50 protein-coding genes, 8 tRNA genes and 3 rRNA genes (2 of these 61 cut by a window edge) are annotated in these 57,671 nt (G+C 46.3%); all 61 read right to left on the bottom strand.

Features of this window, described 5'->3' with window-relative positions; genetic code table 11:
- On the bottom strand, positions 1-769 hold the 5' portion of the coding sequence (locus AC6F33_RS00575; RefSeq protein WP_255748642.1) for a PIN/TRAM domain-containing protein. It extends 332 nt beyond the left edge of the window; 769 of the gene's 1,101 nt are visible here — the first part of the coding sequence; the start codon lies at positions 767-769; the stop codon falls past the left edge of the window.
- 115 nt (positions 770-884) lie between these two features.
- Positions 885-2,294 (bottom strand): DNA repair protein RadA, encoded by a 1,410-nt coding sequence (gene radA, locus AC6F33_RS00570; protein WP_500777538.1) that lies wholly within the window; start codon positions 2,292-2,294, stop codon positions 885-887.
- 117 nt (positions 2,295-2,411) lie between these two features.
- Positions 2,412-4,862 carry an ATP-dependent protease ATP-binding subunit ClpC gene (gene clpC, locus AC6F33_RS00565; protein ID WP_255748644.1) on the bottom strand — a complete coding sequence of 817 codons (2,451 nt, stop codon included), beginning with the start codon at positions 4,860-4,862 and terminating at the stop codon, positions 2,412-2,414.
- A 362-nt stretch (positions 4,863-5,224) separates the two neighbouring features.
- Positions 5,225-5,683, bottom strand: a complete 459-nt coding sequence (locus AC6F33_RS00560; RefSeq protein WP_255748645.1) for a CtsR family transcriptional regulator — start codon at positions 5,681-5,683, stop codon at positions 5,225-5,227.
- A 498-nt stretch (positions 5,684-6,181) separates the two neighbouring features.
- Positions 6,182-6,254 (bottom strand) — tRNA-Ala (locus tag AC6F33_RS00555).
- Positions 6,255-6,339: 85 nt separating this feature from the next.
- Positions 6,340-6,413: transfer RNA gene (locus tag AC6F33_RS00550), tRNA-Pro, on the bottom strand.
- Between the two features lie 4 nt (positions 6,414-6,417).
- Positions 6,418-6,494 (bottom strand) — tRNA-Arg (locus tag AC6F33_RS00545).
- Between the two features lie 13 nt (positions 6,495-6,507).
- Positions 6,508-6,596, bottom strand: a tRNA-Leu gene (locus AC6F33_RS00540).
- A 10-nt stretch (positions 6,597-6,606) separates the two neighbouring features.
- A tRNA-Gly gene (locus AC6F33_RS00535) sits at positions 6,607-6,681 on the bottom strand.
- A 15-nt stretch (positions 6,682-6,696) separates the two neighbouring features.
- A tRNA-Lys gene (locus AC6F33_RS00530) sits at positions 6,697-6,771 on the bottom strand.
- A gap of 9 nt (positions 6,772-6,780) precedes the next feature.
- A tRNA-Thr gene (locus tag AC6F33_RS00525) sits at positions 6,781-6,853 on the bottom strand.
- Positions 6,854-6,860: 7 nt separating this feature from the next.
- Positions 6,861-6,933 (bottom strand) — tRNA-Val (locus tag AC6F33_RS00520).
- Between the two features lie 5 nt (positions 6,934-6,938).
- Positions 6,939-7,055 (bottom strand): 5S ribosomal RNA (gene rrf / locus AC6F33_RS00515).
- 73 nt (positions 7,056-7,128) lie between these two features.
- A 23S ribosomal RNA gene (locus tag AC6F33_RS00510) occupies positions 7,129-10,056 on the bottom strand.
- A 221-nt stretch (positions 10,057-10,277) separates the two neighbouring features.
- Positions 10,278-11,826: ribosomal RNA gene (locus tag AC6F33_RS00505) — 16S ribosomal RNA — on the bottom strand.
- The 16S, 23S and 5S rRNA genes sit together here with 8 tRNA genes alongside, the layout of an rRNA operon.
- 742 nt (positions 11,827-12,568) lie before the next feature.
- Entirely contained in the window at positions 12,569-14,062 is a 1,494-nt protein-coding gene (lysS, locus tag AC6F33_RS00500) for a lysine--tRNA ligase (RefSeq protein WP_255749283.1), read from the bottom strand.
- A 284-nt stretch (positions 14,063-14,346) separates the two neighbouring features.
- Positions 14,347-15,339, bottom strand: coding sequence for a tRNA dihydrouridine synthase DusB (dusB, locus tag AC6F33_RS00495; protein ID WP_255749282.1), 993 nt, complete (start codon positions 15,337-15,339; stop codon positions 14,347-14,349).
- A 19-nt stretch (positions 15,340-15,358) separates the two neighbouring features.
- Positions 15,359-15,562, bottom strand: a complete 204-nt coding sequence (locus tag AC6F33_RS00490; RefSeq protein WP_255749281.1) for a helix-turn-helix domain-containing protein — start codon at positions 15,560-15,562, stop codon at positions 15,359-15,361.
- The gene (gene folK, locus AC6F33_RS00485) at positions 15,514-16,395 is read right to left on the bottom strand and encodes a 2-amino-4-hydroxy-6-hydroxymethyldihydropteridine diphosphokinase (RefSeq protein WP_370646150.1); all 882 of its coding nucleotides are present in this window, start codon (positions 16,393-16,395) and stop codon (positions 15,514-15,516) included. Before folK ends, AC6F33_RS00490 begins: the two co-directional genes overlap by 49 nt.
- Positions 16,388-17,206, bottom strand: coding sequence for a dihydropteroate synthase (gene folP, locus AC6F33_RS00480; RefSeq protein WP_255749286.1), 819 nt, complete (start codon positions 17,204-17,206; stop codon positions 16,388-16,390). Before folP ends, folK begins: the two co-directional genes overlap by 8 nt.
- A gap of 454 nt (positions 17,207-17,660) precedes the next feature.
- Positions 17,661-18,584: a cysteine synthase A gene (gene cysK, locus AC6F33_RS00475; RefSeq protein WP_255749280.1), complete on the bottom strand. Its 924-nt coding sequence runs from the start codon at positions 18,582-18,584 to the stop codon at positions 17,661-17,663.
- 283 nt (positions 18,585-18,867) lie between these two features.
- The gene (gene hslO / locus AC6F33_RS00470; protein ID WP_304654921.1) at positions 18,868-19,743 is read right to left on the bottom strand and encodes an Hsp33 family molecular chaperone HslO; all 876 of its coding nucleotides are present in this window, start codon (positions 19,741-19,743) and stop codon (positions 18,868-18,870) included.
- 19 nt (positions 19,744-19,762) lie between these two features.
- Positions 19,763-20,527 (bottom strand): type III pantothenate kinase, encoded by a 765-nt coding sequence (locus tag AC6F33_RS00465; protein WP_255749278.1) that lies wholly within the window; start codon positions 20,525-20,527, stop codon positions 19,763-19,765.
- Positions 20,528-20,647: 120 nt separating this feature from the next.
- A complete protein-coding gene (gene ftsH, locus AC6F33_RS00460; protein WP_255749277.1) occupies positions 20,648-22,672 on the bottom strand; it encodes an ATP-dependent zinc metalloprotease FtsH in 2,025 nt (674 codons plus the stop codon).
- Between the two features lie 129 nt (positions 22,673-22,801).
- Complete coding sequence (gene hpt / locus AC6F33_RS00455) at positions 22,802-23,341, bottom strand: hypoxanthine phosphoribosyltransferase (protein WP_255749276.1); 540 nt, start codon at positions 23,339-23,341, stop codon at positions 22,802-22,804.
- Positions 23,338-24,774: a tRNA lysidine(34) synthetase TilS gene (gene tilS / locus AC6F33_RS00450; RefSeq protein ID WP_480948109.1), complete on the bottom strand. Its 1,437-nt coding sequence runs from the start codon at positions 24,772-24,774 to the stop codon at positions 23,338-23,340. Before tilS ends, hpt begins: the two co-directional genes overlap by 4 nt.
- A 59-nt stretch (positions 24,775-24,833) precedes the next feature.
- On the bottom strand, positions 24,834-25,778 hold the full coding sequence (prkT, locus tag AC6F33_RS00445; RefSeq protein ID WP_500777537.1) for a serine/threonine protein kinase PrkT: 945 nt from the start codon (positions 25,776-25,778) through the stop codon (positions 24,834-24,836).
- Positions 25,759-26,496 (bottom strand): VWA domain-containing protein, encoded by a 738-nt coding sequence (locus AC6F33_RS00440; RefSeq protein ID WP_255749273.1) that lies wholly within the window; start codon positions 26,494-26,496, stop codon positions 25,759-25,761. Before AC6F33_RS00440 ends, prkT begins: the two co-directional genes overlap by 20 nt.
- Before the next feature lie 166 nt (positions 26,497-26,662).
- Complete coding sequence (gene spoIIE, locus AC6F33_RS00435; protein ID WP_500778122.1) at positions 26,663-29,137, bottom strand: stage II sporulation protein E; 2,475 nt, start codon at positions 29,135-29,137, stop codon at positions 26,663-26,665.
- A 435-nt stretch (positions 29,138-29,572) separates the two neighbouring features.
- Entirely contained in the window at positions 29,573-29,998 is a 426-nt protein-coding gene (locus AC6F33_RS00430) for a S1 domain-containing RNA-binding protein (protein WP_255749271.1), read from the bottom strand.
- A gap of 67 nt (positions 29,999-30,065) precedes the next feature.
- Entirely contained in the window at positions 30,066-30,446 is a 381-nt protein-coding gene (locus AC6F33_RS00425; protein WP_255749270.1) for an FtsB family cell division protein, read from the bottom strand.
- Positions 30,447-30,460: 14 nt separating this feature from the next.
- Positions 30,461-31,039 (bottom strand): spore cortex biosynthesis protein YabQ, encoded by a 579-nt coding sequence (gene yabQ, locus AC6F33_RS00420; protein WP_255749269.1) that lies wholly within the window; start codon positions 31,037-31,039, stop codon positions 30,461-30,463.
- Positions 31,036-31,344, bottom strand: coding sequence for a sporulation protein YabP (gene yabP / locus AC6F33_RS00415; RefSeq protein ID WP_255749268.1), 309 nt, complete (start codon positions 31,342-31,344; stop codon positions 31,036-31,038). The genes yabQ and yabP overlap by 4 nt, the downstream gene beginning before the upstream one ends.
- A gap of 95 nt (positions 31,345-31,439) precedes the next feature.
- A complete protein-coding gene (locus AC6F33_RS00410) occupies positions 31,440-31,700 on the bottom strand; it encodes an RNA-binding S4 domain-containing protein (RefSeq protein ID WP_255749267.1) in 261 nt (86 codons plus the stop codon).
- Positions 31,697-31,972, bottom strand: coding sequence for a non-specific DNA-binding protein Hbs (gene hbs / locus AC6F33_RS00405; RefSeq protein WP_255749266.1), 276 nt, complete (start codon positions 31,970-31,972; stop codon positions 31,697-31,699). The genes AC6F33_RS00410 and hbs overlap by 4 nt, the downstream gene beginning before the upstream one ends.
- A gap of 147 nt (positions 31,973-32,119) precedes the next feature.
- Positions 32,120-33,739 carry a putative polysaccharide biosynthesis protein gene (locus AC6F33_RS00400; RefSeq protein WP_500777536.1) on the bottom strand — a complete coding sequence of 540 codons (1,620 nt, stop codon included), beginning with the start codon at positions 33,737-33,739 and terminating at the stop codon, positions 32,120-32,122.
- 799 nt (positions 33,740-34,538) lie between these two features.
- Entirely contained in the window at positions 34,539-35,075 is a 537-nt protein-coding gene (spoVT, locus tag AC6F33_RS00395) for a stage V sporulation protein T (protein WP_255749265.1), read from the bottom strand.
- A gap of 94 nt (positions 35,076-35,169) precedes the next feature.
- Positions 35,170-38,724 carry a transcription-repair coupling factor gene (gene mfd, locus AC6F33_RS00390; protein WP_255749264.1) on the bottom strand — a complete coding sequence of 1,185 codons (3,555 nt, stop codon included), beginning with the start codon at positions 38,722-38,724 and terminating at the stop codon, positions 35,170-35,172.
- 119 nt (positions 38,725-38,843) lie between these two features.
- Positions 38,844-39,413, bottom strand: coding sequence for an aminoacyl-tRNA hydrolase (pth, locus tag AC6F33_RS00385; RefSeq protein ID WP_255749263.1), 570 nt, complete (start codon positions 39,411-39,413; stop codon positions 38,844-38,846).
- A 172-nt stretch (positions 39,414-39,585) separates the two neighbouring features.
- Positions 39,586-40,218 carry a 50S ribosomal protein L25/general stress protein Ctc gene (locus AC6F33_RS00380; protein ID WP_255749262.1) on the bottom strand — a complete coding sequence of 211 codons (633 nt, stop codon included), beginning with the start codon at positions 40,216-40,218 and terminating at the stop codon, positions 39,586-39,588.
- Positions 40,219-40,312: 94 nt separating this feature from the next.
- Positions 40,313-41,263, bottom strand: a complete 951-nt coding sequence (locus tag AC6F33_RS00375) for a ribose-phosphate diphosphokinase (RefSeq protein ID WP_255749261.1) — start codon at positions 41,261-41,263, stop codon at positions 40,313-40,315.
- 82 nt (positions 41,264-41,345) lie between these two features.
- On the bottom strand, positions 41,346-42,437 hold the full coding sequence (gene glmU / locus AC6F33_RS00370) for a bifunctional UDP-N-acetylglucosamine diphosphorylase/glucosamine-1-phosphate N-acetyltransferase GlmU (RefSeq protein WP_255749260.1): 1,092 nt from the start codon (positions 42,435-42,437) through the stop codon (positions 41,346-41,348).
- A 340-nt stretch (positions 42,438-42,777) separates the two neighbouring features.
- Positions 42,778-43,068 (bottom strand): septation regulator SpoVG, encoded by a 291-nt coding sequence (gene spoVG, locus AC6F33_RS00365; RefSeq protein WP_023511710.1) that lies wholly within the window; start codon positions 43,066-43,068, stop codon positions 42,778-42,780.
- 162 nt (positions 43,069-43,230) lie between these two features.
- Positions 43,231-44,079 carry a pur operon repressor gene (gene purR / locus AC6F33_RS00360; protein ID WP_255749259.1) on the bottom strand — a complete coding sequence of 283 codons (849 nt, stop codon included), beginning with the start codon at positions 44,077-44,079 and terminating at the stop codon, positions 43,231-43,233.
- Positions 44,080-44,122: 43 nt separating this feature from the next.
- On the bottom strand, positions 44,123-45,001 hold the full coding sequence (ispE, locus tag AC6F33_RS00355) for a 4-(cytidine 5'-diphospho)-2-C-methyl-D-erythritol kinase (RefSeq protein ID WP_255749258.1): 879 nt from the start codon (positions 44,999-45,001) through the stop codon (positions 44,123-44,125).
- A 298-nt stretch (positions 45,002-45,299) separates the two neighbouring features.
- Positions 45,300-45,491, bottom strand: a complete 192-nt coding sequence (locus tag AC6F33_RS00350; RefSeq protein ID WP_255749257.1) for a small, acid-soluble spore protein, alpha/beta type — start codon at positions 45,489-45,491, stop codon at positions 45,300-45,302.
- 217 nt (positions 45,492-45,708) lie between these two features.
- Positions 45,709-45,963, bottom strand: coding sequence for a Veg family protein (locus AC6F33_RS00345; RefSeq protein ID WP_253064440.1), 255 nt, complete (start codon positions 45,961-45,963; stop codon positions 45,709-45,711).
- Positions 45,964-46,127: 164 nt separating this feature from the next.
- The gene (gene yabG / locus AC6F33_RS00340) at positions 46,128-46,991 is read right to left on the bottom strand and encodes a sporulation peptidase YabG (RefSeq protein WP_255749256.1); all 864 of its coding nucleotides are present in this window, start codon (positions 46,989-46,991) and stop codon (positions 46,128-46,130) included.
- A gap of 781 nt (positions 46,992-47,772) precedes the next feature.
- Positions 47,773-48,642: a 16S rRNA (adenine(1518)-N(6)/adenine(1519)-N(6))-dimethyltransferase RsmA gene (rsmA, locus tag AC6F33_RS00335; protein ID WP_255749255.1), complete on the bottom strand. Its 870-nt coding sequence runs from the start codon at positions 48,640-48,642 to the stop codon at positions 47,773-47,775.
- Positions 48,643-48,647: 5 nt separating this feature from the next.
- Complete coding sequence (rnmV, locus tag AC6F33_RS00330) at positions 48,648-49,199, bottom strand: ribonuclease M5 (RefSeq protein WP_480948118.1); 552 nt, start codon at positions 49,197-49,199, stop codon at positions 48,648-48,650.
- Positions 49,200-49,214: 15 nt separating this feature from the next.
- A complete protein-coding gene (locus AC6F33_RS00325) occupies positions 49,215-49,991 on the bottom strand; it encodes a TatD family hydrolase (RefSeq protein WP_255749284.1) in 777 nt (258 codons plus the stop codon).
- A 100-nt stretch (positions 49,992-50,091) separates the two neighbouring features.
- A complete protein-coding gene (gene metG, locus AC6F33_RS00320) occupies positions 50,092-52,095 on the bottom strand; it encodes a methionine--tRNA ligase (protein ID WP_255749253.1) in 2,004 nt (667 codons plus the stop codon).
- 210 nt (positions 52,096-52,305) lie between these two features.
- Positions 52,306-53,193 carry a 16S rRNA (cytidine(1402)-2'-O)-methyltransferase gene (gene rsmI, locus AC6F33_RS00315; RefSeq protein ID WP_255749252.1) on the bottom strand — a complete coding sequence of 296 codons (888 nt, stop codon included), beginning with the start codon at positions 53,191-53,193 and terminating at the stop codon, positions 52,306-52,308.
- Positions 53,159-53,446, bottom strand: coding sequence for a GIY-YIG nuclease family protein (locus tag AC6F33_RS00310; protein ID WP_255749251.1), 288 nt, complete (start codon positions 53,444-53,446; stop codon positions 53,159-53,161). The genes rsmI and AC6F33_RS00310 overlap by 35 nt, the downstream gene beginning before the upstream one ends.
- Complete coding sequence (locus tag AC6F33_RS00305) at positions 53,443-54,180, bottom strand: tRNA1(Val) (adenine(37)-N6)-methyltransferase (protein ID WP_500777535.1); 738 nt, start codon at positions 54,178-54,180, stop codon at positions 53,443-53,445. The genes AC6F33_RS00310 and AC6F33_RS00305 overlap by 4 nt, the downstream gene beginning before the upstream one ends.
- A 48-nt stretch (positions 54,181-54,228) precedes the next feature.
- A complete protein-coding gene (yabA, locus tag AC6F33_RS00300) occupies positions 54,229-54,588 on the bottom strand; it encodes a DNA replication initiation control protein YabA (RefSeq protein WP_255749249.1) in 360 nt (119 codons plus the stop codon).
- A gap of 13 nt (positions 54,589-54,601) precedes the next feature.
- Positions 54,602-55,432: a PSP1 domain-containing protein gene (locus AC6F33_RS00295; protein ID WP_255749248.1), complete on the bottom strand. Its 831-nt coding sequence runs from the start codon at positions 55,430-55,432 to the stop codon at positions 54,602-54,604.
- A complete protein-coding gene (gene holB / locus AC6F33_RS00290; RefSeq protein ID WP_255749247.1) occupies positions 55,422-56,426 on the bottom strand; it encodes a DNA polymerase III subunit delta' in 1,005 nt (334 codons plus the stop codon). The genes AC6F33_RS00295 and holB overlap by 11 nt, the downstream gene beginning before the upstream one ends.
- A 31-nt stretch (positions 56,427-56,457) precedes the next feature.
- Positions 56,458-56,895 carry a YaaR family protein gene (locus AC6F33_RS00285; protein ID WP_255749246.1) on the bottom strand — a complete coding sequence of 146 codons (438 nt, stop codon included), beginning with the start codon at positions 56,893-56,895 and terminating at the stop codon, positions 56,458-56,460.
- Between the two features lie 36 nt (positions 56,896-56,931).
- Positions 56,932-57,261, bottom strand: coding sequence for a cyclic di-AMP receptor DarA (darA, locus tag AC6F33_RS00280; RefSeq protein ID WP_255749244.1), 330 nt, complete (start codon positions 57,259-57,261; stop codon positions 56,932-56,934).
- Positions 57,262-57,343: 82 nt separating this feature from the next.
- Positions 57,344-57,671 carry the 3' end of a dTMP kinase gene (gene tmk, locus AC6F33_RS00275; RefSeq protein WP_255749242.1) on the bottom strand. It continues 341 nt past the right edge of the window, so 328 of the gene's 669 nt are visible here — the last part of the coding sequence; the start codon falls outside the window, past its right edge; its stop codon occupies positions 57,344-57,346.

The raw sequence follows: 57,671 nt of genomic DNA, 5'->3' as shown, positions 1-57,671 counted from the left end.
CAAGGCGCACCAATTTGCTGTCCACCTCGGTAATATCGTCATAATCGCCTTCATAAAGATCCACGTGAATGGAGTGGTCTTTCTGAATTTTATTCAAAATATCCAAACCGCGACGTCCTCGGTTACGTTTAAGAACATCCGATGAATCAGCGATATGCTGCAATTCTTCAAGCACGAAATGCGGAATGACCATGGTTCCTTCAAGAAATCGAGTCTGGCAAATATCAGCAATCCGTCCGTCTATAATTACGCTCGTATCGAAAATTTTGTATGGGATATAATCTGTTGCCTGGGAAATTTGCACTTCTTTTTTCCGATCCTTCGATCTGGATGAAAGACGAAACAGACTAATCAGTTCATCCCGCTTTCTAAATCCAATTTGAAAAAAGAAATAGCCTAATAAGATGTAAATAAAGATCCCCAATACAGTGCTGACCCCAGTGAAGGGCAGTCTTTGAAGCGGCAGCTGAATCAGAAATGCGATCATCAATCCCAGTCCTAGGCCAAGCGTACCAAACAACACATCGGTCACCGGTGCCTTTATAATTCGATCTTCAAAACTTTTCATTACGTTTACCAATGAGTCCACAAACCAAAAGGATAAAAATGCCATGATTACAGCACCGATCACCATACCGACAAACGGCGAACTAATCCATCCCGGAACTCCATTTCCTAAATTTAAGAGAAACATTATTTTTGGTATATAGACAAAACCGAGCGTACCGCCGATTAAAATAAAGAATAGCTGAATGACACGTTTTATCATTTCCAATCACCTCCTCAAAACATTATAGACAAAATGACAAAATCGAAACTTCCTTTCTGCCATTATGTTCCTTTTTTTCTATAGAACTTGTTTTTTCTTAGTAATATTGGGGTTTTCAAAAATCAGAAGGGAAAAAATCCGGCTCATTTATTTTTTCTTTTCCTGACCCCAGTGCCATTTTAATTGCTTGAGTCAGAGACTCGACACCAACTAACGATACGCCTTCCGGAGACGACCATCCTTCTACATTCTTCGCCGGGATGAAGATCCGTGTAAAGCCAAGCTTAGAAGCCTCGTTCACCCGTTGCTCAATTCGGGACACACGCCGCACTTCTCCGGTCAAACCGATTTCGCCAATAAACGCGTCACCCACTTTGGTGGGTTGATTGTTGAAGCTTGAGGCAATGCTGATTGCAGCAGCGAGATCAACTGCAGGTTCATCCAGTTTCACGCCTCCGGCAACATTGACATAGGCATCCTGATTCTGCAACAGCAGTCCTACCCTTTTTTCCAAAACCGCCATGAGAAGCGATACACGGTGATTATCCAACCCTGCTGCCATCCGGCGCGGATTTCCGAAGCTTGTCGGTGTTACAAGTGCCTGCACCTCGACCAAAAGCGGCCGAGTGCCCTCAATGGATGCGGTCACTGCTGACCCCGCAGCCCCTTTGGCACGTTCCTGAAGAAAGATTTCCGATGGATTGGCGACCTCGACAAGTCCCCCTTCCTTCATTTCAAACACACCCATTTCATTCGTTGAACCGAAGCGGTTTTTAACCGCCCTAAGGATACGAAATGTATGATGGCGCTCTCCCTCAAAATATAATACAGTATCTACCATGTGCTCAAGTGTCCTTGGTCCTGCCAAGGCACCATTTTTTGTAACATGCCCAACGATAAAAATTGCAATGCCTTGCTGTTTCGCTAGACGCAACAAGTAGGCCGTACATTCCTTAACTTGAGAGATGCTTCCCGGAGCTGAAGAAAGATCTGAATTGTAAATGGTTTGAATTGAGTCAATGACCATTATTTCGGGGTTCACTTGTTCAATGTGGCTTTCAATCTGACGAATGTCTGTCTCAGCAAGCACATACAGCTCCGCAGATGACACGCCTAGTCGTGTCGCCCTCATTTTCGTCTGTCGAACGGATTCTTCTCCGGAAATATAAAGTACTCGGTGCCCCGTACGTGCTAATTGATCAGAGGTCTGGAGCAGCAGAGTTGATTTACCAATTCCCGGATCCCCTCCGACAAGGGTAAGCGAAGCGGGTACAACCCCTCCCCCAAGCACTCGATTCAGCTCGACCATTCCCGTCTTTATTCGCGGTTCCTCTTCCAGAATGACATCCGTAAGCCGAGAAGGTTTGCTCGCCGGTCCGGCCGTTTGACCGAGAACGGGCGACGCAGGGCGGATGGTTTCTTCTACCAATGTGTTCCAATTTTGACACCCTGGACAGCGTCCCATCCATTTCGGACTTTCATAGCCGCATTCTTGGCAGATAAATACTGTTTTCACTTTTGCCATTTGATCACCTTACCCATTGTAAATTCGGGTACAGCCCTTTCTGAATAAGAAAAAAAGCCAAGGCTTTAAAACTTTGGCTTCTTCAAACATCAATACAATTGCTCTACTGTGTGAAGATCAAGACTTCACAACGGCTTCTTCTTTTTTCTGGTTTACTAAGTACTCGCCGTCACTGTAATCGATGACAACATTCGTACCTTTCTTGATGTTGCCCTTGAGCAGTTCCTCTGACAACTTATCTTCTACCCGTCGCTGCAGTGCGCGACGAAGCGGTCTGGCACCGTACTCAGGATCATAGCCTTCCTCAACGATCTGTGCCTTCGCTGCATCGGTCAATTCAATAACAATTCCTTGATTTGACAAGCGATTCTTCAGCTGGTTCGCAAGCAGGGTCACAATTTCCAGCAATTGTTCCTTCTTTAATTCATGGAAGACAATGATTTCATCAATTCGGTTCAGGAATTCCGGACGGAATGCCCGTTTCAGCTCACCCATCACCTTTTCTTTCATTGCCTTATATTCATGGCCTTCCTCACCGACTGAAAAGCCCACATATTTGTTCTTCTTCAATTGGCTGGCGCCGACATTAGAAGTCATAATTATTGCCGCATTGCGGAAATCAACCGTTCTTCCCTTGGAATCAGTTAATCTTCCGTCATCAAGTACTTGAAGCAAGATATTAAATACATCAGGATGTGCTTTTTCAATTTCATCGAAAAGGATGACAGAATACGGTTTTTGACGAACCTTTTCAGTCAGCTGGCCGCCTTCTTCATGGCCCACATAACCTGGAGGCGAACCGACCAGGCGGGAAGTCGTATGTTTTTCCATGTATTCCGACATGTCGATGCGAATAATGGCTTCCTCATCGCCAAACAAGGTCTCTGCAACGGCACGAGCGAGTTCCGTTTTTCCGACACCAGTCGGTCCAAGGAAAATGAATGAACCAATTGGACGTTTCGGATCCTTTAATCCTGCACGTGCCCGTCGAATGGCATGTGAAATGGCATCAATTGCTTCATTCTGTCCAATGACGCGTTCATGAAGGATAGACTCCATGTTCAGCAGCCGTTCGCTCTCTTTTTGCTCGAGCTTGACAACCGGAACGCCGGTCCAATTTGCGACTACGAGCGCGACATCGTCCGGAAGGACTTCTGTATTTTCCTTGCCTTGTTTTTCTTTCCATTCCTTCTTGCAAATATCGACTTGTTCTTTCAATTTTTGCTCATGATCACGAAGTGATGCAGCTTTTTCAAATTCCTGGCTTTGTACAGCCGCATCTTTTTCCTTCTTGATGGTTTCCAGACGCTGCTCAAGCTCTTTGAGATTTGGCGGAGCTGTGTACGAACGGAGCCGAACTTTAGAAGCTGCTTCATCAATTAAGTCAATCGCTTTATCGGGAAGAAAACGATCCGAAATGTAACGATCCGACAGCCGCACTGCTTCAGTAATTGCTTCATCCGTGATTTTCACCCGATGATGGGCCTCATAACGGTCACGTAATCCCTTTAATATTTGCACAGATTGTTCTGAAGTTGGTTCTTTTACTTTGATCGGCTGGAATCGTCTTTCTAAGGCCGCATCCTTTTCAATGTACTTGCGGTACTCATCGAGCGTCGTCGCACCAATACATTGCAATTCTCCGCGTGACAGAGAAGGCTTCAGGATATTCGACGCATCAATAGCGCCTTCAGCTCCTCCTGCTCCAATCAACGTGTGTAATTCATCTATAAAAAGAATAACATTGCCCGCTTGGCGAATTTCATCCATAACTTTTTTCAACCGGTCTTCAAACTCGCCACGATATTTTGTCCCGGCTACGACCGTACCCATATCCAAGGTCATGACGCGTTTCTCTCTGAGAATTTCCGGAACTTCATTATTTACAATCTCCTGCGCCAAGCCTTCCGCTACCGCTGTTTTACCAACACCCGGTTCACCGATCAGCACAGGGTTGTTCTTTGTGCGGCGGCTGAGTACCTCAATCACACGTTCAATTTCTTTGCTGCGCCCGATGACAGGGTCAAGCGAACCTTCGCTTGCCATCGCAGTCAGATCACGCGCCAGGCTGTCAAGCGTCGGTGTGCTCGCGTGTGCGGCATTCCGACTCTGAGCGTTCCCGGAGGTTGCCTCGTGGCTTCCAAGCAGCTGAAGGACCTGCTGACGTGCTTTATTAAGACTTACTCCCAGATTATTAAGTACGCGAGCAGCAACCCCTTCACCCTCGCGAATCAATCCAAGAAGAATATGCTCTGTTCCAACGTAAGAATGACCAATTTTTCTTGCTTCATCCATTGAAAGCTCGATAACACGCTTCGCACGCGGTGTGTAATGTGGCGTCTGTACTTCCTCAGTACCGCGGCCAATCAAGGCCTCTACCTCTTTCTGAATTTTTTCAGGATCCAGATTCAAAGCAAGCAGTGCCTTAGCGGCAATACCGTCACCTTCACGCACGAGGCCGAGCAAAATATGTTCTGTTCCAATATTATTATGCCCGAGACGCATCGCTTCTTCTTGTGAAAGTGCGAGCACCTTTTGAGCACGTTCTGTAAATCGTCCAAACATCATAATGGTGGCCTCCTTTAATTGCTATCTCTTTTCACTGGCCTTAAAACAATCTATGCGGCATCAAAAAAACCTTTACCTGTACACTATTCAAACAGCGGTTTTTTTGATCGTTCACCACCCATATTCATTGCCCAAATTTCTCAATACGAGAAATCGGGCTGAGCCGTTAATTAACTATATTCGGCACCGAAGTACTGAAACCCTCTTTAAAAATCAGTATTAAGATGTTCTGTAAGCAACATCCCACTCAAAATACTGATCTCTTTCAGTGTCTTGATGTAATATCTTATTATATCCAATCAATCAGATATTTACCAAGACGAAGGCTTAACAATCAACTTACTGCGCCCACATAACAAATTCTATCTGCTATATGTGAGTGATTGCAACATAGCTCTTAAAAGATTCGCACGCAGTTCATCTCTTAGTGGGATATCAATATCAAGAACCGTATGACTCACAGCCATAAGCATCAATCGTGCCTCTCGGTCGCTGATCACATCTTCCTCAAGCAAATGAACGATAATCGACTCTGCCATACTCTGCGTCAATCTATAACCGATTAATCCGATCATTTCATCAATGAGTTCGGCATCTGTAACCGGGCGGACTTTGACGACACGAATGTATCCGCCACCGCCACGCTTGCTCTCTACAACATAACCGCGCTCAATAGAAAAACGCGTTTTTAAAACATAATTAATCTGCGACGGAACACATTGAAATTTTTCCGCCAGTTCGCTCCGCTTCAATTTAATGATATCGTTCGAATCAAGTATTTCTTTTATATATTTCTCAATGATATCAGAGATATTTCTCATCGGGGCACCCTCTCTCCCTGACTTTGACTAACTTTGACTATAAATTTATTATGCACGATTTTACATAAATAATCAACTTAATTAGTTAGCTAACCTTTTCCATTTTGCTTTATCAATCTTTCTTTGCGTAAGAAAAACCGGGCAAAAACCGCCCGGTCCTGAATCTCCAGTCATGTGAGTCATGTGTCATTGGTTTGTGTCTTTACGGTGCTGAATCATCGCTCCGGTTGCTCGCATCAACTGAGCGCTACCGTGGGCGCACCGCGAGCCTCCTCAGACAGGCAGAAATTAGCGGGGTCTCGCTGGCACCTGATCCCGCAGGCGTGTCGCACCTCTGCTTTGATTTTCGGCCAAGACACTGGTTTATTCGTTTAAATACGGGGCAAAATCTTATACTTTCTTTACTTGCAAAAAAAACAGGATTAATGATCTCTGATCAAAAATCCTGTTTACATTACAACCGACTCTCTAGCAGTCGATTCAAAAATATCGATTAAGTGGAGCCTAGGGGGATCGAACCCCTGACCTCCTGCGTGCAAAGCAGGCGCTCTCCCAGCTGAGCTAAGGCCCCATTTAAATGCGCGCAACGCTATCGAAAGTCGTTGCCAAGTCATACAAAAACCACGAGACAATCTCGTTCTTTTTGTAAGAAACAATCGGGAAGACAGGATTTGAACCTGCGACCCCCACGTCCCGAACGTGGTGCTCTACCAAGCTGAGCCACTTCCCGATAATGGTGCGCCCTAGAGAAGTCGAATCCCCAACCTTCTGATCCGTAGTCAGACGCTCTATCCAATTGAGCTAAGGGCGCAAATAAACTAAAATGGTGCCGAGAGCCGGACTCGAACCGGCACGGTAGTCACCTACCGCAGGATTTTAAGTCCTGTGCGTCTGCCAATTTCGCCATCCCGGCATACATAAAATGGAGCGGAAGACGGGATTCAAACCCGCGACCCCCACCATGGCAAGGTGATGTTCTATCACTGAACTACTTCCGCATAATAATAAACAAATGGTGAGCCACGAAGGATTTGAACCTTCGACCCTCTGATTAAAAGTCAGATGCTCTACCCCTGAGCTAGTGGCTCATGTTACAGTGCCGGTCAGAGGACTTGAACCCCCAACCTACTGATTACGATTCAGTTGCTCTACCAATTGAGCTAGACCGGCATAAAAATGGAGGATATAGGGCTCGAACCTATGACCCTCTGCTTGTAAGGCAGACGCTCTCCCAGCTGAGCTAATCCTCCATAATGCCTGGCAGTGACCTACTCTCACAGGGGGACAGCCCCCAATTACCATCGGCACAGAAGAGCTTAACGACCGTGTTCGGGATGGGAACGGGTGTGACCTCTTCGCTATGACCGCCAGACTTCCGGCTCGCATGAGCCTTCAAAACCGGTAACGAAAGCAATCGAAACAAAACAAGTGAATCCAAGGTATTCTGGGTTAAGCCCTCGACCGATTAGTATCTGTCCGCTGCACACCTCACGGTGCTTCCACTTCAGACCTATCAACCTCATCATCTCTAAGGGGTCTTACTGATTTAAAATCATGGGAAATCTCATCTTGAAGGGGGCTTCATGCTTAGATGCTTTCAGCACTTATCCCGTCCACACATAGCTACCCAGCGTATGCTCCTGGCGGAACAACTGGTACACCAGCGGTGTGTCCATCCCGGTCCTCTCGTACTAAGGACAGCTCTTCTCAAATTTCCTACGCCCGCGACGGATAGGGACCGAACTGTCTCACGACGTTCTGAACCCAGCTCGCGTACCGCTTTAATGGGCGAACAGCCCAACCCTTGGGACCTACTTCAGCCCCAGGATGCGATGAGCCGACATCGAGGTGCCAAACCTCCCCGTCGATGTGAACTCTTGGGGGAGATAAGCCTGTTATCCCCAGGGTAGCTTTTATCCGTTGAGCGATGGCCCTTCCATGCGGTGCCACCGGATCACTAAGCCCGACTTTCGTCCCTGCTCGACTTGTAGGTCTCGCAGTCAAGCTCCCTTGTGCCTTTACACTCTGCGAATGATTTCCAACCATTCTGAGGGAACCTTTGGGCGCCTCCGTTACCTTTTAGGAGGCGACCGCCCCAGTCAAACTGCCCGCCTGACACTGTCTCCGAACCGGATCACGGTTCAGGGTTAGAATGTCGATATCGTCAGGGCAGTATCCCACCGATGCCTCCACCGAACCTAGCGGTCCGGTTTCCAAGGCTCCTGCCTATCCTGTACAAACGATACCCACATCCAATATCAAGCTGCAGTAAAGCTCCATGGGGTCTTTCCGTCCTGTCGCGGGTAACCTGCATCTTCACAGGTACTATAATTTCACCGGGTCTCTCGTTGAGACAGTATCCAAATCGTTACACCTTTCGTGCGGGTCGGAACTTACCCGACAAGGAATTTCGCTACCTTAGGACCGTTATAGTTACGGCCGCCGTTTACTGGGGCTTCAATTCAAAGCTTCTCCCGAAGGATAACCTCTCCTTTTAACCTTCCAGCACCGGGCAGGTGTCAGCCCCTATACATCACCTTACGGTTTAGCAGAAACCTGTGTTTTTGGTAAACAGTCGCTTGGATCTTTTCACTGCGGCTCATCGGACCCGTAGGTCCGACGAGCACCCCTTCTCCCGAAGTTACGGGGTGATTTTGCCGAGTTCCTTAACGAGAGTTCTCCCGAGCGTCTTAGAATTCTCTTCTTGCCCACCTGTGTCGGTTTGGGTACGGGCACCGTTTCACTCGCTAGAGGCTTTTCTTGGCAGTGTAGGATCAGGCGCTTCGGTACTTAAGTTCCCTCCTCATCACCGTTTGGCGGATAGCAGCGGGATTTGCCTCGCTGCCGGCCTCGCGGCTTGAACGCACACTTCCATCCGTGCGCTCGCCTTACCTTCCTGCGTCCCCCCATCACTCAAACGTGAAACGCTGGTACAGGAATATCAACCTGTTGTCCATCGCCTACGCCTTTCGGCCTCGGCTTAGGCCCCGACTAACCCTGAGCGGACGAACCTTCCTCAGGAACCCTTAGGCTTTCGACGGAGAAGATTCTCACTTCTCTTTTCGTTACTCATACCGGCATTCTCACTTCCAAACGCTCCAACATGCCTCACGGCACATCTTCAATGCCCTTGGAACGCTCCCCTACCATGACCTTACGGTCATCCGCGACTTCGGTGCTGTGCTTAGCCCCGTTACATTTTCGGCGCGACGCCACTCGACCAGTGAGCTATTACGCACTCTTTAAATGGTGGCTGCTTCTGAGCCAACATCCTGGTTGTCTGGGCAACGTCACATCCTTTCCCACTTAGCACAAACTTAGGGACCTTAGTCGGCGGTCTGGGCTGTTTCCCTTTCGACGACGGATCTTATCACTCGCCGTCTGACTCCCGGACGTAAGGGCTTGGCATTCGGAGTTTGACTGAACTCGGTAATCCTGTGGGGACCCCTTATTCAATCAGTGCTCTACCTCCAAGTCTCACTCATCCGAGGCTAGCCCTAAAGCTATTTCGGGGAGAACCAGCTATCTCCGTGTTCGATTGGCATTTCACCCCTACCCACACCTCATCCCCGCATTTTTCAACATGCGTGGGTTCGGGCCTCCATTCAGTGTTACCTGAACTTCACCCTGGACATGGGTAGATCACACGGTTTCGGGTCGACAACCCTAAACTCATTCGCCCTATTCAGACTCGCTTTCGCTGCGGCTCCGCCTCTTCAGCTTAACCTTGCTTAGAATCGTCACTCGCCGGTCCATTCTACAAAAGGTACGCTGTCACCCCCCGAAGGGGGCTCCAACTACTTGTAAGCACACGGTTTCAGGATCTCTTTCACTCCCCTTCCGGGGTGCTTTTCACCTTTCCCTCACGGTACTGGTTCACTATCGGTCACTGGGGAGTATTTAGCCTTGGGAGACGGTCCTCCCGGATTCCGACGGGGTTTCTCGTGTCCCGCCGTACTCAGGATCCACTCCGGAGTGCACGTTCCGTCGGCTACAGGGCGTTTGCCTTCTTTGGCCGACCCTTCCAGGTCGTTCGCCTGAAACGTGCATTTCTGACTCCATGTGGAGTGTCCTACAACCCCAAAGAGCAAGCTCTTTGGTTTGGGCTGTTTCCCTTTCGCTCGCCACTACTCAGGAAATCGCATTTGCTTTCTCTTCCTCCGGGTACTGAGATGTTTCAGTTCCCCGGGTCTGCCTTACTCTGCCTATGGATTCAGCAGAGCATCCTATCTGTTCAAGATAGGGGGTTCCCCCATTCGGAAATCTTCGGATCAAAGCTTACTTACAGCTCCCCGAAGCGTATCGGCGTTCGTTCCGTCCTTCATCGGCTCCCAGTGCCAAGGCATCCACCGTGCGCTCTTTAAAACTTAACCACTGACGATGAAAATATTGCTCCTCATCCGCCACATTCATGATTAGTTTCTTGATCGTAAGATCAATTCAATAATCTTCTTGGATGTTTCTTGACTTTCTTTCGTTGCTTTCGTTATCCAGTTTTCAAGGTTCAAGGCTGCCTTTCGGCACGCCGGTGAAGGAATGATTCCTTCAAAACCAAACAAAAGTCCAAGCGCTTCGCTATTGATCGTTTCCTTAGAAAGGAGGTGATCCAGCCGCACCTTCCGATACGGCTACCTTGTTACGACTTCACCCCAATCATTTGTCCCACCTTCGGCGGCTGAGTCCATAAAGGTTCTCGCACCGACTTCGGGTGTTACAAACTCTCGTGGTGTGACGGGCGGTGTGTACAAGGCCCGGGAACGGATTCACCGCGGCATGCTGATCCGCGATTACTAGCAATTCCGGCTTCATGCAGGCGAGTTGCAGCCTGCAATCCGAACTGGGGGTGGCTTTATGGGATTAGCTCGACCTCGCGGTTTCGCTGCCCTTTGTACCACCCATTGTAGCACGTGTGTAGCCCAGATCATAAGGGGCATGATGATTTGACGTCATCCCCACCTTCCTCCGGTTTGTCACCGGCAGTCACCTTAGAGTGCCCAACTGAATGCTGGCAACTAAGATCAAGGGTTGCGCTCGTTGCGGGACTTAACCCAACATCTCACGACACGAGCTGACGACAACCATGCACCACCTGTCACTCTGTCCCCCGAAGGGGAACGGCCTATCTCTAGACTTGTCAGAGGATGTCAAGACCTGGTAAGGTTCTTCGCGTTGCTTCGAATTAAACCACATGCTCCACTGCTTGTGCGGGCCCCCGTCAATTCCTTTGAGTTTCAACCTTGCGGTCGTACTCCCCAGGCGGAATGCTTAATGTGTTAACTTCAGCACTAAGGGTTGGACCCCCTAACACCTAGCATTCATCGTTTACGGCGTGGACTACCAGGGTATCTAATCCTGTTTGCTCCCCACGCTTTCGCGCCTCAGCGTCAGTTACAGACCAGAGAGCCGCCTTCGCCACTGGTATTCCTCCACATATCTACGCATTTCACCGCTACACGTGGAATTCTACTCTCCTCTTCTGTACTCAAGCTTCCCAGTTTCCAATGACCGTTTGCGGTTGAGCCGCAAGATTTCACATCAGACTTAAGAAGCCGCCTGCGCGCGCTTTACGCCCAATAATTCCGGACAACGCTTGCCACCTACGTATTACCGCGGCTGCTGGCACGTAGTTAGCCGTGGCTTTCTGGCCGGATACCGTCACTGCAAGAGCATTTCCTCTCCCGCACGTTCTTCTCCGGCAACAGAGCTTTACGATCCGAAAACCTTCTTCGCTCACGCGGCGTTGCTCCATCAGACTTTCGTCCATTGTGGAAGATTCCCTACTGCTGCCTCCCGTAGGAGTTTGGGCCGTGTCTCAGTCCCAATGTGGCCGATCACCCTCTCAGGTCGGCTATGCATCGCTGTCTTGGTGGGCCGTTACCCCGCCAACTAACTAATGCACCGCGGGCCCATCTGTCAGTGATGGCCGAAACCATCTTTCAGCCCTGCACCATGCGGTGCAGGGGATTATCCGGTATTAGCTGCGGTTTCCCACAGTTATCCCAGTCTGACAGGCAGGTTACCCACGTGTTACTCACCCATCCGCCGCTCACTTCCGGGAGCAAGCTCCCTTCTATGCGCTCGACTTGCATGTATTAGGCACGCCGCCAGCGTTCGTCCTGAGCCAGGATCAAACTCTCCAAAAAGTGTTACTTGATGTCGGATACGAGATCCGGCCTTACTTTTTCGTTCATAAGATCCATAGCAAAATTGAATTGATTATGGGGTTTAAAACCCTTATATCACGCTTGGCTTTTGTTCAGTTTTCAAGGAACATTCTCAGTCGCTCTTGAAGCGACTTGAATATCTTATCAAGAAATCAACATCATGTCAACAACAATTTAACAATTAATTAATTTCTCAATGAAAATACTTAATCAATCGTAAAAACGATCTTTTCAGTATACATAAGCTTGGACAACATGTCAACAACAAGTGACCTCTTGTCCAGCAACATGAAAATATTATCAGCATTGAATCCATTTGTCAATAAAAATTTGCTGTGTTCCGTTTATTTTGTTCATAATCCTAAGCACGGCCCGAATTTTCTTTCGAAACCTTGTCATTTAGTTGAAATTGCAATCAATGTCTTGGGTGCTTGTGATCTTTTAATTACCGGCTGATTTTTAAGGTGTCTTCCCTTTCTTTAAGATTAACCGTTCACCTGAAGTTAACCCAACCTTTGCGCATTCGACACGACCACTTTTTCTCATAAGTAACCGTTACGTCATGCCCATCTCCATCTGCAAAAAAGAATGTTGATGCAAATAACGATCTCTTGCGCTGGAAAACTCGGCTTTCACTTAGCAAACTGCTTTCTTGTTCACGGCGCAACAAAAAAGCCCGTCTGCCAACTTTCTAGGAGGCAGAACGGGCTTTACATATGCTTTATTTATTAATCTTTCTCATCTGAGGAAACAGCAGCACGTCGCGAATCGACGCAGAATCAGTCAACAGCATAATTAAGCGATCGATGCCGATGCCTAGACCGCCGGTTGGCGGCATGCCGTACTCCATTGCTTCCAAGAAGTCTTCATCGATAATCTGTGCTTCGTCATTGCCGGCTTCACGTTCGCGCATCTGATCCTCAAAACGTTCGCGTTGATCGATCGGATCGTTCAATTCGCTGAACGCATTGGCATGTTCTCTACCAACAATGAACAGTTCAAAACGATCACTGAATCGTGCGTCGTTCGGATCCTTCTTCGCAAGCGGAGAAATTACAACCGGATGACCGTATACGAAAGTCGGTTGAATTAATGTTTCTTCAACTTTTTGCTCAAAGAATTCATTAACAACGTGTCCGTATGTCATATCATCCTTTACTGAAACACCGTTCTCTGCAGCCAACTTACGTGCTTCTTCGTCAGTCATTTGCGGCCAAAGGTCAACGCCGGTCTCTTCTTTGATCGCGTCGACCATGTGTACACGGCGCCAGCGGGGCTTCAATTCAACCTTTGCATCACCATATGTGATTTCTGTGCTGCCGAGTACTTTTTCAGCGACAGAAGAGATAAGATTTTCGGTCAATTCCATAACGTCACGCAAATCCTGATAAGCTGTATAGAGCTCCATCATCGTAAATTCAGGATTATGTTTTGTTGAGACGCCTTCGTTACGATAGACGCGGCCGATTTCATAAACCTTTTCAAATCCGCCGATAATGAGCCGTTTGAGATGCAGTTCAATAGCAATACGCATATACAGATCCATATCCAAGGCATTGTGGTGCGTGATAAAAGGACGCGCCGCTGCTCCGCCGGGAATGGAGTGCATGGTTGGCGTCTCGACTTCAAGATAGCCTTGTCCATCCAATTCATCGCGAATGGCTTTAACAATTTTACTTCTTAGAATAAACGTTTCTCTGACTTCAGGGTTAACGATTAAATCCAAATAACGTTGACGGTAGCGTTGCTCCACATCTTTCAATCCGTGGAACTTGTCCGGCAGCGGTCGCATCGCTTTCGAGAGAATACTGAATTTATTAACCTTAATGGACAATTCACCCACATGTGTTTTAAATACAGTACCTTCAACACCGACAAAATCGCCGATATCAATATGTTTGAAAATCTCGTATTGGTCTTCGCCTACGGCGTCCTTGCGAATGTACAGCTGAATTCTGCCGGAAAAATCCTGGATATCGGCGAATCCCGCCTTGCCTTTACGTCTTTTGGCCATCAAACGGCCAGCCATGACAACGGCAATTTCATTCTCTTCGAGTTCTTCCGCCGTCTTATCTGCATAAAGCGTGCGAATCTTTTCTGTATCATGCGTGCGATCATAATGACCACCAAAAGGATCAATTCCTTGTTCAATCAAAACCTTCAGCTTCTCGCGCCTGGCTTGCAGCTGATCGGTCAGATCCACTTCCTGACTCATTCTTCTTTCAACCTCCAGTCGTATCCCGCTGGCACCAAACAGTGCTCTATAGCAGGATCGAGCTTTGCTCATTTTCAGATGCACAATGAAATACATCTGGCGTATAAAGAAAAATTTGGCGGAGTCCGATTCATACATGACTAAGCCTTAATTTCTCTTATACTAGACACCGCTAATTTCTTATCTTTAATACTTTGTTATTTGTATAAAGAAAACTGCCAGCAATACTTCCGGCAGTTTGATATCTAATCGAATTATAGAGAATTAAAAAAATACTGTCAACCTTAGACTGTCGGTGCTAAATCAAGCTCCAGCTGTTCTCGGAAGTCAATGAGCACCTGACGAAGCTCAGCTCCGGTCTCGCATTGGTTAATTTGCTTGCGCACGTCGTTGCCTCCGCACAAACCCTTCATGTACCACGCAGCATGCTTACGCATTTCCAGCGAAGCAATGTGCTCACCCTTCAATTTTACCAATTGATCGAAATGGATTAAGCAGACATCCGCTTTTTCTTTAGCAGTCGGTTCAGGAGGCAGCATACCACTTTCCAAGTATTTAACCGTCCGATACAGCATCCAAGGATTTCCAAGTGCTGCGCGTCCGATCATAACACCATCCACTCCGGTTTCCTCGAGCATCCGTTTCGCATCCATCGGCGTTCGAACATCACCGTTTCCGATAACCGGAATGCCGACGGACTCTTTTACCTGGCGGATAATGTCCCAATCGGCGTTTCCTTCATACATTTGCACGCGCGTACGGCCATGAACCGCCACTGCACTGCCGCCTGCACGTTCTACTGCTTGGGCATTGCGCACAGCATAGATGTGATCGTCGTCCCATCCCTTACGCATTTTAACAGTTACCGGTTTGTCCACTGCATCGACAACAGCAGACACCATCTCATAGATCTTATCAGGATCGAGCAACCATCTTGAGCCAGCATCACTTTTGGTCACTTTGGGCACCGGGCACCCCATATTTATATCGATAATATCCGCATTTGTGTTTTTGTCTACATATTTCGCCGCCTGAACAAGTGTTTCTTTTGAACCGCCGAAAATTTGCAGGCTGAGCGGCTTTTCACGATCATCAATATACAGCATATCTAATGTCCTTTGATTGTGGTGAATAATACCGCGGTCAGCGACCATTTCGGCACATACCAACCCGGCACCGAAGCGCTTGGCGATCAGGCGAAACGCTGAGTTGCATACACCCGCCATTGGCGCGAGGACCACTTGGTTTTTCATCTCAATCGGACCGATTTTCAGCATCAAATCAACCTTCCTCGGTTTATAATTCCTTCATTTCCTGAAGAGATATAGACAGTGTGTCACAAATTTTCGTAATAAGTTCTGTTTCAGGTTCGCGGCTTTCTCTTTCAATTTCACCTAAAAGGGTTAATGAAATACCTAATTCTTTAGCAAGCTCAGCTTGCGTATAGCCTTTCAGTTTTCGAAAAGCCCGAATTTTCCTTCCCCATTGTTCTTTTTCCATAATCGCACTCCCTCTCCTTCATTGAGATTTTGCCACATTTCCATAACTGAACGGTTGATTCCAGGAACAACCAGGTGAGGCGCAATCTCAGCAAGCGGTTTAAGGACAAAAGCGCGACGCGCGATTTCAGGATGGGGCAGGGACAGTTCTTCTGAATAGGTAATCATTTGGTCAAAAACCAATAGATCAAGATCAATTGTTCTTGGTCCCCAGTGTACCTCTCTCATTCGATCCAAATCTGCCTCTATTTTTTGAAGCCTATGCAATAGAATGATTGAGGGAAGAAGTGTTTCAATCTGCACGATCATATTTAAAAAGTCTGGCTGCTCAACAGGACCATAAGGGTCTGTTTCGTAAATTGACGAGCAGCGCACAACATTTATCTTTTGTTCTGCTTGCAGCGCCTCGAGCGCGTGTTTCAAAAACCCCGCCCGATCGCCCATATTCGATCCAAGCCCTAAGTAGGCAGTTGTTCGAAACCGTTCAACCTCCACCGATACCGAGTCATAGTGACCGGCAATAGGCGGATTGGGTTTAATTACTTTAACCCGGCAGCTTTCAACTTTTGAAAAGCCGAGCAGTATCACTTCAGCAATTTTTTCAGCTACTGTTTCAATAAGCGCGTAAGGACGGCCTTCCACGATTTCCTTTACCTGCGCATATACTTCCGCATAATTAACCGTTTGATCAAGTCTGTCCGTAGTTCCCGCTTGATAAAGATTACATGCTAACGTTAGATCCACTTCAAAGCGCTGACCCATCCGTTGTTCTTCCGGAAGCGCGCCATGATATCCGTAGAACTGCATGCGGTTCAAATTAATTGTGTCAGTCAAGGTGAACCTCCTGCAGCATTGTATCCATCATTTTCGCCATACGCGCAATCTCGAGCACATCATGAACACGCATAATTTGGCAGCCTTTGGAGATTCCAAGACAAACAGTTGCTCCCGTACCTTCAATCCGATTGTCCACGGTTACGTTTAGTGTCCTGCCAATGAAACCTTTCCGCGATGTGCCAAGCAAGATCGGATAACCGAGCTCATGAAACGCCTCGAGATGGTTCATTACAAAGAGATTCTGCTGGTAGTCCTTAGCAAAACCAATACCCGGATCAAGAATAATGTGCTCCGGATCAACACCGGCATCCAACGCGATTGCAATGCTCTCACGAAGATCATTTTTCATGTCGCTTATGATGTCTTGATAATTATTGTTGTCGCGATTATGCATAAGAATGATCGGCACGTGATAGTCCGCGGCTATTTTCGCCATCTCGGGATCCGCTTTGGCACCCCAGACATCGTTAATGATGTCCGCGCCTGCTTCCAAGGCACGACGAGCAGTTTCCGCCTTAAAAGTATCTATAGAAATTGGCAGGTCCGTATGCTCACGTACCGCCTTAATCATTGGTACGACACGAGCGATTTCTTCATCCATTGCGACCGGCGTATGTCCCGGACGTGTCGACTCGCCGCCAATATCAATGATATCTGCACCGTCACGTTCCATTTGCAATGCATGAGACACGGCATGGTCAAGCTGATTGAATTGTCCTCCATCGGAAAACGAATCCGGAGTTACATTCAAAATACCCATAATCACCGTTTTTTTTCGATAATCCAGCGTTCTGCCCCTTACGTTCATCAGATGAAAAGGGGAAAGTTGAAAATTGCTCACAGGTGTTTGTTCCTCCCGAAAATCAGTCACGGCTTTAGAAAAACTTGAATTCGCCAAACATTTGGCGAAGCCGCCGTCGCGACGGTCACGGATGACCCAGTGCCCGGCTTATCACAGGACGTACTTCCGCATGATGCGGTGGCTTCGACGTTGCTCACAAAAAATGGGCGCCGTTAGTCAAAGTTCCTTTATTTGTCGTGCCGATGACACTAAATTCCTCTAAATCTTCTTTTTGTATAACAGAAACAGTATAACACAGATGGTCGACTTTACTTTTATAAACCGCCGGGCAAGTGCAGGTCAGGCATGTTCTCCATCTGAAAAAAATAGAACAATGACTAATCCTCGCCGCCGAGTGACCCATTCTTTACATAAAAAAAGAAAAAACCCGGTTTCCCGGGCTTTTGCTCTACATATTTGATTATTCTTCGACTTGATACAGTGGTGTGCTCAAATAACGCTCGCCGTTATCCGGCACAATGACAACAACTTTTTTACCTTTGCCAAGCTTTTTAGCAACCTGAACACCGCCATAAATTGCTGCACCACCGGAGATACCGGCAAGCACGCCTTCTTTTTTACCGGCAAGGCGCGCGTATTCGAATGCTTGCTCGTTAGCAACATCAATGACTTCGTCGTAGATTTCTGTATCCAATGTATCCGGAATAAAACCGGTTCCGATTCCCTGGATCTTATGCGGACCGCCTTTTCCTCCATTCAATACTGGAGAGTCCTTCGGTTCAACCGCATAAACACGGATGTCCTTAAATTTTTCCTTCAAAGCTTTTCCGCTTCCGCTCAACGTACCGCCTGTTCCGACACCGGCCACAAATGCATCCAGCGAATCGAAAGCTGCGGCAATTTCTTTACCGGTCGTTTCATAATGTACCTTCGGATTTGCTGGGTTCTGGAATTGTTGGGGTAAAAAGTAGCCCTTTTCCTTCGCAAGTTCTTGAGCTTTGGCAATCGATCCTTTGATCGCTTGGGCACCAGGAGTCAGAATGACTTCAGCACCGTATGCCTTAAACAATTTGCGCCGTTCAATGCTCATCGTTTCCGGCATAACCAAAATAGCTTTGTATCCTTTTACAGCAGCAACCAAGGCTAAACCAATCCCAGTGTTGCCGCTTGTCGGTTCGATAATGGTATCGTTCGGTTTCAGTTTTCCTTCTTTTTCAGCGGTTTCAATCATCGCCAGCGCGATTCGATCCTTCACGCTGCTGCCCGGATTAAAATATTCAAGCTTCGCATAGAGTTCCGCATCATTTTCACCAGTCAAATGATTCAAACGAACAATCGGCGTATTTCCAATCAATTCCGTAACCGAATTTGCAACAGTCATCATTCATCCCCCTTTAAATCCTCAGTAATCATGTATGATTTATACACTATATTATCAGTCAATTTGTGGTTCGTCAATGATTATGACTGCTCCGCAATACATCTGTTTGCTTATACAAAAAAGCATGTGTTATTTATATGCAGCTATTTGAAAACTTAGATTTTCCCAATGCTTAGTTAAGGCTGGGCCGGTGTCTGGTGCCTCATGATGCAGCGAAATTTTTATACTCGCCATTCGTTAAAAGTTTCATGTAAAAAAAGAACCTGCCCAAAGACAAGTTCATAGATTATTTATGCGGAATCAGTGCTTGTAATTCATCTGCTGTGAATGCGTAATGCGTTTCGCAAAATTGGCAAGTCACTTCCGCACCGCCGTCTTCATCAATCATGGCCTGAATTTCCTTTGCTCCTAACCCAGTAATGGAGCTTGCGAATTTTTCTTTTGAGCAACCACAGTGAAAAGCCACCGGGTGCTTTTGCAAGAGCTTATAATCGCCGTCCGGGAAAAGGTCGGCAAGCAATTCTTCAGGAGAATGTCCCGCATCAATGAGTTTAGAAATTGGCGGAATAGTCTTCAGCCGCTCCTCAAGTTTTCCAATAGTTGCGTCCTCTGCACCGGGAAGTACCTGAATAATAAAACCCCCAGCAGCCTTCACCGTCTGATCAGGGTTGACAAGCACACCGACACCTACGGCAGAAGGCACCTGCTCAGAGCGGGCAAAATAATAGGTGAAGTCGTCACCCAGCTCGCCTGAAACAATCGGCACACGCCCGGTAAAATTTTCTCTTAGTCCCAAATCCTTCACAACGCTGAGGAAACCGCTCTTGCCGACCGCGCGCGCCACATCTAATTTACCATGTGCATTTAATTCAAAATGTACTTCAGGATTCGACACATAGCCGCGCACTTGTCCATGGGTATTCGCATCGGCAACGATTGCGCCGATCGGACCACCGCCTTGAACAGTAACTGTTATTTTTTCATCGCCTTTTTCTTGTGCGGCCATCATCATCGAGGCAGTCATCGTTCGGCCAAGTGCTGCTGTTGCGGTTGGCCATGTTTTGTGACGCGACTGGGCCTCTCTGATTGTTTCAGTCGTTACCGACGTAATCACCCTGAGACTGCCGCTGCATGCTAAAGCCTTGATAAAATAATCGCCCAATCCGATCATTCCTTTCTTTTTACGCATTGCGTTGATAAATGAGGAAGAGCCCTTTAAGTGTCAATAATGGGTCCACATGGTCAATACTATCGGTCTCATGAGAAATCAGTGAGCACAGTCCTCCGGTCGCAACAACGACCGGATTCGAAGTCGCCTGTTTTTTCATCCGTGAAACGATACCTTCCACTTGCCCGACATAACCGAAAAGAACTCCGGACTGCATGGCGTGGACTGTATTGCGTCCGACGATATGCGGCGGTTTTGCAATTTCAATTCTCGGAAGCTTCGAAGCTCGCTCATAAAGCGCTTCGGTTGCTATATCAATGCCGGGTGCAATTGCCCCGCCAATATACGCCTTTTGCTCATCAATATACGAAAAGGTTGTTGCCGTTCCAAAATCGATTACAATGATTGGTGCCTGATAATCGTTCACCGCTGCTACCGCATTCACAATTAAGTCTGCGCCAAGCTCTTTCGGATTATCGTACTTTAAGTTTAATCCCGTCTTAATACCGGGGCCGACGACTATTGGTTTCAGATGAAAATACTTTTCGCACAACCGTTCCAGTGCAAACATAATTGACGGTACAACTGATGAGATGACCACACCGCTGAACCTGTCAAAGGATAGGCCGGTGTATGAAAAAAGATCATTAATTAGCATGCCGAATTCATCTTCTGTCTTCTCACGATCTGTTGAAATGCGCCAATGATTTGTTAACTTTCCATCATCATAAGTGCCAAGAACAATGTGGGTATTGCCTACATCACAAACAAAGATCATCTCGTTATCCTCCAGTTTATCCAGCCGGTTTCTCGAATTAAATCAGGGCAAAAACGAAAAGGAAGGCACTCCCATTCGGAGAAGCCTCCCTTTTCTTTGTATGTGCAATCGAAACAACGATCAAATTTTATGCTCGTCATCTTTTTTCTCGGTGTCCGATTGTTCTTTCGAGTCAACCGGCTTCTGCATTGAATCCTCGTCCTTTGAATGAATCGTCACTTTGACATCACTCTTTGATTCATCCTTCGGTTCAGCTGGATCAATTGCAGGCGCTTCTTCTTTATCATCTTTAGCAGAAGCGTACCGAGTCTTGCTTGGTTCGATATACTTACCTGTTTCATACAGTGATTTGATCTGCTCTTCTTCCAGTGTTTCCACCTTGAGCAGCGTCTGGGCAATCAATTCAAGCTTATCTCGATGTTCAAGGAGCAGCTTTTTGCATCGATCATATTCCGCCTTTACAAAGCGCTGCACTTCTTGATCGATTTCAAAAGCAATTGCATCGCTGTAGTTCTGATCGTTCTGAATATCGCGTCCCAAGAATACTTGCCCGCTGTCATTATTGCCGAATTGCATCGGACCCAGCTTATCGCTCATACCGAATTCGGTAACCATACGACGTGCCAATCCCGTGACGCGTTGCAAATCATTGCTGGCACCGGTTGAGATTTCGCCAAAGATAATTTCTTCGGCAACTCTACCGCCAAGAAGTCCGCATATCTTCTCAAGCAATTCCGGCTTGGTCATGAAATAGCGATCTTCTTTTGGAAGGGAAACCGTATACCCACCGGCCTGGCCACGAGGGATGACCGTAACTTTATGCACTTCATCCGCGCCTTCAAGAGCAAGGCCGATAATCGTATGCCCCGACTCATGATAGGCAACAATGTTTTGTTCCTTCTTAGAGATCACACGTGATTTCTTAGCGACACCGGCAATGACACGTTCAACTGCTTCATCGATGTCTTCCATATTGATTACTTTTTTATTTGCCCGAGCAGCGACAAGTGCTGCTTCATTAAGCAGGTTTTCCAAATCGGCCCCTGAAAATCCCGGAGTCAGTTTAGCCACAGTTTTCAAATCAATTTCTTTAGCCAGCGGCTTGTTGCGTGCGTGAACACGAAGTACAGCTTCTCGTCCAACAAGGTCGGGACGGTTAACCGGAATCTGACGGTCAAAGCGTCCGGGACGGAGAAGTGCCGGGTCAAGAATATCCGGTCGGTTGGTTGCAGCAACAATAATGATGCCTTCATTGGCTCCGAAACCGTCCATTTCAACAAGTAATTGGTTCAATGTCTGTTCGCGTTCATCATGACCACCGCCAAGACCAGCACCACGTTGACGCCCTACAGCATCAATTTCATCAATGAAAATGATACATGGCGAATTTTTTTTCGCTTGATCAAACAAATCGCGGACACGAGACGCGCCGACACCAACAAACATTTCTACAAAATCCGAACCGCTTATTGAGAAAAACGGTACACCCGCTTCACCTGCTACCGCACGTGCGAGCAGTGTTTTACCAGTACCAGGAGGGCCCTCAAGCAATACACCTTTCGGGATTCGCGCACCAAGCGCAACAAACTTTCTCGGATCTTTCAGGAAATCAACGATCTCCACCAGTTCCTGTTTCTCTTCATCAGCTCCGGCCACATCTTTGAATGTGACCTTCTTCTTGTCTTCCGAATACAGCTTGGCTTTGCTCTTGCCGAAATTCATTACTCGGCCGCCGCCGCCCTGGGCTTGATTCAGAAGGAAAAAGATAAGGAAGAAGATAATGGCGAACGGGATCAGTGATGTAACAAATGTAATCCATCCGCTTGTCCGTTCGGTCGGTTTAAAGTCTAATTTGTACTGTTTTGCCAAATCAGTTACCTGATTCACAACTTTGTCACTCGCCGGCAAATACACTTTGAATGTCGTATTTTTATCAGCACTCTTCAAGTGTCCCGTTGCTGCGTAAACGCTGCCTTCCGGTTGTAAGGTTAACTGATCTACTGCGCCTTTACTTAGGTTCGTTTGAAAGGCGCTGTATGTCATCGGTTTAACAGTACGATTCGTTTCCGTCAGCCAGCTGACGATACCGATGATCACTAAAGCAATAAATAAATATATGATAATATTCTTAAAAAGTCGATTCATGCCTTACCTCCTCCCGCTCTAAAAACAAATCATATTTTATAGTACCACATACACTTGTTACTGCCCAAGCAATTGCATTTTCGCGAGCAGTTCCTCTAAATAGCAACAAAAAACTGTTAAATGAGCAGCTCAAGCCTCGTATATCTCAGGCTTCAATATTCCAATAAATGGAAGGTTTCGGTATTTTTCCGCATAATCAAGACCATAGCCGACTAGAAAAGCATCGGGAACAGTAAATCCTGATAAGTCCGGAGCAACATCCGATTTTCTTCCTGACGGTTTATCAAGCAGCGTCACAATTTTTATGGATTTCGCCCTTCTCGTCTTAAATAATTCGACTAAATAACTCAGGGTCAGTCCGCTGTCAATAATATCCTCAATTATCAGAATATCTCTGTTTTCCACTGAAGTATCCAAATCCTTGAGAATTTTCACTTCCCCTGATGACACAGTAGAGTTGCCGTAGCTGGACACATCCATGAAATCAATTTCAATCGGAACAGTAATGGTCTTAATTAGGTCAGCCATAAAGGGGAGTGCCCCTTTCAGCACACCGATCACTAGGGGAAAGGAGTCGGCGTATTCGTTTGAGAGCGCTGCACCGAATTCATGCACCTTATTTTGAATTTCCTCTTCTGTTATTAATATTTCCTTGACGTCTTCCTTCATTCCTGCGTCCTCCCAAAACCAGCCAACGGTATAAATTTAAGCTTTATATAGTCCTTTTTCTCTAAATCAGGCGGTGACGGATAAGGCGTGCCTCGCCTCAACAGCGGCAGCCAAAGTATACGGCCGTTCGCATCGGTAATTACAGGCCACTTCATTCTTTCATTGCGGTCAATCTTTTCGTTGATGAAAATACGCTGGATCTTCTGCGATCCTGTCATCCCATTCGGACTTATACGATCTCCGCTTCGCCATGTCCGCACATAAAGCGGAAGGGCAATGTTTTCCTCATCGAAGATGCAACAGGCTCGGCCCAATGCAGAAGAAGATAATTTGTCTCCTTTCACATAAGCGGCCTCAATGGAGCCGGAAAGAAAATCTGTCCGTCCAGGGATACTGATCGCTGCCTGTTCTTCTATGTCACCGCTTTCCAGCACGAAGCCGACCCGACAGCGGTTGTAGGATTTTCTAGCTGTGAGCCCCCCGGGAAGAATGACGATCCCTGAGGAACGACTGGAATGCAGCAGCAGCAATAGTTGTTCAATATGTATCGGTTGGTGCATCGGCTGCAACTGTTGATTTGTATAGAGATAACATAATAGTAGATGAATTGTCCGCCTTTGTAAAGCCGGGTGAATGTCACGAAATTTAGGGATTGAAAGCGCATATTCATATTTCCTTTTATCCAGGATTGCCTGCTCAAGCTGATCTTCAGCCATCCGTACAAGCAGTAATTCATCCTCTGCAATCCGCTCGCTTTCATACTGGAATTTGAGATGTACCTGGGGATTCTCTTTCTTCAAAAATGGAAGTACATATTTCCGGAAGCGATTTCTTGTGTGCGCATCGGATTCATTCGACTCATCAAGCCGCGGAACAATTCCGTTCTCAGCACAATAATTTTCTAAATCAGCTTTTGTCTGCGAAAGAAACGGCCGTATAATCTCCCTTCCCTTAAAAACACGCCGAACAGGAATTCCTGCCCTCCCTATTCCGATGGTGCCGCGCACCTGTCGCATCAGCATGGTTTCTACTTGATCGTCACCGTGATGTGCCAGTACAAGCGCATCTGCTTTGAATGTTTCCATCGCTTCTGCAAAAGCCCTGTATCTCAGCTCACGCGCGGCTGTTTCAATGCTGATTTTCCTTTCTGAACTCCAAGAATGGGCATCAACCGTTTTCCCTATAAAAAGGATATCCCTTTTTTCGCAAAATGATGCGACATATTTTTGATCCTCGGCACTTTTGACTCCTCTAAGTGTGTGATCAACGGAACAGACAGCCAGTTCAAGCTTCCAGTCCTTTTTTTTCATATAAAAAAAGTGCAGAAGCGCCATCGAATCTGCCCCTCCGCTGACACCGAGAACAAGTCTTGCGTTTGAGCGGATCAGGTGATGAGTTTCAATAAAACGCGTCACACGTTCAGAAAATGTCATCGTTATTTTCTCCCCAGAAAATACTCGCTAAATAATGTATGTCCACAATACTCCAATTTTTACATGACGTAAATAATGACAAACAAAATATAGGCAGTTAATAAAACCGAAGCGGCAAGCCATGCTGATTTCCAGCTGTTGCTTGAACTTGTATTTGTTTTTCGAATAGTACGCCTTGTCTGCGGCGAGCGTGGCTCGCTTTGACGGCTCGTCATTATTTCTTGGAGCAGCTCACGCCGCATAGCCTCTGCACTTGGGTAGCTCCCCCTCATTGCATTTATTGCTATTTTTCGATACGGTGCCAGCTTCGGATGACTTTTCACAAATTGTACAAGCTGAACTTGAGGTTCATTTGTCCGTACAATGCGTTTGCCTGCGGCAGCATAAATCAAAATCATCACGCAAGCAAACAAATCATAGCTCGGTTCCGCACGACGTCCGCCGAAGCCCCAATATCCTCGGTCATAAAATTCAGTATATTCTCTCACAGATCTTCCTATGCGTGTTGCTCCCCCAAAATCAAGGCAGCGGATCGAATGGCCCGGATGTATAAGAATCAAATTTTCCGGCTTCAGATCACCAAATATATACCCCGACCTGTGCAGCTGCTGCAGTTGCTTCAACAGCTGCAGCATATATACAAGTGTCCAATCAAAGGGTTTCCGCTTAAGCGCATCGGCCAATGAAATGCCGTCCAAGTATTCCATAACGCAGAATCCAATCGTTCTGCCCCGCGTCAGCCAGTCGTCGCTATCATATAAAGAAGGCCCCAAAGGATCCCCTTGGAGCTTTTCAAACTGTTTCAGTACATTAACCTCTGAGATCAGTGACGCGCGATCCTTAGCCAGCTTGATCGCGACCATACGGCGTCCTTCTCTTCCCAAATACACCGTACCTTGTGCGCCGCTCCCCAGCCACTTGACAAGCTGGTATTGGTTTCGATGCCATTTCCCGGTGATCAAGGTTCCCGGAGCAAAGTGCAGATTATCTTGGGCCATCATCATAGGCCTCATCATCTTCAAAGAGCGACTGTTTTCTCGACACCGACGAAAAGCTTTTTACTGCTTCTTTAATTGCCGGTCCTGTGGGTGTAATGCCATGCGAGCTTATTTTTTCAAAGATGCGTTTAATGCTGTCCAACTGCGGCGTCCATGAAATGACTTTCTGCACGGACTTTCTTTTCCCGGGAAATAGAAAGAGACAAAATTGATTTTCACCCATGCGTGCGGATAAGCTCAGTGACAAATCGGTCAGTGCCTCGCGTACAGTCGGCAATTTATTTTTCATACTGGCACTTGTGTCAACAAGAATGCATACATGGAGATCAGCTGTTTCACCAACCTCATCAACGACTTCCATTACTTTTCCACGTTTTTCGGGAGGCAAATCCTCTACCGTTTCCCCGTCACCCAAAATATCCTGAAGCTGTCGATTGATCACACCTTTAATCGTCTGAGTCATCGCCTGCTTTGTCACCATTTGCACCGTTTGCGCGAGCTGCTTCGTCTGGACGATTTGGCTGATCCCGCCGCCCGCCTGTGCAATTCCCTCTACTTCCTGCAAGCCATGACTGTCCTCCGAGTCATATTGATCAAGAACACCAATGACATTAACGGTAATCCCTTGTTCACGAGCCAGTGCCGCCATTGCTACCGGATCTTCGCCTTCATTGGAACACCCGTCAGTGATTAACAAAATTTGCTTTAACGTGCCCTTCTTCATTGAGTCTTTCACTCCTCCCTGAATCTAGCATTATGATAGACAGGAAAAGTAGTTTCTATACCGTTAGTCTCGTAAAACTTGCCTCATGACCGCCAAAGCAAAATCTATCTGCCTCGCAAAGATGCAAGCAACGATAAAAACGGTGTGAAAGATTCATTTAATCCCATTAGGCACGATTGGCATGTTCATCGCTTCGATCCGTCGAAAAAGCCGACCACTCAGGAATATGATGGCTGATTCGTGCAGCGATGACTGTCATATCGTCATCAATACTGCCATCTCCGACACGAATTACTTCCTCAAGCAGCAGATCGGCAATTTCTTGCGGGTCATTAGTCTGCAGCTCTTTAATTTTCCGCTTGACCCATGCTTCTTTATTCTCAATATGCTTTGGCACATCAAAAATCCCATCGCTCATCATGATCAGTAGGTCTCCGGATTTTAACTGTTCAGTCTTCATATCCACATCAACATCACGTATAATTCCAATTGGTAAATTACCTGCATCCAACATGAAAACACGGCCGCCGCGCTTAATAAAGCTTGGATTTGATCCTATTTTCAGAAATTTTGATGTCGCATTTTGCAAGTCAATCAGTGCCAAATCCAGTGTCGCATAAATTTCCTCAGTCGAGCGAAGCGATAGGATTGAATTAATGGATTTGATCGCCAGCGTCTCATGAATACCGGATTTTAATACTTTATTCAGCAGCTGTAAGGTATCTTTGCTTTCCATGTCCGCACGTTCGCCATGCCCCATTCCATCGCTTATTGCCATAACGTATTTTTTGGAACCGATTTCAAAAAGTGAGTAGTTATCCCCGGAAATGCTGCCCCCTCCTCGTGCGGCCGTTGCGACACCGGTATCCAAATCGTATGCACGAGCAGAAATAAAAACAACACGACTCGGTCCTCCGGGATAATCAGAGGCTTGCTTTTTCTCAACAACAATACTCTCGCCGAGAATATCGGACAGCAGAGGTGCAATAACTTTTTCGCATGCACCGTAATTATCGGTCGGCAGCAGCGCTTCAATATCAATAGCCCCAGATTCTAAATTGTAAATCTCCACACTCTCAACGCGGATACCGATACCATTCAATTTAGCTAGAATCATTTCTTCCTGCCATTCATGAAGACCGCGTTCACGCTTCATTTCACTGGCAAAATCGCCCATTACCTGTGAGACACCTCTGAGCTGATCCGCGACAAGCCGTCTGCTCTCTTTAACATTTTGTTTCATCTTCTCATGCAGTTCAGACAGACTCTGCTCTTTGCGGATGACTTCCAGCGTTCGCTCCGCCTTGGAACAGTGACTACGCCATTTATGATGCAGCCGTGCATTCTCTTCACGATTTCCACGCCGCGACTCATCACGCAATTCGAGCATCAGCTTCTGCGTCCGTTCAAAATTATTGACCCAGCAGAACTCTTTTTTGAAGCAGTTCTGGCATGTCTTGGCCGTGACATTACTCAAAAAGTCGCTGTCTTCCTCTGTTTCCGCTTCTGCCGGTGGATAAAAGCTCTTCGCAAGCGTCTGAAAAAGGCCTGAAAACTGCTCCACCCGACCAACTGTTACATCACGCAGCTTACGTACATATTGCTGTTGTTCAGCCTGATACTCGCGTGTCCCCGGAATAAAGGAAGCCATTTGCCGGATCAGACTCTTCGGTGTAACAAGAAAAAGTATAATGGCCGCAATCGAATCAATCACCTCGCTCCCAAGCCCTGCATATCCGCCGCCATAAACACCAATTAATAATGTCGAGATTAACAATCCGGCACAAACACCCGCTTTTCCCGCCTCCTTAAGTAAGCCGCCAAGCACGCCTGAGAAGGCGAGCAGGCTCATTTGATAGAGACTCGACACGCTCGCCATGCCCAGAATGAGACCGATCACCACACCAACCGTTGAACCGATCGCCGCACCGCCAGCGTATGCGAACAGAAGCACGGCATACCGGGCAAGTACATGATCAATGGATAGATCATAGATATGCAATCCGATTGTTCCGGCGATTACTGATGAAATTAAAATGACGAAACAAATGATTTCCTCATTTCGAAACAGTTTATGGTTAACACGCGTAGACATGAGCGGAACGCTCTGCATAAATATGAGTGTCACAAGCGCGGATAATGATGCCTCGGCTCCGGCCGTGAGCACATCCGTCCATACAAGTGTCAATGAAAATGCTGCCTGACAGAGCAGACGCACTAAAAATCCGGTAAGAAATACAAGTCCAGGCAGCCAGCGTTCCATATGCACACGTTGAAACGAAGCCACAATCCTCCACCCTGCCAAGAAAACGATTAATCCAAGCAGTGCGTAAAAAGCTTGTCCCACAGACAGCGTGAGCCCTCCGGCCAAAACTGCCATTGAATCTGCCCATCTCCGTTTGCGTTTCATCCAGAATACCGTTGCAAAAAAAGGAAGAATAAACGGTGTCAAGCTTGTAATGATTACAGCCCGTCCAAGCAAAAATCCTGCTGCCAGAAAAAACAGATCGGTACGAAACATAACACCCAGCAAAAAGGTTTGAAAAGAGCGCTGCGATTTTGATCGTTCTTGTATCGTTTGATTTTTTTGTAGGTAAGGGTCAATGGTACCCGCTGCTGCACCGCCAAATTTTTGAATCATATCGCTCGCCGCCTTTAACTTATGATTGTATGATCCATTAAAGCATAGTAGACGTTCATAATTTGTCACAATCACAAGCCGCAGATCAAAAAAACTTCGACGGCATTCTTGATGTTCAGCCATAAACGACAAATGATCGTGCAGTCTGTCGATGAATAGCATGAATTTATCGTCTATAGAAGGCGAAGACTTTGAAATACCGCCTTTTTTCCCTAAATTTTCTGCCTTCGCCATCGTTCATCTTTCACCTTGACACCACTACAAAAATTCAGCACCTTTAAAACAAGTCATTCATAACAGCGCCTGTTCAGTGCAGTCAAGCATTCCAATAGGCAGTGTCGGAACTCCCCCTGTCAAGGGGCAATAAAAAACACCCAAGCTCTGTTTGAACTTGGGTGTTGCGTTTATATATTGAGAAACTTTCGGAGGTCGCGCTCAGCCTCTTCTCGCACCGCGTCCCCCGCGTTTGGATTCTGTCTGGCGCTTAATTGTCGAAAGCCGATCTTCACTGTCCTTCAAATACTGGGAGATTTTGTCCTCAAAGCTTGGAGCACGCGAGGTAAACCGTTTCCCGCCGCCATGTCTCTGAGAACCTCCGCGCGAGGATGAAGATGCAACCTTAGGTTTATCGACAGCTTTACGGATCGATAGACCGATTTTTCCATCCGGAGCGACTTGCAACACCTTTACCGTTACTTCATCACCAACCGCCAGAACGTCATGAATGTCTTTCACATACCGATCCGCAACCTCACTGATATGAACCAGACCCGTTTTTCCGTCTGGTAAATCAACGAAGGCTCCGAAGTTCGTAATTCCTGATACTTTACCCTTCAGCTTGCTGCCTGCTTCAATTGACATAAAAAAAAGCTTCCTCCTAAATTGGTATCACTAATTATATTATTATACATAGCAAAAAAAGTGCCTGTCAATCCTTGTTATTATCGGGTTTCGAAAAAATAATTTCTCCTTTATTCGATAACAGATAATCGCGCCTTGCAATTTCGCCAATATATTTTTTATTATGCAGCAGAGAAATGCGTTTCTTCAATTCCACTGCTTGGGATTTCGACTGATTCAGCTGTTTTTGTAAACTTATTTTTTCTTGTGATGCAGCATTTAGTTTATGGGATTGCGAAATCAGAGAGGAGATCATGAAGGCGCAGGCTAAAGCAAAAACAATAAAAAAAGCAGTCAAACGCCGAATTAACCCCTTGTGCCGTTTTCTTTTTCTCTTTTCATTCATTTCCTGCGACTGCAGATAATTATTCTGCAGTCGAGTGACCCGCTCTGCACCGGCACTCTCCATATCGTTCCCCCCGATCATTTCCGTTTGGTGAATAGTGACATCCACTGATTGAATTTCTGCTGTATCCAAATTCTTTTTTTTGCCAGATAGACCACTGCTCGATCCGGAAGAACCAGTCGAACAATGCCTCTTAGAATTTTCAAAGGAATCAAAAGCAGAAAGAGCAAAATTTTCAGTAAGGTGTTTACTGTCATTCTACACAATCTGAAGACAAGCATCAATAGGAAAAAGAGCGGATAAATCAATAATTGATAGACAGTTTTTGCGGTAAAACGCCCTGTTCGGACAGTCACCGCAACAATTTTGCCGAATAGACGCATGAATGGTTTTTCTAAAAGTGCTTTATAAAAAGCAAAGCCGAGTGCAATACCCAGGAAATAATAAAGACGCAATTGTCCTTCATTTACGGGTAACAAAAGTGAAAAAAGCAGTACAGCCTGTACGATCCAAAAGAGAGGGTCTGAAATCAGCAAAATCCAACGGCGTCCTTTTTTCGGGTGCACAAAGTGCTGATAGACCGAAAATGAAGCACCGAACCAAATACCCATGGCGAGCATCAGGATAAGCGAGACGTATTGCTGTTCAAGCGTCATCGAAACAGCTTGCCGAAGAAGCCTTTATGAGCTTCTCCGCCCTGATCATCCAGATAGCTGATTTCAATAATATGCCCCTCAATCAATACCTGGCCCTGCTCAACATTCAGATTTTGCATTTTCAGACCGGAACCTCGAACGGCAAGATACCCCAATACCGTCTCAAGCAAGAATTCTTCATGATCAAAGCTTTCCACGTGTTTGACACCGGTAATCTCGATTGATTTCCGATCCTTAACAACTATATTTTGATTTTGCGCCGGCTTGTCTTTATTAGGGATCTGAGACGAATAAAATTGACTCATTGGACTCCCCCTCCTCTGTTTCCTACATTATGAGGGAGCTGTCCCATTTAGAACCAACCGGAATCACCAACAATAAATCAATTTCTACTTAATGCTTATTGACCTTCCTGCTGGTCACGGACCACTTCATAGAGCGAATCGGCTTCTTCTTTTTTGACGACTTCTTTTAACAGCAAGATGCGAACAGTCATTGGTTTTTGGCCGAAGTGCAGAGTCAGCTGATCACCGACCGCAACATTCGAGCTTGCCTTTCCGGGTTGTCCATTAATATCAACGCGCCCCTGATCGGCGAGTTCCTTCGCTACTGTTCGCCGTTTAATCAATCGGGATATTTTCAAATATTTGTCTAATCTCATTTTTTCACTGCATCCTTAAATTTATTGCCGGCTCTAAACCCTGGCACGCGGGTCGCCGGGATTGTGATTGTTTCGCCTGTCTGGGGATTGCGTCCTGTCCTGCTTGCGCGCTGACGGACTTCGAAGGTACCGAATCCGACAAATTGAACCTTTTCATCGGCATTCAGCGCTTGAATAATTTGTTCCAGCGCTTCGTTAACCACCGTTTCCGTATCTTTTTTCGCAATGCCCGTTTTCTCTGCCACTTTATGGATGAGTTCATTTTTATTCATTCAAACCATTCCTCCATATTGTATTCATTCGTTTATACGTTTTTTCCCACGTATAGAGATCTGCTCAAAAGAGATGATCATAGTCCTGCCTCCCGAGCATCTTCTATAACCATCATTTTTTTCATTCTATCATAAGTTACCTTCAGATCACAGTTTCCGAGACCGTGCCGATGCCGCACTGTGCTTCTTTTTTCTTCGTATCGGAAGCCGCTTCAGGTCATGCTTATTCAGAAAACGGACCATATAAAGGATCACGATAAAGACCACACCGCCGACTACGGCTCCGGATAAAGCGAGCACTGATGCTGCGGGCCTTGCCGAAAGGGGATCGGTGAAGCGGCTGATTATTCTTTTCCAAAGAGACACGCTTGCCGCCATCCCGGATAAGGCAATGCCTAATTTCACAACCGCGCGCCAGGGCAATCGCTCGGTCAATGCATGGCGGTGCAAATAGACAAGACTCATTACAGCAGCTGCAGCGGTTCCTAGACATGTACCCAAAGCAGCACCGACAATAGCAAAGTGCGGAATAAGGAAATAATTTGCCGCACCTTTTACACACGAGCCAAGGACAAGAAAGTAAAAAGGTACCCAGGGTTTTCCGTTTGCCTCTAAAATTCCTGAAGCGGTCAAAATGATCGAAAGCGTCAGCATCGTGAACGATGCAATTGCGAAAGCTGCCGTTCCGTCGGCATTTCGAAACAGCATAATATTAACCTCGCGGCTGATCATCATGAGTCCTGCAGCTGCTGCTGCACCAAAAGCAACGCTTACTTTAATCGAAAGCGTTGCCTCCATTTGAAATTCATAACGCTTTCGCAATGCTGCGAGTTGCGCTAGGCGCGGCACTATGGCCACCGTCAGCGAAGCAGATGCGATCATTCCAAACTGTGTCAGTATATAAGCACGATCATAGATGCCCTTTTCAGCACGGGGATCGGCAAGATGCATTTTACCCAAAAGCCGAAGTACGGTTAATGAATCAATAAGCTGAAACGAGAGCAGGGGAACGGCAAGAATGGAAAAAAGACAGCCGGCAGTTATAAGTGTTTTGACCATCCGCCAATTGATTGCAACGGCCGACCTCGAAAACAGTTCGTATGCGAACTGTTTTTTTCGGGGCAAAAACAGAATAAGAATAATCAGTGTGACGAGCGGCGCAAATGCCGATCCTGATGTTGCAACCAATCCGAATGCATAGGCATCTCCATGATTGAGAAATAAATACCAGGACAATCCTAAAATGAAACAAACACGCGTCACCTGTTCTCCGATTTGAGAGAGAGCTGTAGGCAGCATATTTTCCTTGTCGCCTTGAAAAGTTCCGCGCAAAAGGGCCACAATCGGGACGAAAAGATAGGCTGATGCGGCGATACGAATTAAGGCAGCAAGATGCTGATCACCAATCAGTGCTGCCAAAGGCTGTGCAAAGATAAAAAGGGCAGCAAAAAAGAATCCGCAGATCAGCAGCAGCGCGATCAGTGCATGCCTTTGCACGTCCACTTTCGCGTCATGCCGTTCTCCTGCCTCAGCCATATATTTGGAAATGACAATTGGAAATCCCGTGCTTCCAAGTGCCACTGCCAGTGCGTAAAAAGGATAAACTTGCTGATAAACATAAAAACCGACGTCGCCGGCAAAATTTTGGTAGGGAAGCCGGTAAAGCGCGCTCATAATCTTCACCAGCAGAGCTGCACCCGTGAGTATCGCCGCACCGCGCCACACCAAGTGGCTCTCCCTCTTCTCGTTGCCCATGATCTCTCTCATTTCTCCAAGAATTCTCTGTTGGATTATATCATAACTTGCCCTATCGCGTACCTGGAATCAAGAATCAACCCAATAAGAAAAACCGGGCAAAAAACGCCCGGTCCTTCATTAAGTAACGAGTAAAATAAGCGGAGATTTTCCGGTTATATGCGCCATGGCGCTAGTTTTGCCTGTAAATAAGGGTAATTTTTCCGCTTATTCAGAGAAAAAACCTCTATTTTTACATTTTTCGATTCAATAAGGGTAATTTCTCCGTCTATTTAAACGATTTTACCATTCATTTTCAATTTAAGCGGAATTTTTCCGTCTATTTCTCAGATTGGGCGCTTGCCTGATCACCCACCCGAATCTTATGACGCTGATCATTGTACCAGCAAGGCAGAACGATATACATTCTTTTCTTGTAAGAAAAACCGGGCAAAAAGCGCCCGGTCCTTACTTTCACAGGACGTGATGGCTTTCGCGTTGCATACAGGACGTATGCGTATTTAGCGAAAGCTCCTTTACACTTGCGAAAGTTCCCTTTTTTAGCATTGATTTGTGTCTTTATGGTGTGAATCATCGCTTCGGTTGCTCGCATCAACTGAGCGCGACCGCGGGCGCACCGCGAGCCTCCTCAGACAAGCAGAAATCCGCGGGGTCTCGCTGGCACCTGATTCCGCTGGCGTCTCGAACCTCCGCTTTTATTCTCGTCCAAGACACTGGCTTATTCGTTTAAATATGGGGCAAAATCCTATACTTTCTTATCTTGCAAAAAAGAGGCGCTGCAGCCGCCTCCTCTCATGCAAACATTTTACTTTTAATGCTCCATCTGCCTGCCAAGAAAGCCTGCAGCCGTCTCAGCAAGCTTTACCTCGACTTCACCCATCGGCTTCTTGTCCTTATCGATGAGAATAATGGTACCGATTGGATCGCCCCCGGCAATAATTGGTGCAACAACATAGGGGCCGGACAGATTTTCATGTCCTTCCATTAGCGGCTCGCCGCGATCCTGTTCAAGAATGGTTTGCCGCTGCTCCATGGATTTTTCCGGTACCGCAAGCAGACGCTTTTCCAAGTAGTCTTTTTTAGGTCCTCCCGCGACTGCAATCACAGCATCACGGTCACTGACAAGGGTCAGCTTGCCGGAATTTTCCGCCAAGGACTCCGCGTATTCTTTTGCAAAATCGCCGAGCTCGCTCAGCGGCGAGTATTTTTTCAAAATCACTTCGCCATCATGATCAACGAAAATTTCTAGTGGATCCCCTTCACGAATACGAAGTGTACGCCGTATTTCTTTAGGAATAACTACCCGCCCAAGATCATCGATTCGGCGGACAATGCCAGTTGCTTTCATACAAGGATGTCCTCTCTTTCCGCTTCCGCAAAAATCATCTATTCCTTGCATTATTATCTGCGCTACTGGTCAAAGTATGCATTTTTCGCCAAATTTATCCTACCTTCTCAGACGGCTTCTGAAGCTGCTCGATTCCGCCAAGCAGTTTAGCAACCTCCTCCAGCAGCTTAGAATCTGCATTGCGCCTATTCTGTTTAATGGTTATTTTCATTTTCGATCCTTCCGCGCCGAGACCAACTCCGGACCCCATTTTGCTGATTGCTTTAAACAGCGACTCTCGATCCAATGATTTCCAGCCCATTTCCGAGAAAATAATTCTGACCTCAGAACTTTGCTGCTTAATTTCCTCAATCATTAATTGATTTGCTGTCACGCGTATCTCGGCCACTTTGAACAGGTCGGCTACTTCTCTTGGGTAATCGCCGAACCGGTCGATCATCTCATCCTTCAGTTCTTCAACATCTTGAACCGAGGCAGCAGCTTTGAAGCGTTTATACATATCAATTTTCTGCAGAGAATCCTCAATATACAGATCCGGAATGTATGCATCTGTCTCCATCTCAATGGTGACTTTAGGCGGTTTTGGTGCCATGTCCGTACTGCTCTTCTTGCTGCGCTCAGCAATGGCATCCTGAAGCATTTGCGAATAAAGATCAAAACCGACAGAGTCGATAAATCCATGCTGCTGGGCGCCCAGCAGATTTCCGGCCCCGCGAATGGACAAATCACGCATTGCGATTTTAAATCCGGAACCGAGCTCGGTAAATTCCTTTATGGCTTGCAGTCTTTTCTCAGCAACCTCGTTCATGACCTTATCGCGTTGATACGTAAAATAAGCATAGGCAACACGGCTGGAACGCCCGACTCGTCCGCGAAGCTGGTACAGTTGAGCTAGCCCCATTCGATCGGCATCGTAAACAATCAGGGTATTGACGTTTGGAATATCAACGCCGGTTTCAATAATTGTCGTACTAACAAGTACATCTGCATTTCCGTCGAGAAAATCAATCATTGCAGATTCAAGTTCTGATTCTTTCATTTGCCCATGCGCAAATGTGACTGCTGCATCAGGGACCAGTCCGGAGATCATTTCAGCCATCCGCTGAATCGTTTCCACACGATTATAAAGGAAGTACACCTGCCCGCCGCGCGCCATTTCGCGTTCGATTGCTTCCCGAATTAATGACGCATTGTATTCCATGACAAAGGTTTGTACAGGGAAGCGGTTCTCCGGTGGTGTTTCAATAATTGAAAGGTCACGTACCCCGAGCATCGACATATGCAGTGTACGTGGAATCGGTGTCGCGGTCAGTGTCAGCACATCGACATTCGCCTTCAGACGTTTAATTTTTTCCTTGTGGGTGACTCCGAATCGTTGTTCTTCATCAACAATCAGCAAACCGAGATCTTTATATTGAACATCCTTTGACAGTAGACGATGCGTCCCAATGACTAAATCAACCGTGCCCGCTTTAAGGCCCTTAAGCGTTTCCATTTGTTCTTTCCTCGAACGAAAACGGCTAAGCAGTCCGATCGTGACCGGAAAATCTTCAAACCGTTCACTCGCCGTCTCGAAATGCTGTTGTGCAAGGATTGTAGTCGGAACCAGAAGAGCCACTTGTTTTCCGTCGGCAATGGCTTTAAATGCAGCACGCAAAGCAACCTCGGTCTTGCCGTAGCCCACATCACCGCACAGCAAACGATCCATCGGCTTCTCGTTCTCCATATCCTTCTTGATTTCTTCAATGGCTTGGAGCTGGTCTGTGGTCTCCTCATATGGGAACGCCGCTTCAAATTCCTGCTGCGCATCGCTGTCCTTCGCAAAAGCGTAGCCTTTGCTCGCTTCACGCTTTGCGTAGAGCTTGATCAAGTCATCAGCGATATCTTGAATCGACGAACGTGCTTTGCTCTTGACCTTCTTCCATTCGCCGCCGCCTAGTGCATAGATCTTCGGTTCCTTACCCTCGGAACTCACATACTTCTGTACTTGATCAATATGTTCCACCGGGACGTAGAGCTTATCATTGCCCTTATAAATAATTTGCAAATAATCTTTATGCGTACCGTTGACTTCAAGCGTCTCAATACCGGCGTATCGGCCGATCCCGTGATCCACATGAACCACATAATCGCCGACTTTAAGCTCGCTATAATTTTTCAGGCGTTCGGCATTCGACAGTTTCTTTCCATGATGGTTCGCTTTCGCCGTCTTTTTTGTAAAGACTTCCTGCTCAGTAATCACGGCGATTTTCTTAAGCGGCAATTCAAAGCCAATTTCAAATTGACCGATTGTAATCTGATTCACACCGTGAACAGGTGGCGTTTCGGGTGCTACAAATTCCGCCTGAATGCCATAATCCGATAATACTTGATCTAAGCGTTTTGCTCGTTCTTTGTCAGAGGCGAGAAAGGTAACGGAGAAATCGCCCTTCTTCCAACGTTCAACCTCAGTCTTCAACAATTGAATCTGACCATGAAAATTTTGCATCGCACGACATGTTATACTGACGACATTCTGCGGCTGAAACTGACCATGGTACCTGAGGAAAAGGGACAGCAAGAGAAGCGGATGGGACAGCCGCTCGGTCAGTTGTGGCCAACTCATAGTCAGCGGCAATTCACTGACCATATCCCCTCTTTGCAGCATGTCGACTCGCCATTCGGCTTCTTCGCGATCCAGCTGTTCAGACATTTCTTGGATCCGGCTGATCTCATCAAAGATAATCAAAGCATCTTCAGGCAAATAATCATCAATAGTCGTCAATTTGTTGTAATACAAAGACGCATACTTGATCATTCCGTTAAAAGGCACACCTTGTTTTAATGATTCAATGTCAGCAGAGCTATGTTCGCTGAGCAGCTCTTGAGCCTTCTGATCCTTCATCTTGGCTAACGAGACAGCCAGTTCATGCTCAAGTCCTTGCGCAGCCGCCGCATAGTTTTCCTCGTAAAGCAGAAGTTCCCGTGCCGGACCGATCAGCACGCTGTTTTGAATCATTTCCAGCGAACGCTGAGAGTCACTGTCAAAATAGCGAACAGAGTCGATTTCATCGTCAAACAGCTCAATGCGGATCGGATGGGCTTCTGTCAGCGGGAAAAGATCAATGATTCCGCCCCGTATACTGAATTGACCTGGACCGGCAACCATAGATTCGCGTTCATAGCCCATGGCTGTCAATTTTCGCGGAAGCGCATCTAAATCAACCGTCTTTCCGACCTCAAACTGCAATAAGCTCGCTTTCCACAAATAGAGCGGAGCGAGCAGTTTTTTCAGTCCGGCGACCGGTATAATAATGAGTGCTTTGCGATTTTGCGCAAGCCGGTTCAGTACATCAATACGTTGAGCGAGCAGTTCCGGGCTTGCCACAGCAAGTTCAGACGCAATCAAGTCGTTGGCAGGGTAAAGAAACAGCTCCTCCGAATCGATCAAGCCTTCGAGATCATTATAAAGTTTCTGCCCTTGATAAAGGTTATGTGTCACAACAACAGATGTCTGATGTCTCTTCTGATAAACCGCCGCAATCCATAATGCTTTTGCGCCGCCTGAAAGTCCGGACACCAGCTGCTGCTTCATACCTTGCTCATAGCCTTCAAGGACTGTTTGAATTTCATCTATGTTCTGTTGATAATAGTGGCTCAGGCCAAGCATGGACTACCCTCGCTTTCTGAAAACCGAAAAACGCTTTGGCTTAAGCCAAAGCTCTGCAGTGATTCTTCAGAACCCTAATCATCTGTGATAAACTTCTATGATTATACCCGCGCGGTTTTCTACTTATTCGCATTATACGTATTCATCACCTGTGAAAAAGGTAACGTGAGCCAAGCTTCTGCAGCTGATGCTGCACGTTCAATTGCCGACGAAATCTGTATTTGGTCATCCCCGGAAAAACCTTGAAGCACATAACGTATGACTGCCTCACGCGAGTGCTGAGGATGGCCAACACCTACTTTAATTCGAGCAAATTCCTGCGAGTTCACATGCTGAATAATTGACTTAATCCCATTGTGCCCGCCGGCGCTTCCCTTTTGCCTCACGCGAATCTTGCCTACCGGCAGATCCATATCGTCCTGAATAACCAGCAAGTCAACGACTGACAGCTTAAAAAAACGAAGCAGCGGCCCAATCGCTTCACCTGAGGCATTCATATAAGTAAGCGGCTTCACTAACAAAAGTTCTTCCCCATCGATCGACCCTTTTCCAAACAGCGCATTAAACTTGTTTTTGTTTAAACGGATTCCGTGCTGCTGCGAGATTAAGTCGATCACTTCAAACCCTATGTTATGCCGCGTATGGGCATATTCAGAACCGGGATTGCCCAGTCCGACAATGACTTTCACAGTGATTCCTCACTTTCTATCTGAGATAAGTGTTTCGCGCATTAATTTCTCGGCTCAACTCCACCGTGTCTTATCTCATGTTCAGAAATAACCAACATGTTTTTACTTTCTAATTGGTACGAAAAAAGGCGTAACGCATTGGTTACGCCTTTCCATTCATTTAAATGAACACTTATTCAGCTGCGTTTTCACCATCAGCTGCAGGCGCAGCAGCATCCGCAGTTTCGGTTGCTTCTTCTGCTGGTGCTTCAGCTTCTTGTGTACCATAAGACAGCGTCACAACAACGTCTTCAGGGTCGCCAAGAACGGTATATTTTTTCGAGTCTGCAAGGTCGCTCACACGAATGGCATCACCGACAGCCAGTTTAGACACGTCAATTTCAATCGTATTTGGAAGATCATTAGGAAGCGCGCGTACGGTCAGCTCTGACAGCTGGTTGTTCAAGACAACATCGCCGGTTTCAACAACTTCCGTACCCTTAAGTACTACAGGTACAACAGCATCGATTTCTTCATTCATATTGATTTCGAGAAAATCAATATGACGAACAGTGCCCTTTAACGGATCAAATTGCAATTCATGAGCCATCACCGTATATTTTTTCTTACCTTCAATGTCCAAATTGATAATTGCGTTTCTGCCTTCGCTGCGGAAGAGCTTGCTTACTGCTCCGGCATCAACCGCAACAGATTCGTTACCTACTGTCTTTCCATAAACTACGGAAGGAATCTTTCCTTCTTTTCTCAATTTCTTTGCATACGATTTCTTGAATTCGCTACGAACAGCCGCACTTAATGTTGCCATGCGTCATTGCACTCCCTTTCAAATGGATCCTTATTAAATTTTTGACGAATCACGTATAATCTAACCCTGTAAGGCACTAAATTCCGATCGATAGTTAATTAAACAACCTGCTGACCGACAATTTTTCATGAATACGAATAATTGCTTCACCAATCAACGGTGCGACAGACAACTGCACAATTTTGTCAATTTTCTTTTCTTCAGGCAACGGAATCGTGTTGGTCACAACGAGTTCGCTGATTGCAGACGCCTGAATACGTTCGATTGCGGGACCCGACAAAACAGGGTGTGTACAGCAAGCATACACCTTTTTAGCGCCGCGCTCAACTAAGGCGTTAGCGGCAAGCGTAATTGTACCTGCCGTATCGATAATATCATCGACAATAATGCACGTTTTGCCCTGAATATCGCCGATAATGTTCATGACTTCCGCAACATTGGGACGCGGGCGGCGTTTATCAATGATTGCAATCGGTGCTTTTAGGCGGTCAGCCATTTTGCGTGCACGCGTCACACCGCCATGATCCGGAGAGACAATAACGATATCCTCAAGCTGCTTGCTCATGAAATATTCCGACAGGGTCGGGACACCAAGAAGCTGGTCGACAGGAATGTCAAAAAATCCTTGGATTTGCGGTGCATGCAAATCGAGCGTCAACACGCGCGTTGCGCCTGCCGTTTCCAAAAGATTTGCGACAAGCTTTGCTGTGATCGGTTCACGAGCACGTGCTTTGCGGTCCTGTCTCGCATAGCCGTAATAAGGGATAACCAAATTGATCGTTTTTGCGGATGCGCGTTTCAACGCATCAATCATGATCAGCAATTCCATCAAGTGTTGATTCACCGGATCACTTGTTGACTGAATGACATAAACTTCACTGCCTCGAATGCTTTCTTCGATGCTGATTTGGATCTCGCCGTCACTGAATGACGATACAATGCATTTTCCGAGTTTAATACCGATATGCTCTGCAATTTGCTTTGCAAGATCAGGATTTGAATTGAGGCTGAATACTTTCAAATTTGGATCTAAATAGCTGACCATCTAATGGTTCCCTCCAGTTAATGGTTTAACCTGTACTTTAATTATGTTTTTTTGCCCGGATCTTGCGATGCCTCACCTATTTTTAAATGCTCGGCCCGCTCCGTTCTCCAATGTCCGTGTTCTTTACGTCGACAAAACTGCCCACTTTTGTCTGATCATGGATCTTGGACAGCGGACGAATATGTGCGAAAGGTCCGATCTGCACATTGCTTCCAATCGTACTGTTCTCCAGCACAGATTGATCAATCTGCGTCCCGTCGCCAATCACACAGTCGCGAATTTGCGAATAAGCACCGATTGTGCAGCTGCTTCCGATTCGTGTCTTTCCGGCAATGACCGTCCCCGGATAGACAACCGTATCCATGCCGATCTCGCATTCCGCCGACAAATAGGTTGTATCCGGATCGATCAGTGTCACACCATTCTGCATCATTGCCCTATTGATGCGTACCTGCATATATTTCCCTGCAGCAGCCAATTGAATGCGGTCATTGACACCGACTGTTTCCTCGAACTGTTCTGTTGCGTAGGCAATCACTTTCTCAGAGTCGCGGACAAGCAAACCAATAACATCAGGAAGATAGTATTCACCCTGAACATTATTGTTTTTCACTTGCTTTAAAAGGGTGAACAATTTACGGTTGTCAAAACAATAGATGCCCGTATTAATTTCTTTTACCCTTTTTTCATCAGGATTTGCATCTTTATGTTCGACAATTTTCGCAACATTTCCTGATGAATCCCGAATGACGCGACCGTATCCCGTCGGATCTTCCAATTTAGCGGTCAACACTGCTGCCGCTGCCTGATTCTTTTCTTGAATCTGAATCAGCTTCTCAATGGTTTGATGAGTGATCAGTGGAGTATCTCCGCAGAGAACAACCGTCGTGCCTTCTTGCTCGGCTAATCGATCCGCGGCTTGAAGCACAGCGTGTCCTGTTCCAAGCTGCTTTTGCTGCAACAGGCATTCAGCCCTATCACCGACCGCCGCTTTCACCTCATTCGCCCCATGTCCGACAATGACATAAACCTTTTCGAAATCAGCTTTGCCAACCTCATCAATGACATGTCGGATCATCGGTTTGCCACAAACCTGATGCAGCACTTTATATAGTTTCGATTGCATTCTTGTACCTTTACCGGCAGCAAGAATGATCGCAAATCGATTTGACATGATGAACCCCCATAGCTTTCGCTGATCCTTAGCGTCCATTTTAGACTATAGCTTAAAAACAACCCTTTTTCAAGATAACAAAGGCGAAATTTGCGTCAATTCGTCAGAACATGTTTTTTAATGTTCAAGTAAAAAAAAAGAACCAATTGGCTCCTTTTTTTACTAATAGCTCTTATCCTCAAATCGAATCGTATTCATGAACAAGTAATTCGTGAACATGCTGGGCTTGTCTCACAAAATTCTGCAAATGAAAAGTATCTTTAAAATGACGTTGACGCAGCCCTGCTGATAAAAATGTTTGACCTATCAAAGACATGCAATCTTATAACACGGCCATTATTTAAGAAGCGCCTGCCTGTTCGAATGAAGGATCGCCCTCACATGCATGTTCATATTCACTAAGTATTGCCGACTGTATTTTCTCTCTAGTCCCTGATGTGATGGGGTGGGCAATATCCCTAAACTCCCCGTCAGGTGTCCGCTTGCTGGGCATCGCGACGAATGTGCCATTGTTTCCATCAATCACGCGAATATCGTGGACAACGAACTCTTTATCAAGAGTTATTGAGGCGATTGCCCTCATGCGCCCGTCAGTATGCACAAGCCGCAATCTGACATCTGTTATTTCCATTGATAAGACACCACCCTTTTCCCTTATGCGTAACTCGTCATTCTAAATACTTGTTTCAACATAAAAAGTGGGAAATCCTGCAAGTGGCAAAAAGAAACAAAAATATTTTTATTATTTGCGCATATAGTGTTTGACGGCAGTTCAAAAATTTATTGGAAACGGTTAGTCTTTTACTCCAAGAGAATTATTTTTCGGCAGCCATTCGTACACGTTACCGTTTTCAATTGTCAGCGCATCTTGTTGCTCAAGGATTGACAGTTTAAGCAGCGATACATAATGATTAACCAATTTCGGACGTTCATCTTTTTTTTCAACGAGAACGGCCATGCCGGCAACCTTTGCGCCGAATTCCTCCACTAAATTAATCATACCTTTCATCGTTCCTCCAGCTTTCATGAAGTCATCGACGATTAAAACACGTGCGTGTGCTTTCAGACTTCTTCGCGGCAAAACCATTGTCTGTATCCTTTTTGAAGACCCGGATATATAATTAATGCTTACTGTAGATCCCTCGGTTACTTTGCTGCTTCGTCGGACGACAACAACCGGTACGCTGCACTGTGTGGCAACTGCGTACGCAAGCGGAATACCCTTTGTCTCCATCGTCATGATTGCATCCAGCTTTTCATTAATAAAAACCGATGCGATCAGCCGTCCAATCGCATTAATATAGTCCGGCTTCCCCAGAATATCAGTCATATAGAGATAGCCTCCAGGTAGAATCCGCTCCTTTCGCGTCATCTGTTCCTGCAATCGTCCAAGCAATTGTTCGGCTTCCTCGCAGCCCATGGATGGCATATAACATACTCCGCCCGTAGCCCCCGCCTGCGTCTGCAGCCGTCCGATTTCTTGAGATTCAAAGTTCTCCTTGATAATCGTCAGATCTTCGCTTATCGAGGATTTGGCAGATTCATACCGTTCCGAAAAATAGGAAAGCGAAATCACCTGGTGAGGATGCCGCAGCAAATATTCTGTCATATCGACCAGTCTGCTGCTTCGCTTAAGTTTCATGATAATCCTCCAAATCCGAATATTTTAAAGCAATTTTACACCATTATTCGTATTCAGACAAGAGGGTAAACGGTTTACAAAGCCTCACGGCGAATACCTGCGAACAATAACCTCTCATCCCATTCATCAAGCGCAACATTCGTGATTCATGCTGGGTAAGCGCAAACACGGTTGGTCCGCTTCCGCTCATCAATATCCCTTCCGCACCGATTGCTTTCATATGACCTTTTATCTTTGCGATATCCGCAACTTTTCTCATGGTCACAGACTCAAGAGAATTACCGAGCAGTCCGCAGATTGTCTGAAAATCTTCCTTTTTGATGGCTTGGATCATGGCATCAACATCCGGATGAATAATCGGCTGACTGTCCAAATCTTTATAGATCTGCGCCGTTGATACTGACACGTCCGGCTTAACAAGAACGACCCAGCAAGGAGCCAAGGACGGCAAAGGCGTAATTTGTTCGCCTCTTCCGGTGGCGAGTGCCGTTCCTCCTTTAATGCAGAAAGCGACATCAGATCCGATTTTCGCTGAAATTTCCAGCATTTCTTTATAGGACATACCAATATGCCATAGCTTGTCCAGGGCACGGATCGTTGCCGCGGCATCCGTGCTTCCTCCGGCAAGTCCTGCAGCAACTGGTATATTTTTTTTAATCGTTATTTCTACACCGCGGCGAATATCATAACATTCTTTGATGTACTTAGCAGCCTGATATGCGAAATTACGTTCATCCTCAGGCACATAGGGGGCTGATGTACGGACTATAATTCGATTCTCATGCAGATCGCCGCATTCCACCCGATCTGCTAAATCAATTGAGGTCATGATCATTTTGACCTCATGATAACCATCGCTTCGATTCCCAACAACATCAAGGGAAAGGTTAATTTTTGCCGGTGCTTTCTCAAGTACTTTCAAACGGTTCCCCCACTTCCAATTAACAAGCTGCTTTCGTATACATGTCCAATTTTAATAAAAAGCAATTGATGCGACGATCACGGATGATCTAATGTCCGGATTGCCACAGAACGTGGCGCTTTGACGGACCGACATTCATGGATGCCCTAGTATCCCGTTCACCCCAGAACAGCATTCTTAGCTGGATCCTGATCTATAATACCTACTCCGTTTTTTTACACTTTATAGTTTAAAGGAAACGAGCATGAAGAAAAAGGGGGTCCCATCCGTTTCTGGACAGAATCCCCTTCTTTCGTGCTCAATCATGGTGCTGTTTATCAGCGTCACCAAGTGTCGCTTCAGCTTTTTGAATAGCGAGGCGCACCATATTGCCTGCGTCGCGGGCCTTGATGCCGCCCCATCCTTCATTCTTGACCGTATCATAAAACCCCAGCTCTTTGGCAAGTTCCTCTTTAAATGCTTCAGACATAATGCCTCTGCGTCTGGACATGATCGGCACAACTCCTTTCCAATGGTCGAGCAGAAATTAGGTTGCACTAATTTACTTTCTTCTATTCGCCAAACGTGCTAAAATGAATTTTGACGAAAGACTTATGAAAAGCATAAACGCGCATCTCCAGTTTTGTCCGTGAATTTCGAACAAAAAGGGTGCGCGCATCCGCTATAAATAAATGGTCTGTCATCATGGAAATCGAACAAGCAATTCATTACTGGCCGCTCGCCATTTCCTCCAAAAAGGTGAGTTCCACCGAGTCCGTCAACACATCAGTGTAGCTGTACGATACGCGGTCATACGCGTTCGAATCTTTATCCAGCCTCACAATAAAAACCGACGGATAGGTACCTTCCAAAACACCAATGCGTTGAATCGTTTTGCGTCTGCCACCGTTTGCCTTTAATGTCAAACGTTCGCCGACACGTTCGTCTAGAGCGCCTCTGATATCATCAATGGTTTTTCCCATCTCGACAATCCACCTCGCTTAATTATAAGTATACCACAATGGACGTCAAAAAATCAAATAGTATGAATTATATCAAGAAACCATTGTTGCTGTCAATACATTTATTGCGAAGAACAGGCGTTATTTTCTCTCAAAATTCGACTGAATTTCCTACTAAATTATTTTTATTCCGAGGGGTAGGGCAGACCCGTGCGAAGCATCCCCCGACTTTCCACCCCGCCCAAGCCGCCTGCACCGGTCAGCGTGTTTCTGAGCACTTCCCACACATTGACACTATCCATAAAAGACGTAAAACTGATCCTGGCGGCAAGATAAACCGGATCAAGCGCATGAATATTTACGCGGTCAGGCGAACTGGCAAAATTCGATCCCGCCCGAATTAAATATTCAAAATTAGATTGGCAAGCGCCGGAAAAAATAATCATCTGATCAAGACTGGGCCAGTGATAGCGAACCTCTTTGACTGTTCGGATAAAATACCCCGAATTGCGGTAGGCCTTAATCTCGTCTGGCATTCCCTTATTCTTCATAAATGCATCATGTCCGGTCAGTACAAGAATATCCGGGCGGATCTGCGCGACCAGCTTCGGAGCAAGATCAGGCATTTCCGATTCCTGCATATATTTGCCGATTACAGGTACATGCAGTTTTTCATAAAAAGCAAGGCACTTTTTTAAATAATACGGATCTCCGTCAATGTGAAGCACACGTCCGGGCATTTCAAAATACGAAGCCCCTTCCCGATAACCATTTGTTGCCGTATATCCTCTTTTCAATTTCATTTGCTTATAGTCCTGTCTGAAAAGCTTGTAGGACTCCGCTTCCTTCGAACTCGTCACTTTTTCATACTCTTCCCGTTCATCTTTAGTTACTAGAACCAAGTCATCGAGCGGCGCGTCTGCGTACAAGCGCAAGTCATGGCCATTCAACTCGGCGCTTTTTGTCTCTTCATGAATGGCCACCACACGAAACGGAAGGTCGCAATGGTATGAAGTTCGCGCCACGAGATCTCCTACTTGAACCGTCATGTTCCACTCCCTCTTTTCAGCACATCCGGATCCGTAAAAAATCAGAGTCATCCTTTTCAATCTATGATTGTGCAGAAACGAATATTCATGAAGGGACACTTCAACAATTGAACATGATCGCAGCCTTTAACTTCCTCTTAGAAAAATCTGGCATTGACCGGTCCGTACTGCCGCAGGACGCGATGACTTTCGCGTTGCATACAGGACGTACTTTCACAGGATGTGATGGCTTTCGCGTTGCATACAGGACGTATGCGTAGTTAGCGAAAGTTCCTTTACTCCTTTACATACGAAAGTTCCTTCATTCCACCTCTGCTTCATTGAGCATTTTGGTCCTTCATTAAGTAACGAGTAAATTAAGCGGAATTTTTCCGGTTATACACATCATTGAGCTTGTTTCGCTAATAAATAAGGGTAATTTTTCCGGTTATGCAAAGCAAAGCTCTCCATTTTCACGTTTTTAGATTCGATAAGCGGAACTTATCCGTCTATTTAAGCTATTTTTTCGTTCATTTTCTTATTAAGCGGAATTTTTCCGTCTATTTATCAGATTAGGCGCTTATCTGATCATCCAAACAATATCTGCGGGGTCTCCCTTGGCTCCGGATCAACAGGGACGCACCCGCAGGCGTCTCGCGCTTTCGTGTCTAGTTTCCAACTTTTTGTTAATCCGAAAATCTTATATTTTCTTAATTTGTGCAAACCATTGGCCTTATCTTTTTAGGGCATGAAAAATAGGCACCTCTCGTAAAAGAAGGTGCCTATTTTATAATCATTGTTTTTACTCATTGCTCAGTGCGTCACTCAATCGAGCGAACTCTTCGATTGACAGTGTTTCGCCGCGGCGACCGGGGTCAATACCGACTTTTTCTAATATCGACAGCAAATGTTCTTTTTGGTCTTTGTCATATAAATTATTGATGAGGTTGTTCATTAAGGTCTTTCGACGTTGCGCAAAGCTTGCGCGAACCAGTTTAAAAAAGAACGCTTCGTCGACAACCTGCACTTTTTTCTCAGGGCGAACATCTAGACGGATCACAGCAGAATCCACATTCGGCTGCGGTACAAATACCGTCTTCGGGACCGTCATCACAATCTTTGCTTCGGCAATGTACTGAACGGCTATGGACAGCGATCCATAACTTTTCTCTCCCGGTTCAGCTTGGAGCCGGCTCGCGACTTCCTTTTGAATCATCACAACAATTGTATTGATTGGCAAATCGCCGGTCAGCAATTTCATCAAAATCGGAGTTGTCACGTAGTAAGGCAGATTGGCCACTACAGTCACCGTTGCACCCGGAGGAAATTCCTCACTGATTATTTGGTGAAGATCAAGCTTCAGCACGTCGCCGAAACGAATGGCCACATTGTCAAAATCGTGCAGTGTATCATTTAATACGGGTTCCAATCTACGATCAATTTCCACAGCAAGCACTTGCTTCGCCTGACCTGCGAGTACTTGAGTGAGCGCACCCGCTCCCGGTCCAATCTCCAGCACGTAACTTTCTTCGTCGATACCGGCTGACAAGGCGATGTTATTTAAAATATTTTCGTCAATGAGGAAGTTCTGTCCAAGACTCTTTTTCAAAGTGAATTTGTGTTTGCGAATGACATCCTGCATGGTCTTCGGTGATGATATTCTTTTGTTCATGACGTTCACTCCTTCGATCGGATGACATCAAGCGCCTGCCTCAGGTCGCTTTCAGCAATTTGAAACATACGCAGTCGTTTATATAATTGTTTACCATTGGCATAGCCGATATTAAGTAGCTCACAAAGCTGTTCACGCAACGACCGCGACGTTTTATCGCCGAGCAGTCCCAGGCTCCTCAACGTCTGCATGCTGATCTGCTCCTCAGGCTCCTCGAATTGCGTATAGACCTTTTCGAGTGACCGCAGAATGGTACGCGGCGAGGCATGTTCAATTCCAAGGCTTTCATTTGTACCGCCCTGACCCTCGGCACGTGTAATAAATGCGTGTTTGCATCCGGGGACGGCGCGGCTGACAATCTTTCGAATTCGTTCACCAGGATAATCGGGATCTGTAAACACAATCACGCCGCGGCGAGCCTGTGCATTTTGAATAGCGCGAATAGTGCGCTTGCTGACACGCGATCCGTTGGTTTCAATCGTATCGGCATCGAGCGCACGATGAATTGCCTCCGTATCGCTTCTGCCTTCAACGACGATTATTTCTTTAACAATCATAAGATTTCTCCTTGCTCAGCCATTTTCGTGAATTCGGAAACAACGTCGTGCGTTTTCCGTTGTTATCTTTGCCATTTCTTCGAGAGACAGACCTTTAAGCTCTGCTACTTTTTCAGCAACCAGACGCACACGCGCTGGTTCGTTGCGTTTACCTCGGAACGGTTGCGGACTGAGGAACGGGCAATCCGTTTCAATTAACAAACGATCAAGCGGGACCATGGTGGCCGTATCTCGCTGCAGCTGCGCATTTTTAAAAGTAACCGGACCACCAAAACTAATGTAAAAATTCAAATCAATAAATTTCTGTGCCCAGTCCCAATCATCACTGTAACAATGCATGACGCCGCCAATTGATTCGGCATGCTCTTCTTTAAGAATGCGCCAAGTATCTTCGGTTGCCTCGCGATTGTGTATAATCAGAGGCAGACCCGCTTTTTTGGCCAACCGAATCTGTCTGCGGAACACCTCATGCTGCACCGACTTAGGCGATTTGTCCCAATGATAGTCCAAACCGATCTCGCCAAGTGCGACAATCCCGGGATGGGTCAAATTTCGTTGGATCAGTTGAAAATCATCCTCAGTCATGTCAATAGCATCTTCAGGATTCCAGCCGATTGCGCCATAAATATATTTATGCTGATCAATGATCGGAAAGACGCGTTCAATGGTCGGACGATCAACGCCGACCACAACCATCTGCGTAACGCCCGCTTCCTCAGCTCGATTGAGCATATCAGGAAAATCTGCGTCAAACGCCTCATCATTTATATGAGTATGTGTATCAAAAAGCATCGTGCCTCCCCCTAACTGTTCACTGTCACCATGAAGCAAAAAGGCGAGATCTGCGCGCACCCGCTCATCTCCCGCCTGCTTTGTTTTACATATCGCTAAATCAACGAATCTTTGTGCCGTTTGGCAGCGGTCCCGAGACCGTCGCCACCTTTAACGTACCGTTTGCGTCGCCCGCCAGCAACATTCCTTGGGAGAGCTCGCCTCTCAGCTTCACCGGTTTCAGGTTAGCAATAACAATAATTTTCATACCGACCAATTCTTCAGGTTTATAGAATTCAGCGATGCCGGATACGACTTGCCGCTTCTCATAGCCGAGATCCAGCTGGAGCTTAAGCAGCTTATCAGCACCTTTGACTTTGTCTACCTGCAGTACTTCGGCGACACGCAAATCAATTTTTTGAAAATCTTCCAAATGAATTTGCGCCGGTGCTTCTGCAACTGCTTTCGATTTTTTTTCCTTGTTGCCGTTCGGCTTCGTGCCTGATGCGCCGCGCATTTGCGACTTGATATAGGCTACCTCTTCTTTAATATCAAGACGCGGGAAAATCGGTTCTTCCTTGCGTACCGTCCATTGACCCTTGTTGAGGTTCAAGTCGCGGATCGAATCCCAAGTCTGATCTGCTGGCTCAGCTACACCGAGCTGACGGAATATTTTTGTCGGAGTCGAAGTGAAGAACGGCTGAATCATGATGGCCACACTGCGAATCGTATTCACTAAATGTGCCATGACCGAAGCCAGTTCATCCTTCTTCTCTGCATTCTTTGCCAACACCCAAGGCTGCGTGTCATCAATATATTTATTGGCTTGACCAACCAGCTTCCAGATTGCGGATAACGCAACGGAGAACTGCAGATTTTCCATCTGTTCTTCGACCACAGATACAGCCTCTGCGAGCGCATTTTCGAGTCCTGCATCAAAATGAGTCACGTGACCGTCATAAGCAGGAACCTTACCGTCAAAATATTGGCTGCACATCGCAACCGTACGATTCAGCAGGTTGCCCAAATCATTTGCCAAATCAAAATTGATGCGTTCCACGAACGCCTCCGGGGTGAACAAGCCGTCTGACCCGAATGGCACTTCGCGCAGCAGATAATAGCGCAGCGCATCCAGTCCGTACCTGTCAATCAGTGGTTCCGGATCCACAACGTTGCCCTTTGATTTGGACATTTTGCCGTCTTTCATCAGCAGCCAACCGTGACCGAACACTTTTTTTGGAAGCGGAAGACCGAGCGCCATCAACATGATCGGCCAATAAATGGTATGGAAACGAACAATCTCCTTACCTACCAGATGCACATCGGCCGGCCAGAATTTCTTGTAATTCGTATCGTCTTCAGATCCATATCCGAGGGCAGTAATATAGTTGGTCAATGCATCCAGCCATACATAAACCACATGCTTCGGATTATTCGGCACTTGGATACCCCAAGAGAAAGAGGTTCTTGATACCGCAAGATCTTCCAGTCCCGGTTTAATAAAGTTGTTGATCATTTCGTTTTTACGCGATTCCGGTTGAATAAAATCCGGATGCTCTTCATAATATTTCAGCAGGCGATCCGCATACTTGCTCATCTTGAAGAAGTAGCATTCTTCTTTAACTTTTTCGACAGGATGACCGCTGTCCGGACTTTTCCCGCCGATCACTTCGCCCTTGTCGTTTTTTTCAATGTCAACGAGCTGAGATTCCGTATAGTACGTTTCATCAGGAATACTGTACCAGCCTTCATATTCACCAAGATAAATATCACCCTGGCGTTCCAGCTGAGCAAAAATTTTCTGAACGACCTTCGTATGGCGTTCCTGTGTCGTGCGGATGAAGTCGTCATAAGAAATGTCCAGTTTCTTCCACAGCTGTTTGATCTGTGCGACCATACCGTCAACATAGTCAATCGGTGAAATCCCTTTGGCTTTGGCTTTTTCCTCAATTTTCTGGCCATGTTCATCCGTTCCTGTTAAGAACATGACATCATAACCGCGCAGCCGTTTGTAGCGGCACATCGCGTCCCCGGCCACCGTCGTATAAGCGTGGCCAATATGTAGTCTACCGCTTGGATAGTATATAGGCGTTGTCAGATAAAAAGATTTGCGTTCCTCAGTCATAAATCCGTGCAGCCTCCTTATTTAATACCGTTTCCAAAAGATCCCTATCTTTAAAAACTATACGTTTCACCGGATTGAATGTCAAGAAAGCAAAGCGCGCATAAAGGTTGAATTTAAAGCACATGATTGCTCCTTTTAAGACCAATCATTTCCACGAATAAATCAGCTTATTCAAAAAGGACTCGCACCTGTTATGCGAATCCTTTTAAATTACGATTCAATTTGATGATAAATGCGGTAAATATCACGCTTCGGCTGCGCGCGATCGACCGCCGCCTGTTTAATTGCATCCTTTACGCTCAATTGTTTTTCACGGATGTAATATTCAACATGTTCATGTACTGAAAGGACCGACCACCAAAGTTCATCTGCTCGCGCCTCCGATTCGCTGCTTCCATCAACGATCAGGCAAAATTCTCCTTTTTGCGCTTCTCCATCATTCAGAAAATCAAGCATATCGCTGATTGTCCCGCGTATAAATGTTTCGTAGCGTTTCGTCAGTTCGCGTGACAATGCCATTTGGCGATTGCCGAAGAGCTCAAAAAGATCTTTCAAGGTATCCTTCACGCGAAACGGCGATTCATAAAAAATGATCGTGTACGGAAACGTACCAAGTGCTTGAAGTGCTTGGCTGCGCTCCTTTTTTACTCGCGGCAGAAAGCCATAAAACAAAAAATGATCGGTTGACAAGCCGGATGCAATTAAGCCGGTAAGCGCCGCATTCGCTCCGGGAAGAGGCACAACCGGGATCTCATGTTTGATGCAGGCCGCAGCGAGGTCTGCGCCGGGATCGGAAATACCCGGAGTTCCGGCATCGGTGACCAACGCCACATTTTTGCCGTTTTCAAGTTCAATGATCAGCTTTGCACCGCTTGTTTTCTTGTTATGCTCATGATAGCTGAAGAGCGGTGCATGGATATCGAAATGCGAGCAAAGTTTCATCGTGTGCCGGGTATCCTCGGCTGCAAGAATATCAGCGCTTTTCAACACGTCCAGTGCCCGATATGTGATATCATCCAGATTGCCAATCGGGGTCGGAACAAGAAACAAACTCCCCTTTCCTTCATGATCGCCTTGAAAACTGCGCTGCTCCCACATCTGTGCCGCTCCCTTGAATTAATACCTTTTTTTCCTGTCTTGTTAAATGCTTGATCGCCCATTCGCGTCGCATCGCTGCGGACTTGTCTGTAAGTTCTTCCTGATAAACAACGCGAACCGGCTTATGGCTGCGCGTGTATTTCGCGCCTTTTCCGCTGCAATGAAGCGCGAACCGTTTCGCAACGTCAGCCGCATATCCTGTATAAAGACTGCCGTCCGCACATTCTAAAATGTACACACTGTAGTGACTCATGAGTGCGGCCACACATCCTCTGTATAGCGTCCGTCCGGATGATACACAACGATCGGCGTAAGCGCGGCAAGTCCCGGCCTTCCGCCTTTCGTTCCTTCAACCAACACCATATTTGCCGGTTTGTGTCGATGGGGATGCACGAATTGCATTTTTTTCGGTTCTATACCCTCCGCACGCATCCCTTCCAGAATATCAACCAGCCGCTCCGGGCGATGCACAAGTGCAAGCTTTCCGCCCGGTTTGAGCAGGCGTGCACTCACTGCCAGCACATCCGCGAGCTTAATCAGAAGTTCGTGACGGGCAATCGCCAAATGTCTATTGATTTTCATGTCGCGCGCCCCATCAATTGTGAAATAAGGCGGATTGCAGGTCACCACGTCACAGGTGCCTCGGCCTATTTTTTCATCGATATGCTTGGCATCTTCGCATAAAAAATCAACGCGTTCTTCCAAATGATTCAGCAACGCGCCTCGTTCCGCCAGCGCACAGACCTCAGGCTGAATTTCAACGCCGGTAAGCTTCCCCTTTGTCCTTGCTGATAAAAGAAAGGAAATCACACCGTTCCCCGCACATAAATCAACCAGCCTGCCTCTCTGAATCGGCACATAGACAAAGCGGGCTAATAGAACAGAATCCAGTGAGAATGGAAAAAGGTCACTGGATTGAATAATTTTCAGATCGGTATCGAACAAATAATCGACTCGCTCATTATTGTTTATGTGCTGTTCGTTCATTATTTTCACCCAAATTATGCGTTCCGATTGCATTGCCTGAATCAGCAATCATTTTTTATTAAGAAACGAAAGACAAAATAAGCAGTCGCCATCATTGCGGACACTGCCGTAGTGCAGATTGCATATATGAAAGCCCTCTTTATAGAGTCTCGCCAAGTTGTCATAGCCTTCACCCACATCCGGCTCGGAAACAATCCCCGATTTCGGAGCAGTCTGGCTTTTCAAACCTTGAGCACGCTTCCCGGCATCATCAATGCGTTTTCTCAGGTTCTCATTCTCTAGAGTGAGATTCTGATTTTCTTCAAGCAATGCTGCAAGCTGCGCTTTCAAATTGCCGAAGTCCACATAAATTTGCCCCAGTTGCTCCTCTAAATGACTGACTTGTGAGAAAATGTCCTTCTTCTCCAAGTTCATCCACCTCTTATTTAGTGGCTTGCGAAGAAATAACCCCTTCTTCAATAAGCTCATCCAATGTATACTCAACGACTTTATTTTGTTCTTTAAGCTCAATCTGAACCAAGCGTTCCAAGATATTCAGCCCGACAACACGGCCCGCGCCATAGCTTACATTAATTGGTGCCCCGATATCCGGCAGTGCCTTCTTCGCCGATTCATACTGATCATTTTCATATTTCAGGCAACACATCAACCGTCCGCAAACGCCTGAAATTTTTGCAGGATTCAAAGACAAATTCTGATCTTTGGCCATTTTAATCGATACCGGCTCAAAATCGCCGAGAAAAGTCGAGCAGCAGAGCATTCGTCCACAAGGGCCGATACCACCAAGCATCTTAGCTTCATCGCGGACACCGATTTGCCGCAATTCGATTCTTGTTTTGAATACTGCGGCGAGATCCTTAACCAACTCGCGGAAATCGACGCGTCCATCAGCGGTAAAGTAAAAAATAATTTTATTGCGGTCAAATGTATATTCAACATCCACCAGCTTCATTTCCAAGTGGTGATTGTATATTTTCTGAAGGCAAATATCCATTGCAGCCTGAGCATCTTCCTTGTTCTTACGCACTTGCAATTCGTCGGAATCTGTTGCGATTCGCACGACTTTCTTAAGAGGCAGAACAACGTCCTCTTCGTCTACCGTCTTTTTTCCGATGACAACTGTCCCGCATTCAATCCCGCGCGTTGTTTCAACAACGACTTGTGCATTTACCGGAATGGACAACTGATCCGGGTCAAAATAATAGACTTTACCGGCTTTCTTAAAACGAATGCCGACAATTTCATAATTCATTTACGTTACCTCCTAACCTGATCACCAGCCGCTCCATGACACTTACGCCATTGACATGAGCGTCCAGCTGTCCTCGGGCGTCCAGAATAAGTGACATCGCCCGAATCGTTTGATCAGATGAAAGCGAGAGCATCTGCTCCTTGAGCCTGTCCATCTGATCCTCAAAGACAATTTCCTCTTGACGATTCAAATGAAGCGACAGAAGATCTCTATACCAAAAAAGGATCAAATCTAAGCCGATAGCCATTTTTTGATTATCATCAAAGTTGGGAGAGAATTTTTCATAAATATAAGGCAGTGCGGATTCTACAGACTTAAATAGCCTTTGCATTAATTGTAACACTTGCGAACGCGCCTCGGCAAACCATTCCTCTTTGCATAAACGAGAGGCTTCTTCATAGTCATGCGTTAAGGCGACTGCCGGTTTCAGCAACGGCTCCGGCAGTCCTTCCTGCACCATACGCTGACACAGCATATGATCCGAGAGCGGCACGAACGAAAGCACTTGGCATCTGGAAATAATTGTGTCCAGAAGCTGATGAATCTGTTCGGTCACAAGCAGAGCCAGCGTTCCCGGATGTGGTTCTTCAATAAATTTCAGCAAACTGTTTTCTGCTTGAGCAGTCATTTTTTCCGCCTGCTCAATGATGAATACCTTGCGCCCAGATTCCACGCCGCGATAGGCGAACTCTTTCATTAAATAAGCGATTTGCTCTTTTTTTATCGACGCCGCCCCTTCTTCAGGCGCAATCCAGATGACATCCGGATGATTTCCCGAAGCAATTCTGCGGCAATTTCTGCACGTCATGCATGGGCCCTGATCGGTAGGTGATTCACAAAATAAGGTTTGCGTAACAAGCAGGGCAACCTTGTGTTTTCCGGTTCCCCGCGGTCCTTCCAGCAAATACGCGTGCGCCAATTCATCTCTTTTGATGGCGTGCCGAAGCACCTTCGCCACAGTCTGCTGCTGCTTGCTTAATTCCTGCCAGTCCATGCTTTGCTCACTTTCCAATCATTTTTAACAACTATATATAAAGATTAATCAGCATGCCGCGAATTTCATCAAGCTGATCAAGCAGTTTGAGTTCATCTTTATTTTTATCCAATAAATCATTCGTCAGTGTAATCAGTTTCTGATCCACGGTCTTAACCAGTGTCTGCTGAGCACCGCCTTGCTGCCACGAACGAGATTGCGATGTCCCAAGTCCGGTTTGTACCGCTTCCTGAAGAAAGGAGCGCACATATTTTTTGTAGACTTGCAAATCACGGATTGTACGCGAGCTCGATACGCGCTTCGCCTGTTCGTCGACCTTATTGAGCAGTGCCTTCAGCGCATCGTCTTGCATTGCGCCCTTTTGAGTGCTTAAAGTGCGCTCAAACGAGGTACGCGGCTGCACGGCCGTACTTTCCCGTTTGGACACAGATTCGCCCAGGTTTGCATGCTGATTAATTTTAATCGCCATGAAAAACAATGCCCCCCTCTCACCCAAGCATGTGCATTAAAAATGCTTAAATTGATCAACATCAAGAACGAACACCGTCGCCCCTCCGACTTCAACCTCTACCGGATGCATCATATAACCGTCTGCATTCGCGTCAAGCGAAGATATAGGTGAAATCACTTGATTACGGCTGTGGCAATGTTCCTTGATTAGTTCAAGAAGTGCGTCTACTTGGTGATCCTCCGTGCCGATAATAAAGGTCGTATTGCCTGAGCGCAGAAATCCACCTGTGCTCGCCAGCTTTGTCGCGTGGTAATTTTCATCCACAAGTGCCTGCTGCAGAAAATTACTATCCTTATCTTGAACAACAGCAACAATCAATTTCATCGCAATCATCCCTTCCGCACGATCCATATTATGATTCTAATAATAAGTGCCCAACAACATAATCCTTTAACAAGACCAAAAATTAATGAACACGATTGATAAATTGGAAAAAATCAGCAATAACATCTTGAAAAACATGGTCATGATCCTGCTCACCGTCAATTAAACGGATACGTGATTTATTTTCTTCATAGATTGAGAGAAATCCTTCTCGAACGCGTTTATGATAGGTCAGCGCACGCATTTCAATTCGATCCAGATCATCCGCAGATTTTGTGACCCCTGCTTCCGGAGCCCCGCTTCGATTCTTCATTCTACTTCTGCCAGTCTCCGGTGAAACATCGATCAGATACGTCCTGTCCGGCAAAATGCCACCGGTAGCAAATTCATTAATTTGTTTTACAACTTTA

The sequence above is a fragment of the Sporolactobacillus sp. BBK16-2 genome (assembly GCF_059878335.1).
Note: the sequence above shows the minus strand (reverse complement) of the source record. Positions and strands in the feature narration are given on the sequence as shown.

What these genes read in the sequence shown, in the direction of transcription:
- mfd (WP_255749264.1), bottom strand. Translation starts at nt 38,724, where the DNA reads ATGCTTGGCCTGAGCCACTATTATCAACAGAACATAGATGAAATTCAA.
- cysK (WP_255749280.1), bottom strand. Translation starts at nt 18,584, where the DNA reads ATGATGACTGTTGCAAATTCGGTTACGGAATTGATTGGAAATACGCCG.
- rnmV (WP_480948118.1), bottom strand. Translation starts at nt 49,199, where the DNA reads ATGATTGTTAAAGAAATAATCGTCGTTGAAGGCAGAAGCGATACGGAG.
- metG (WP_255749253.1), bottom strand. Translation starts at nt 52,095, where the DNA reads ATGACTGAGGAACGCAAATCTTTTTATCTGACAACGCCTATATACTAT.
- spoIIE (WP_500778122.1), bottom strand. Translation starts at nt 29,137, where the DNA reads ATGATTCAAAAATTTGGCGGTGCAGCAGCGGGTACCATTGACCCTTAC.
- prkT (WP_500777537.1), bottom strand. Translation starts at nt 25,778, where the DNA reads ATGATGATGGCCCAAGATAATCTGCACTTTGCTCCGGGAACCTTGATC.
- AC6F33_RS00310 (WP_255749251.1), bottom strand. Translation starts at nt 53,446, where the DNA reads ATGAGTCACTACAGTGTGTACATTTTAGAATGTGCGGACGGCAGTCTT.
- dusB (WP_255749282.1), bottom strand. Translation starts at nt 15,339, where the DNA reads ATGCTGAAAATCGGTCCGATTGAGATGAAAAACCAAGTGGTCCTCGCG.
- folP (WP_255749286.1), bottom strand. Translation starts at nt 17,206, where the DNA reads ATGAACGTAAGGGGCAGAACGCTGGATTATCGAAAAAAAACGGTGATT.
- glmU (WP_255749260.1), bottom strand. Translation starts at nt 42,437, where the DNA reads ATGTCAAATCGATTTGCGATCATTCTTGCTGCCGGTAAAGGTACAAGA.
- darA (WP_255749244.1), bottom strand. Translation starts at nt 57,261, where the DNA reads ATGAAATTGATTGTTGCTGTTGTTCAAGATAAGGATAGTAATTTTCTG.
- ftsH (WP_255749277.1), bottom strand. Translation starts at nt 22,672, where the DNA reads ATGAATCGACTTTTTAAGAATATTATCATATATTTATTTATTGCTTTA.
- AC6F33_RS00305 (WP_500777535.1), bottom strand. Translation starts at nt 54,180, where the DNA reads ATGAACGAACAGCACATAAACAATAATGAGCGAGTCGATTATTTGTTC.
- AC6F33_RS00400 (WP_500777536.1), bottom strand. Translation starts at nt 33,739, where the DNA reads ATGAGAGAGATCATGGGCAACGAGAAGAGGGAGAGCCACTTGGTGTGG.
- rsmI (WP_255749252.1), bottom strand. Translation starts at nt 53,193, where the DNA reads ATGTGGGAGCAGCGCAGTTTTCAAGGCGATCATGAAGGAAAGGGGAGT.
- radA (WP_500777538.1), bottom strand. Translation starts at nt 2,294, where the DNA reads ATGGCAAAAGTGAAAACAGTATTTATCTGCCAAGAATGCGGCTATGAA.
- AC6F33_RS00490 (WP_255749281.1), bottom strand. Translation starts at nt 15,562, where the DNA reads ATGGAAAAAGAACAATGGGGAAGGAAAATTCGGGCTTTTCGAAAACTG.
- rsmA (WP_255749255.1), bottom strand. Translation starts at nt 48,642, where the DNA reads ATGAACAAAAGAATATCATCACCGAAGACCATGCAGGATGTCATTCGC.
- lysS (WP_255749283.1), bottom strand. Translation starts at nt 14,062, where the DNA reads ATGAGTCAGGAAGTGGATCTGACCGATCAGCTGCAAGCCAGGCGCGAG.
- clpC (WP_255748644.1), bottom strand. Translation starts at nt 4,862, where the DNA reads ATGATGTTTGGACGATTTACAGAACGTGCTCAAAAGGTGCTCGCACTT.
- AC6F33_RS00560 (WP_255748645.1), bottom strand. Translation starts at nt 5,683, where the DNA reads ATGAGAAATATCTCTGATATCATTGAGAAATATATAAAAGAAATACTT.
- AC6F33_RS00350 (WP_255749257.1), bottom strand. Translation starts at nt 45,491, where the DNA reads ATGTCCAGACGCAGAGGCATTATGTCTGAAGCATTTAAAGAGGAACTT.
- yabG (WP_255749256.1), bottom strand. Translation starts at nt 46,991, where the DNA reads ATGACGGTTCAAGTAGGAGATCTCGTGGCGCGAACTTCATACCATTGC.
- AC6F33_RS00295 (WP_255749248.1), bottom strand. Translation starts at nt 55,432, where the DNA reads ATGAATTATGAAATTGTCGGCATTCGTTTTAAGAAAGCCGGTAAAGTC.
- AC6F33_RS00345 (WP_253064440.1), bottom strand. Translation starts at nt 45,963, where the DNA reads ATGGGAAAAACCATTGATGATATCAGAGGCGCTCTAGACGAACGTGTC.
- AC6F33_RS00465 (WP_255749278.1), bottom strand. Translation starts at nt 20,527, where the DNA reads ATGATCTTTGTTTGTGATGTAGGCAATACCCACATTGTTCTTGGCACT.
- AC6F33_RS00430 (WP_255749271.1), bottom strand. Translation starts at nt 29,998, where the DNA reads ATGTCAATTGAAGCAGGCAGCAAGCTGAAGGGTAAAGTATCAGGAATT.
- AC6F33_RS00425 (WP_255749270.1), bottom strand. Translation starts at nt 30,446, where the DNA reads ATGGAGAGTGCCGGTGCAGAGCGGGTCACTCGACTGCAGAATAATTAT.
- tilS (WP_480948109.1), bottom strand. Translation starts at nt 24,774, where the DNA reads ATGACATTTTCTGAACGTGTGACGCGTTTTATTGAAACTCATCACCTG.
- yabQ (WP_255749269.1), bottom strand. Translation starts at nt 31,039, where the DNA reads ATGACGCTTGAACAGCAATACGTCTCGCTTATCCTGATGCTCGCCATG.
- hpt (WP_255749276.1), bottom strand. Translation starts at nt 23,341, where the DNA reads ATGAAGGAAGACGTCAAGGAAATATTAATAACAGAAGAGGAAATTCAA.
- AC6F33_RS00440 (WP_255749273.1), bottom strand. Translation starts at nt 26,496, where the DNA reads ATGAAGAAGGGCACGTTAAAGCAAATTTTGTTAATCACTGACGGGTGT.
- hbs (WP_255749266.1), bottom strand. Translation starts at nt 31,972, where the DNA reads ATGAATAAAAATGAACTCATCCATAAAGTGGCAGAGAAAACGGGCATT.
- purR (WP_255749259.1), bottom strand. Translation starts at nt 44,079, where the DNA reads ATGAAACTTAAGCGAAGCAGCAGACTGGTCGATATGACAGAATATTTG.
- AC6F33_RS00325 (WP_255749284.1), bottom strand. Translation starts at nt 49,991, where the DNA reads ATGCTTTTTGATACACATACTCATATAAATGATGAGGCGTTTGACGCA.
- spoVG (WP_023511710.1), bottom strand. Translation starts at nt 43,068, where the DNA reads ATGGAAATAACAGATGTCAGATTGCGGCTTGTGCATACTGACGGGCGC.
- holB (WP_255749247.1), bottom strand. Translation starts at nt 56,426, where the DNA reads ATGGACTGGCAGGAATTAAGCAAGCAGCAGCAGACTGTGGCGAAGGTG.
- AC6F33_RS00410 (WP_255749267.1), bottom strand. Translation starts at nt 31,700, where the DNA reads ATGAGATTAGACAAATATTTGAAAATATCCCGATTGATTAAACGGCGA.
- yabP (WP_255749268.1), bottom strand. Translation starts at nt 31,344, where the DNA reads ATGAGTCAATTTTATTCGTCTCAGATCCCTAATAAAGACAAGCCGGCG.
- AC6F33_RS00380 (WP_255749262.1), bottom strand. Translation starts at nt 40,218, where the DNA reads ATGGCAACATTAAGTGCGGCTGTTCGTAGCGAATTCAAGAAATCGTAT.
- spoVT (WP_255749265.1), bottom strand. Translation starts at nt 35,075, where the DNA reads ATGAAAGCAACTGGCATTGTCCGCCGAATCGATGATCTTGGGCGGGTA.
- AC6F33_RS00375 (WP_255749261.1), bottom strand. Translation starts at nt 41,263, where the DNA reads ATGGTCAGCTATTTAGATCCAAATTTGAAAGTATTCAGCCTCAATTCA.
- AC6F33_RS00285 (WP_255749246.1), bottom strand. Translation starts at nt 56,895, where the DNA reads ATGGCGATTAAAATTAATCAGCATGCAAACCTGGGCGAATCTGTGTCC.